The following is a 57,671-nucleotide window of genomic DNA, read 5'->3' as shown; positions in this document are numbered from 1 at the left end:
TGCCAGCGGAAAGCCCACGACGATAACCGTCCGCAAGCAGCGCAGCGAAACGGTGACTCAGGAGTACACTGTAGAGCGACCTTACGCTTACTGGGTGATCGGGAAACTGGAGGTGTATCAGCTGCAGGAGGCGGAGCTGATGAACTATGCCCTGTCCGGTGGTACGATGACCCTGCGCCCGGCAGGATATACGCCGCCTTCCTATGCTGCTGCAACGGCGGGGGAGCACCTTCTGGAGCCTTCCATCAACGCGGTCACTTTGCCGCTCAAGACGGTCGCCGGTGACCAGGTGCCAGCCGAGGATTTCACAGCCTATGCGGAAGAAGCAGTCACGCCCGTCAAGGTCCGGAATGATCACCTGACCTTCAACCAAAGCTTGATCCTGGACAGCTCGCTGGTGGAGGAGTCGGGCCCGGCGCCATCGGCCCTTCCTGCGCCCGGCTGGATTCATCCTGATGTATTGTACAGTCCGAACCATGTGATCTCGGCGGATAAAATCAACCGCTCCCGGGCGCCCAGCCAGGGCACCCTGGCTTACCAGCGGATGCCCGTCCAGATCCAGGGCAGTGGAGTCGATCCGGTCTTTCCGATTTCATCCATTAATCCAGTGACAATACATACTCCGGTTGTCCTCTATGCCTCAGTGTCCGATGACCAGGCGCACAACCAAAAGACGGAGCCCCATCCTACCCGGGCGGCCTTCATTCTGGATCGGCCCTTCACCGTCCGGATCCCAACCTCCGGACAGCATCTGGAGGCGTCGTCCTTTCCCGGCTACGGGAACCGGGATTATGCCCGCTATGTTCGGAGTAAGCAGGTTCGCTTTCCGTTTGATGTTTATCAGGCAGATCGAAGCACCTTTATCCCGAAGCATACGTGGATCGACATTCCGGTTCACCAGCTGGATACGGAGTTCTTCCTGCCGGTATGGGTCGACGAAGGCGAGTACGAGGTATACTTCAGGACGCTGGCTGAGAATGCTCCGGCAGACTACAGCTGGGAACGGGAGGCAAACCTTCATCTCCCGCACCACGCTGCGGTGGATGAGGTCAGTGTGGACGTGATCGGGCGGCTGTATGACTTCAAGGTGACGGATATTGCTGATTACACATGGGAGACGGTGTTCCGCACCGCGAAAGGAAGCAGAGAGCATACCGGCAAGGTGTACTGGACCGGCCTGCAGCATCTGGATGGAGGCAGCCGTGGCAACGTGCTGCCATACACCCTGCCGATTGCACCGGGCAAGCACCCGCAGGCCGGCTACGCTAATGCCGCCGTGAAGACGGGCTACCACTTCAAGTTTGATGTGAAGACCAAGGGCAATTTGTTCGGGTCAAGTGACGGTATCGCCATCACACCGCGATTTGATTTTGTCCATTTAGATGGCAGGGGTCGCCAGCCGGTGGACCTGTACTACCACCGCGGGAAGGAGTACTTCATTCCAATCGGCTCCCCGCAGGATACGGTGAAGCGGGAGATCACGCTGAATACCCGGCTGCGCAATGTGCCGCTGCAGGAGCTGCTCGATACGGCCGCTTACCAGTACCAGAGAGGTCCGCAAGGAGAGGCGCTGCAGCCCTACACGAGCCGCTACCTCCAGCAGGTGAGCACGGAGAAAACATGGATTGGCCGTTATGATTGGTTGCTGCTGCCGTCCCAGCTGCGGACCCTGATCGGTCCTAAGGCTGGCCTTCCGCCTACGGTAGATCCTTACCGGGCGAGTGCCGCGATCCAGCGCTGGTACGGCGAATACAGCCTGCCGGCGGAGGTCTATGCGGTGCCGCAGGGGACCTCGCTGCCGGAATATGCCCGGCGCTATGGACTGGACGAGCAATCAGACCTGTTCTTGAAAGAGGGATACATTATCGTGAACTTTGACCTCGAAAGCGTGCGGAATGGGGATGTTGCCCATCCGCATCTGCAGTATATCCATGCCCCGCATATGAATCAGTGGCGGCTTGAGGGCTTTCAGGACAGTATCCACAACCCTGCCGGACAGAGGTTTCCGCTGCTGGACGGAGATGTGCTGTTCTACCACGGCGATCTCGGCAGCCGGCAGGATTTCGAGTCGCAGGTGCCGCATTAATGAAATGAAGCCGAACAATCGAACAACCGAACAACCGAACAACGCAGTAACACGATCAACTGAGTGCTCTCATTCTAAATCGAGGCAGCGATGGAGCTCCTGGACGTTATATCTATAATGGTGTTACACGGGTCCAACCAAACTAAACGAGTACAAGCAAAGAGTAGGGGATAAATCCTACTCTTTGCTTTGTATTGCGGTGATTTCGGTCACTTCAATAAGCTCATCGCCAAATGTCGTTGTAGACCAGACCCATGCTTCTAGCATGTCATTTGGTTTAAGATCATCGATCGATTTCCTGGTCACTTAGCTTCCATTAACAAATCCCCTATGATGGTCAGCATCTGCGAATGAGCCGAAGCTTCTCTTCCATTAGCGCGGATTCACTTTGACCTGAGCGCCTTTACCGCTGGACTGGATCCCGGTCTCCTTTGTTCCGGATTCCTTAAGATCGGTCAAGAGACGCTCCAGCACGGCTTTAGCGGCGGCAGCCTCTTTGGCGCCGGAGGCTCTGACCACAAGCTGCACCGGCTTGCCGGAGCGGAGATGCTTGTCTGCCTGGCGCAGCTTGGTATCGTAATCATGCTCCTCGATGTGCGCAGTAAATCTTAGCTCTTTTACTTTTTCCTTCGCTGTTCCTTTGGACTTCTTGTCCGCGGCGGGGCGGCTGTTGTTCTCCGTTCTTTTCTGCCCTTGCGCGAAGGCCTTTCCTTTCCCTTTAGCAACAAGTCTGCAGGGCGGCGGGCTGCTCATCAGCGAGGTGCAGAGTAGGTCGGCTTTATACCAGCGGGCCATCGCAAGAGCCTCTTCCCGGGACAACACCCCGAGCGGCTCTCCGTTTAATCCGCTAAGGACCACCTCTGATGCTTGAATTTGTTCGTTTATGAATACGGCCACAATACATTCCCTCCCGAATAAATACACAGATCGATAGAACTATCATAAAGTGAGCATGCAATAATTACAATCCGTCAAGCACGCCTGATTAAGAACGTGTGTTCGGTTAAATATCAAAAAAATAAAGCATTTCCTGTGGAATGCCGGCTCTTAAATAATACTCTCTCAATGATTCGTCGGGCTGCAGTGTCACGTTAGCGGTAAGGAGCAGAATGGCGAAGCGATGGGCCTGGCGTTCAAGCTTCCCTGGCGAAAAGTACGAGTGATCCTCCAAAAACAAACGGCTGATCCCTTTATGCAGCCGATCATGACCCAGCTCATGGGCACAGACGAACCGCTGCCACTCCAAAGGCAGCCTGGAATGAATGACAATGAATCGCCGCCGTAGCTTCCGGACGTAAAGCCCCTTGGTAGACTTGCCGAGATCAGCATAACGGATGTGAACGCCGAGCAGCGAAGCCAGTGTAAAAGGACAGCTTGTATGATGTTTGCGTACGAGCTTGCGTACAAGTGCTTGAAGCAGATCATCCATGATATTCACCTGCAGCTTTACTAAATTTAACGGGAGTCAGCGTTTACTTAATCTCTCCCCTAACATTCTGGACAACTATGGCTTGTTCCTGCCGCGCTTGTTCATTTTCTTGGCCTCCCAGAAGAGTCCGGTCAGGACGTCCTTGATACGCTGCTTGTCCTCCTGGTCCAGCGGAATTCCATCAAACATAAGCTCTCCGTCATCCTCGAGCAGGTGCTTGAAATCCCTCTTGTCCTTGTTGGTGGCCCATTCCGGAATCACGAGCTTGTCTTCGTCCTCGGAGGACTGCAGATCCTCCCAGTATCCTGCCGCCTGCATCATCTCTTCATAAGGAGCTTGAAGCGCCTCCGCGAGCTTGCGGAGCGTTTGCGGCTTGGGAATCCCTCTCAGGCCGTTTTCAATCCGGGAAATTTGGGAGCCGCTAATGCCGGCCGCCTGCGATAGCTGACTGATGCTGAGATTCTGATCTTCCCGAAGTGTTTTCAGATACTCGCCAAATGCTTGCTCCACATCCGCCACTCCTAAACGTTCAAATATACTGCATCCTTTATATAGTATAAACACGAGCCTACGTGTTGCCAACAGGTTCTAAATTCTGCGTATCGTTGCCAAAAGGCAAGGAAACAAGAGCATATCTTAAGCAGCATTCAAAAAGGGTCACGCATTCCTGTTTTACGACAAACACCAAATAGTGGTATATTGATCTTAAATACGAACAAAATGGGAACAGGAACTTCGATAAATGGAAGAGCCTTTGAGCCCGCACTACATTTTTTTAAGGAGTGAGAAGCATGAATCACCATTTACCGGAATTGGATCGCCGCAAGACCCAGCAGGCCATTGAAGCCTTGTTTGAAAAATACCGCATTTATAAAACCATCACCTTTGAAGCCCGGGAAACCGATCTGACCGCTTTATACGGTGACAGATCTCAGGGTCCCACCAATGGAACCTCAGAGCAGACTGCGCAGGCAGAGAATACGAACATGGATGTCCCTGCCGCAAGGAAGCAGTATTGCGATACGATTGATCTCATGGTAGAACGGCTGAGTGAACGGGAGCAGCGGCTGATTCGAGAGCGGTATTTGAAGCAGGACGACGTTTATGATTACAAGGTGTACAATCACATGCTGGAGCCGCCCGTCAGCAAGGATACGTATGCCAAAATCCGCAGCCGCGCTTTTTACAAGCTGGCTCTTGCGTTTGCAGATCGGGGAATGCTTCACCTGGAGAAGCTGCGTAAGGGGAGCAAGGCGAAGGGAAATGGCAGAGCTATGAGCTAATATACAACGGGACAAGCACTGCTAAATAGGAACGTGTGTTCCTACTTTTTTTGTCCCGAGATTCGTCCGAGGTTCTTCCTTGGATCGTCAGCGATATATCCTGAAGAAGGTACAATATTTGTAGCAAGCGGAGGCGATATCTCATTTCAAGGAATAGGTGTACTCAGTGTTACGACACAACGTCGATAAAGGAAAGGAGGCGAGTGATGTATGCAGGATTCTTCTTGGATTACACTGATGAGCTCTGTGGTTTCAAACCTGGGATTTCCAATTGTGGTAGCCGGATTCTTGCTGCTGCGAGTTGAGAAGAAGCTTGAAGCATTAAACCATGCTGTTCTGGAGCTGCAAAAAGAACTTCGGGATGATCGGAATGCATCTCATGGAAAGAAGTAAACTCCAAAAATACCTGACATCCTTTTTCAATACCGTCAGGAATAACATATAATTAGAACACAAGACAGAGAGACTGGTTACAGGAGTGGAACAGTATGGAGCATATATTGAAGTCTCTGCGGGAGCATCGGCAATATCCGGAGCAGACGAAGCAGGACGTAACCCGGGCCGCTTATGAGCGGGACTATTCCCGCCTGATTCATTCGCCGACCTTTCGGCGGCTGCAGGGCAAATCGCAGGTATTCGGGGCCGGCACGGGAGATTACTACCGCACGCGCTTGACGCATTCCCTGGAGGTGGCGCAGATTGCGAGGGAGGCCTCGCGCAGCCTGCTTCGCTCTTACCCGGAGGTGCTGCCGGAGTCGGCAGAGAGTGCCGGTCTGATCATCGATCCCGAGGTTGTAGAGTGCGCGGCGATCGCGCATGATTTCGGGCATCCTCCGTTTGGCCATAAGGGCGAGGAGGTGCTTCAGGATATTTTGGATAAGCTGGTGGACCGGAAGACGGAGCAGGAGCTGGCGAAGCAGCCGGGCATTCCGGACCCCGCAGAGGCGCTGCGGGTGAAGCGGCTGATGCGGGAGAAATATGAGCATTTTGAAGGCAATGCACATAATTTCCGTCTGATGATGTTTCTGGAGAAACGAGAGGATGTTAACGGCTTGAACCTCTCCGATGCCGTGCTGCTGGGCGTGAACAAGTATCCTTTTTCCGGGCTGGAGAAGCCCAAGGGCATGTACCGCCATGAGTGGGAGTATATTTCACAGATTCGGCAGGTCTGGGAAATTCCGGACAAGAAGCGGACGCTGGAAGCGCAGCTGATGGATCTTTGCGATGACATCGCGTATTCCGCGCATGATCTGGAGGATGGAATTAAAGCGGGCAAGATTGAGGTGCATGAGCATTTTTTGAGAGACGGACATCTGAACCGGCTCATTGTGGAGAAGATTACGACACTGGAGGATGATTTCTGGAGCGGCTGGCAGCCGGAGAGCATCGGCCCGAAGGTAGCACAGGTGCTGGATGACTTCCAGCGTGTCTGGAATGAGAAGCTGCCCCTGTGTCAGCATGATTATTCCCGCACCCGGCGCGAGGTGAAGGCGTATTGGGTCAGCCTGTTTGTCGGGAGCCTGGGCGTCATTCCGGATGGAGATTGGAAAAAGGTGACGTTCGTGAAGGAGGGCGCGGAGGACGAGGATATGCTGAGAACGGTCAGTGTGCTCAAAAGCTTCGCCTGGGTGACAATGATCCGCGATCTTCGCGTCCAGCGGCTGCAAAAGCGCAGCGAGTGGATTATCCGGCGCCTATGGGGCGCGTTTCTCGATCCGGAATCGTCCAAAGCCATTATTCCCTCGGACTGGCTCCAGCGCTATGAAGAGGATCAGAAGCGGTCACAGCCGATCTGGACCTGGGAGCATATGGTCATTGATTATATTGCAGGCATGACGGACGCCTTCGCAGAGAAAATCTATAACGAGCTGTTTGGATTAAAGGTCGGCTCTATCTATGACCTGGATTAATGAACGGCAAGAGAACGTCATCAGGAGGGGGTTCACATGCAACAGCTGTCGTTAAGCGTGCTTGATCTCGTTCCGCACACCGGGGAATCAAGCTTTGAAGAAGCCTTGCAGCAGGCTGTAACACTTGCACAGGAGGCGGAGCACTGGGGATATCATCGTTACTGGGCGGCAGAGCATCATGATATGGACCAGCTGTCCTGCGCTTCGCCGGAGGTGCTGCTGGCGCGAATTGGCGCGGCTACGAAGCAGATTCGCCTGGGATCAGGAGCGGTGCTGCTCCCGCATTACAGTCCGCTCAAGGTAGCGGAGAATTTCCGCATGCTGGCAGCGCTGTTCCCGGATCGGGTAGATCTGGGCATCGGGCGAGCTCCCGGAGGCTCCGCCCATGCTTCGATGGCACTGAGCGGCAATTACCTCTCGCATGTGGCAGAGATGCGTGATCGGGTGAAGGCGCTGAGCGATCTGCTTCAGGATGCTTATACGTATGAGGGAGCTGCAGTAACCGCTAAGCCGGTGCCCAAGATCCAGCCGGCACTCTGGATGCTGGGTACGAACACCAAGAGTGCTGCCCTGGCGGCTGAGCACGGGACAGGTTATGTGTTCGGTCAGTTTATGAGTGAGAAGGACGGCAAAGAAATATTGGCACAATACCGGGAGAGCTTCACAGTATCGCCGCTGCAGCCGTCACCGGCAGCTATGGTTGCTGTGAGTGTGATTTGTGCCGCGGTACCGGGGGAAGCCGAGGCCTTGGCGGAGCAGGCCGTAATGCCCGGATTTCCTATGGAAGAAGGAGAGAAAGAGCGGCGGGTCATTACGGGCACGCCGGACAAGGTACATTCACGGCTGCTGCTGATGGCAGAGTACTACGGCTGCAGTGAATTTATGATCTTTACGCCGCCGCTGGGCAGCTATGAACAGCGCCTGAGCTCTTACCGCCTGCTGTCTCAGGTGATGCGGCAGGGATGAGCATGATGGATGCATATCTTTACACCTATGCTGCCCATGAATCCGAGCAGGCGTTGTGCGCGCTGGAGCTGTCAGAGCTGCTAGGATCTTTTCCTGTTACGCTGAAATCATCGCCTGCACCGTCCAGCCGGGGCCTGCTATTCAGTGAAAGAGCTGTAAACCCGGACCGGAGTCCGTTTCTGACAGCGCGGCTGGATGTCTGGTTTGCCGCTTCAACGGTCGAGGAGCTGGCGCTTCAGGCAGCTAGCCTCTCTCTGCCGGAGGAGATGACCTTCAAGGTCGTCTACCTGAAAGAAAGCGATGCCTGCAGCTATGAAGAGCAGCGAACACGGGAAAGGAGCATCGGCGCTTGTATTCAGGGACAGGCCCGAATGAAGTCGCCGGATGTCACCTTCGGCCTGGCCGCCACGGGAGGGAAATGGCTGCTCGGTGAGCTGCACCTGCCTCCGCGGCAGTGGCTGGAGCATACCTCCAAGCCGCACAATTATTCGACAGGCCTCAGCTCGCGGACCGCGCGGGCACTCGTCAATATTGCAGCACCCCGGCTGGAGGGAACGACGTTCCTTGACCCCTGCTGCGGCATGGGCAATGTGCTCATTGAGGCGCTCTCAATGGGGCTCAGAGCAGAAGGCGGCGACTTAAATCCGCTTGCTGTGCAGGGTGCGAGAGTCAATCTGAGGCATTACGGGTATGGCGAGGACTGTGTACGAATTCAGGATATGAATGACCGCAGCGGCCGCTATGATGCAGCTGTGCTGGATCTGCCGTACAACGTCTGCTCAGTGCTTCCGGAGGAAGAGAAAATACAGATGCTCAGGTCGCTGCGCCGCCTGACGGGCCGGGTCGTAATCGTAGCGACCGAGCCGCTGGAGACGCTCCTTGCAGACGCCGGCTGGACCGTGCTGAGACATGTACAGACGCGCAAGGGTACCTTTACGCGGGATATATGGCTGTGCCAGAGTATGTAATCATAGCAAATCCCGACAGTCACACTGCCGGGATATTGCTATCTATATTGAAGCTGCTGACAGCTCTTAGTACGCCCGCTCATAATCAATGACGTTGCGCGGCAAGGGCTTTTCATCTGCATAAGCCTTCAGATTGTCTATAAATATATCCATAATCCGTTCGTTATAATGAACCGTATCACCGGCCGTATGCGGGGTCATAATGACCTGCTGCATATCCCACAGCGGGTGGTCCGCTGGAAGCGGCTCCTCCTCGAACACATCCAGTCCGGCGCCGGCCAGATGTCCGGATTGCAGCGCCTCGACAAGGGCGGAGGTAACTACACTAGGTCCGCGGCCCACGTTGACGAAGAAAGCTCCTTTCTTCATGGCAGCAAATCGGTCTTTATTGAACAAACCCTTCGTTTCGTCCGTGAGCGGCAAAATGTTAATGCAGTAATCTCCTTGCGCAAGGGCATCATTCAGCTTGTCTGTGGTCATCATGTCATCAATATAAGGGTCAGGCTTGCCAGAGCGGCGGACGCCAATCGTTCTCATTCCAAAGGCTTGCGCTGCCTTCGCCGCAGCACTTCCGATGTGACCGACACCGATGATGACAGCGGTTTTGCCGGACAGCTCGCGAAAATCTCCGCCTTTGATCCATTGATGGCTGCTTTGTCCTTCAATCGCGCGGTGAAGATTCCGGTTGAAGGCCAGCATCAGCGAGAAAATATGCTCGGTAATCGGAATACTGTGCACACCACTGGCATTCGTAAGCTGGATGCCCCGGGCTTTGAAGTCCTGTAACGGAAGCTTATCGACACCGGCGGACCAAACCTGGATCCAGCGAACGCGGCTGTTCTCCTGCAAGGCTTCCTCCTGAGCATCCTTGGTCCAGCCCAGCACAATATCCGCAGAGGATACCGTTCCGGATGGAAGCTCCTTATACTTCCCGACAACGAGCTCATAGCCTTGCGCTGCCTCGGTGATCCGGTTCTGTTCTTCCTGGGAAAGCTTGTGTAATGCAACAATTTTCGGCATGAATGGGGTCTCCTCCTTCAGATGAATGAAAAAAGTACCAGGTCGTTCAATATTTTATCAGAATTAAACCAGTGATGCATGTCGGGAAACATCCGGCATCAGTGACCGGGTCTGCTATAGGGGAACAGGTGCACCCCTTAAAATCGTGATCTGGCAAGGAGTATAGCGCTTACATGAAGGGGATGGAGGATGACCATAACCCTGCCTCACTGACTTGACAACAGGATTCAAAGCTGATGAAATATACGCAGCTGAAGAGGCTGAACAGGCGCCGTTTCAGGCGTGCTGGGAGTTTTTTGCATTCCCTTTTTCAGATTTTATGGTATCATGTAGAACTTAGTGCGGGAAATGCACATCCTCTAAGGGTGCAATCAAACCACAAAGGAAAGAAGGTTATGGCATGAATGCAGCCGACCGAAGCTCGGTCATGCGTTTGTTTGTCGCCCTGCCGCTGCCCCGGGAAGCAGCCGGCGCTATGCTTCAATGGACTCAGGAGCTGAAGGAGCATCTGTCCTTCCGCAAATGGGTGCACCCGCAGGATTATCATATTACTCTTCAGTTTCTTGGAGATCTGGATCCGGAGATGACGGCCTCCGTGGTGTCTAGCCTGTCCAGCGTTGCAGTGATACAGAAGCCTTTTTCACTCACGCTCGGGAAGGGCGGGGTGTTCGGGCTGGCTGCTTCGCCGCGAGTCATGTGGACAGGCGTGGACGGAGATCTGAAGGAGCTGCAGGTTTTGCAGCAGCGTGTGACCGCCAGTATGGCAGCCCTCGGCTTAAAGCCGGAGGAACGCCCTTACCGGCCTCATATTACCGCTGCCAGAAAATTTATAGACGGCCGCATTCCCATCCCCTGCCTGGAGCAGGGACCAGAGCGTGTTCGCTTCACGGCGGACGCTCTGGTGCTGTATCGGACCGTGATGGGTGCCAGCCCTATGTACGAAGTTCAGGAACGAGCTGCTTTTTCAGGCTGATCTCTCAGGAGGAAGCGCGCTCAAACTTTTTATTTTTGCGAGAATGGGTGTTTTCAACTCCTGAATTTCTGGTTACATAGAGAGGGAATGTGCCGACTTATAGGAGGAAGAACATGGATATTTCAATGTTTAGGCAAAATCGCTTCATCGCTCTGCTGCTCGGAGCGCTTTTAGTGAGCTTGTCTTTAATAAGCCTGCTGGGAATGCAGACATCCGCAGAACAGACAGAGAAGAGCAAGCCTTCCCTGGTGAACGGCAAGCCATCTGCGGCCTCGGCACAGCAACCAGGCGAAGCAAGCCGACAGAGTACCGAGTTAACAAGCAACACAGCGATACAGGCAGTCAAGCCAAATGCAGCACCGATTCAACATTCAAGCCCGAATGAGAACCAACCGTTTCAACTACCGGCATTTCATTATTCAAGCCAGCTTCAAGGCTGGAAGCCGGAGCCAGACAAGGCATTGTCTATTCCGGAACCCCGGCAGCAGGAGAGCGAATCCGACAAGGAAGAAGCTCAGGCTAAAGAGAAAGCAACTGCGAGCCAGCATTCGAAAAGCACAGCCAAGCCCGTTGATGAGAGCACAGAAGATTCAGCACCTAAGGCCCAGGCGAAGCCGAAGAACACAGAGGGGACTCATGCCGTTAATGCCAAGGCGAACAGCCTACACCCCCCCACAACTTTATTCTTCACAAGAACGAAGACGTTAACCCAGAATGAGAAGCAGCACGCTACCTGGGAATACGCTTTGTCAGCTGAAGAGCTGCTTCTGCTCCAAAAGATTGTTATGGCAGAGGCGGAAGGCGAACCGTACGAAGGCAAAGTGGCAGTTGCCAATGTTGTCCTGAACCGGCTGCGGTCAGCCAATTTTCCCGATACGATTAGAAATGTGATTTACCAGAAGCATCAGTTCAGTCCCGTTGCGAACGGACGTATGGACCGGGTAAAACCGAGCGAAGAGACGATTAAAGCGGTGCATGCTGCACTTCATGGCGAGAAGGCGGTCAGCGATGATACGTATTTTTTCCTGTCCTTAACGTTAGCTCAAGACCTGACGGTGCATCATTCCAGAACCTTTGCGAAAAAAATCGGAAATCATTCTTTTTACAAATAGCCTCCTTCGGGTAATGTAACAGCAGGAGGTGCTAACCCTGTGAAAATAACGTATTACGGTCATTCCTGCACGCTGGTTGAGCATGAGGCGAAGAGGGTGATTATAGATCCTTTTCTGTCCGGCAATCCTCCAAGTGGCGTGTCCCCGGAAAATATTGAAGTGGATGCGGTCATTCTGACTCATGGCCATGATGATCACTTTGGCGATTGCATCGATCTTGCCAGGAGAAACAACTGCCCGATTATTGCAGTGTATGAGCTTGCTGTATTTTGCAGCAAAAAAGGGGTTCAAGCCGATGGACTCAATATTGGCGGGGCCCGCAAATATGACGGCTTTGAGGTTAAGCTGACGAGTGCGCTGCACTCCTCATCCGTATCGGACGGAGACACCTGGGTATATGCAGGACAGCCGGCCGGCGTGCTGCTCACCATGGGAGGACATACCTTTTATCATGCCGGGGATACCGCGCTATTCAGTGATCTGCGGATGATTGGCGAGATGAATTCTATAGCCTGCGCGGCACTGCCGATCGGAGATGCGCTCACGATGGGACCGCAGGATGCCTTGCTGGCAGCGCAATGGCTGCGCACACCACGGGTCATCCCGGTACACTATAACACCTTTCCGGGCATTGAGCAGGATGGACAGGACTTTTGTAACCGGCTGAAGCAGTCCGGCATTGAAGGCTATCCGCTGACATCCGGACAAAGTCTGGAGATATAGTCTTATAGACAACCTCATATCTAATCGCACAAAAAGGCTGGACCCGCTGCTCATGCGGGCCCAGCCTTTTATATAGGATGCACAGTACTATTGAATGATGGCAGATAGACTATTGATCCACGAGCACCTGAACGCCATGGGGAATGGCCACGGTTTCGCGGTTCAGCATGGAGAGCACTTGATTCACACAGTGATCAGGCATAAGATGCGGGGAAACCCCGTCCATCATGCGGCGGCGGTACTGCAGAACGTCCTCATAGCGGCAGGAGAGCAGCTGCAGCCATTTATCCAGCACCGCAGGCTGATCCAGTACCTCACCAAGCCCCTCACTCACAAAAAAGTGACAGTTCTCCTCCTCTTGACCCGGAATCGGCTCGTAGAAGAGCATCGGAATGCCCTTGGCGGCTCCTTCCGTGCACGTCATGCCCCCGGGCTTTGTAATGAGCAGGTCCGAGGCGCCCATCAGCTTGTGGATATCCTTGCGGTATCCCAGCACATGAATGTGCGGATGGCGGAACAACGGATTGTGCTTCATCTCGGCGACGAGCTTCTCGTTCTGTCCCATGCAAAAGATCAGCTGAATATCGTCAGCTCTCGATGCCAGCTTGCTGAGCAGCTCCTTATTGAACATCAGCCCCCAGCCGCCGCCCATGATCAGGATCGTTGGCATATTCTTGAACCCCAGCTCCGTCCGGAGAGCCTCGGGAGGCTCAGGATCCCAGAACTTCGGATGGACCGGAATGCCGGTTACATGTATGTACTGCGATAAGATCGATCTGCGCATCAACAGCTTCTTCACCTGCGGCGTGGATACCAGGTATTCATCAACCTCGGGATTTACCCAGGTTCCATGCGCATCATAATCAGTAATCAGCGTGTATAAAGGAACGTGCAGTCCTTGACGCTTGAGCCGGGATACCACGGCATTGGGAAAAGGATGGGTGCATATAATCAGGTCCGGCTTGAGCTGCTGAATGACCTGGGAAGCCTGCGCATAAAAAATCCGGTGCAATGCGAGCCGGGTCAGCTTGTTCAGCGATTTCTTGTATTGTGAACGGTACAGCATGCCTACAAGCCGGGGCCGGACGCTTACCGTCTTGCGGTAAGCAGAAAGAATCAGCGGGCCTACTGTCGGATTCAGGAAATTGCCAAGCTCAATGACCCGGCACTGAATATGCGGATTCTTTCTCTTGAGGCCTTCTGCCAATGCATACGCCGCTTGGGTATGTCCTGTGCCGAAGCCTTCTGAAAAGAGAAGCACTCTTGTTTTTCGCATGTTTTCACCACTTCTTTCTTCCTCTATCTTACAAAAACGGATTGGATTTTTGAAGAGTGACTTCGCAAAAAAGGACATTACTAGTATATACGCTGTAGCTGCGGATGTTTTCCGTTTATTTTTGTAAAATCCAAGCCTATGGCAGCTATTGCGCTTCAGCGATGAATTTGCTACACTGGAATGACTGAATGACCAGAATTGAATTATAGTCATTTTATCGATTCCGGACAAGTTTCTTCTATTATAATACACGAAGGAGGGGGATGGATATATGGCAGCTGTAGACCGCCGTCAACTGATTCTGGATGCCGCGGCCGAATCGTTCGCGCGCTTTGGATACAAGGCGACAACCATGGATCAGGTAGCCCGGATTGCGAATGTAGGCAAAGGGACGATCTATACTTTTTTTGCGAATAAAGAAGAGCTGTTTGAAGAGATTCTGCTTTCGGTCATGCTAGAGATGAAGAAGATCGCGGAGCGAACGATCCGTAAGGACCGACATTTCTTCGATAATCTGTATGACGTGCTGGATGCGCTCCTGGATTTCCGGGATGAGCATTCGCTGTTTATAAAGCTGGGGCAGGAGAAACGGGATCTAGGTACCGCTAAGGCAGGCTATGGCTTGTCCAAGGTAGAGAACGGAATTGTATCGTATATTCAAGGCGTGGTGGAGAACGCGATTGAGCAGCAGGAGATCAAGCCTTGCGATTCTCAGGTTATAGCCTTTGTGATGCTGAAGCTGTATACGTCTCTGGCAGGAAATTTCAATGGCTTGAGAGAGCCGCTGGCCAAGAATGACGTGAAGCAATATATGATGCTGTTTATGGAGCAGGGACTAAAGGATGCGGGATCCGGCCGGATATAACGGAGGGACCCGCTTTGCCAAGGTGAAGGGCGTCCCAGGTGGAATGTCTTATTTTTTTGCTTAGGAATGACCAAATGAACAAAATAGTCATATTGTATTAAAAGGAGATGGAGAAGAGTGAATGTGTTTTTCAAGGATGTAGGAGCGGCTCTGCGTAATCGGAAGCTGCTGATTCCACTCATTGCCGTCCTGTTTATTCCGATTATGTACAGCGGGATGTTCTTAGGAGCCTTCTGGGATCCGTATGGAAAAATGGAGCAGCTGCCCGTGGCCGTCGTCAATGACGACCTGGGTGCAGAATTCGAGGGGAAGACACTGACCGTTGGGGAGGACCTTGTTGCCGAGCTGAAGAAGGGTGGTGACTTCAACTGGCAGTTTGTCAGCCGTGAAGAAGCGGAGACTGGGATGATAAATAATGAATACTACATGACGATTGTGATTCCAGAGCAGTTCTCGAAGCAGGCGACAACCGTACTGGATGAGCAGCCGCAGCCGGCGAAGCTGATCTTTGAGCCGAACGAGGGCTATAACTTTCTCGCAGGTCAGATCGGTGGAAGTGCGGTCAAGCAGATTCAGTCCAGTGTGTCTGCAAAAGTGACAGAGGCTTATACCGAGACGTTATTTCAGCAGGTCCAGGACTTGGCAGGCGGGCTGAGCGAGGCAGGTCAGGGTGCCTCTGAGCTGTCAGACGGTGCGGTGAAGCTGGACGAAGGAGCTCTCAAGCTGAAAGACAATCTGAGCAAGCTGGTGAGCGGTACAGAGGAGCTTCGCTCCGGAGTCGCTCCACTGGCACAGGGCGTTCAGGAGGTAGCGGCTGGCACGAGCTCCCTAGACGGGGGCGCGAAGGCGCTGGCATCAGGCTTGTCCCAGCTGCTTGCGGCTCAGAAGGAGCTGCAGGCAGGTGCAGAGGACGCTGCCGGCGGCGGCACTCAGCTGGCTGCCGGCATTGAAAGAGCAGCCAGCGGCAGCCGGGAATTGACTGCAGGGCTGGAAGCCAGCCGCGATGGGGCTGCAGCGCTGCAGGCAGGAGCACAGAGCGCCGCAAACGGAGCAGAAAGCCTGGAGAACGGCCTTGCGCAATCACAGGAAGGTGCAAAGTCTCTGCAGGAAGGGGCCGAAGCGCTGGCCGGGGGCTTACAGCAGCTCTCTGAAAGCAATGAGCAGCTGGCTGCGTTGCCAGAACTGCAGCAGCTGCTGGCAGCAAGCCAGGAGCTCGCAGCCGGCACTGCAACAATGAGTGAGAGCCAGGAGCAGCTGCGGGCCGGCGCCGCGAAGCTGAAGGCGGGGACTGCCGAGCTGAGCGAGGGAGCAGGCAGATTGAACACCGGCGCAGAAGAGCTGCTACAGGGCAGCAAGGAGCTGTCCGGCGGCAGTGAACAGCTCCTTGCGGGTGCCAAATCGCTGACGGCGGGGCAAGAACAGCTGTCGGCGGGCATAAAGCAGTTTGGCAGCAAGCTGGGCGAGGCTGCACAGGGCAGCCTTGAGCTCGCAGATGGCGCCGCCAGCCTGAAGCAGGGCACGCTGGCGCTTAGCGAAGGCGCGGATAAGCTGGGCAGCGGGGTCGGGCGTCTCGCGGACGGCTCGAAGGAGCTGGATGCCGGTGCAGGTGAACTGGTCAGCGGAATGAATTCCTTGACATCCGGCTCCGGCACACTCGCAGCCAGACTGAATGAAGCCGCGGAGCAGGCAGGTGCGGTTCAGGCAACAGACAGCACGTATACGATGTTTGCGGGACCCGTTGAGGTGGAGGAGCAGAAAGTGAACGAGGTGCCCAACTACGGGACCGGGTTTGCGCCGTACTTCCTGTCGCTGGGATTGTTTGTTGGTGCACTGATTACTTCCATTGTGATGCCGGTGGTGGAGTCTTCGGTGCCTGGGGCTGGCGGCTTGAGCCGACTCGTGAGCCGGACGCTTTCCTTTGCAGCTATGGGAGTCATTCAGGCGCTGCTGGCCGTGCTGCTTCTGATTTACGGCCTGGATCTGGAGGTCCAGAACGTACCCATGTTCTATGGGTTTGCGATCATCACGAGTCTGTCGTATATGCTGCTGATTCAAGCGCTGGTAACTTGGCTCGATTTGCCGGGACGCTTTGTCGCCATAGTCATCCTGATTCTACAGCTTACGACAAGCGCAGGCACGTTCCCGCTGGAGCTGATTCCCGATTGGATGAGGTTGTTTAATCCACTGCTTCCGATGACGTACAGTGTAGCGGGCTTCAAGGCTGTGATCTCTACCGGCGATGTGAGCGTGATCTGGAGCAATACCTTGGTTCTGTCCGCCTTTGGCGGCGGGTGCCTGGTGCTGACGGCCGTGTATTTCCTAACGAATCAATACAAGAAGAGAGTCAACCCTACTCCGGCAATAACCGCCGTGCAGTGACAAAAAAAGACATTTCGCTGAAAAATGCGGAATGTCTTTTTTGGTGGTTTTTTTGCATTATTATACATAATCAATCAAGTAAGTTGGCTTGAGAACGGTCACAAAAGCAAAAGTTATCGAAATTATAAAAAGTTTGAATTGCGCTGATATTAAGGGAATGCTAAAATAATAACACTAATCTAACTTCTGATGTTAATGGATGAAGGCTCCTTCTTATTATTTTGCACAAAATGTCATTGTCATGCAAATATTGATCACCAAGCAGGAGAAATGGCCGGTTTGTCTTGGAGGACCCATTTTTCGGCTTTATTTTATTTTGTAACAGGAAAGGTTGCTTACTATGAAACATACCGAATTCCCGAAGAAACAAGGGTTATATGATCCGCAGTTTGAGAAAGACGCCTGCGGCATGGGTTTTGTCGCACATATCAAGGGCAGCCCTTCACATAGCATCGTCAGCCAGGCGCTGACAATGCTGGGCAATATGGAGCATCGCGGCGGACAAGGCAGTGAGCCGAATTCCGGTGACGGAGCGGGCATTATGATGCAGATTCCGCACAGCTTCTTCGCTGAAGAAGCAGCGCGCCTGGGATTTGAGCTTCCAGAGGCAGGCCAGTACGGCGCCGGGATGCTGTTCCTTTCCCATGATGCAGCCGTTCGTGAAGTGCATGAGCAGAAGCTTGCCGGCATCATTGCTGAAGAAGGACAGACTCTGCTCGGCTTCCGCGATGTCCCGACGGATGACGAGATGCTTGGCAAGACGGCGAAGGCAGCGAAGCCTTACGTCCGCCAGGTGTTTATCGGACGCAGTGAAGATATTCAGAACGACCTTGATTTCGAACGCAAGCTGTATGTAATCCGCAGACGCGCTGAGCTGGCGATCCGCTACAGCAATGTGCCGGAAGGCGATACCTTCTATGTATCCAGCCTTTCCTGCCGCAAGATTGTATATAAAGGCATGCTGACGACAGTTCAGGTCGGCCAATTCTATCTGGATCTGCAGAATCCTTCCCTGACCTCGGCGATTGCACTCGTGCACTCCCGTTTCAGTACCAATACGTTCCCAAGCTGGGAGCGCGCGCATCCATACCGCTTTATGATCCACAATGGTGAGATTAATACGCTTCGCGGCAACGTGAACTGGATGCATGCCCGTCAATCCCTGTTTGAGAGTGAAGTGTTCGGCAGCGACCTGGAGAAGATCAAGCCTGTCATTAACCCGGACGGCTCGGATACAGGCATGTTCGATAACACCTTCGAGTTTCTGTATTTGAGCGGACGCTCCCTGCCGCACGTAGCGATGATGATGGTGCCGGAGCCTTGGAACAATCATGAGAGCATGGACACGACGAAGAAATCGTTCTATGAATATCACAGCACGCTGATGGAGCCGTGGGACGGCCCGGCCGCGATGGCATTTACAGACGGCGTTCAGATCGCCGCGACACTGGACCGTAACGGTCTTCGTCCATCCCGTTATTATGTGACGAAGGATGACCTGATTGTACTGTCCTCCGAGGCAGGAGTTCTGGACATCCCTGCCGAGAACGTGCTGCGCAAGGACCGTCTGCGCCCAGGCCGTATGCTGGTCGTTGATACCCAGGAAGGCCGCATTATTTCTGATGAAGAAGTAAAGGCAAAGATTGCATCCGAGCTCCCTTACGGCGATTGGCTGAAGGAGCATCTCGTTGAGCTTTCAGATCTTCCTGAAGCACTGGAGCTTCCAAATCCGAAGCATGAGAATGTACGTCAGCTGCAGCAATCCTTCGGCTTCACGTATGAAGAGCTGCGCAAGGTGCTGGAGCCCATGGCGCTGACCGGCGCCGAAGCGATTGCTTCTATGGGCTATGACGCTCCGCTGGCTGTATTGTCCGACCGCCCGCAGCGCCTGTTTAATTATTTTAAACAGATGTTTGCCCAAGTAACCAACCCGCCGATTGATGCGATTCGGGAGGAGCTGGTCACTTCTACGGCTACGACCATCGGGCCGGAGCGGAACCTGCTGCAGCCGGAGCCGGAGAGCTGCCGTCATATCCGTCTGGATTCTCCAATTCTCTCGAACGAGGATTTTGCAAAAATCCGTCACGTGCATCGTCCAGGCTTCAAGTCGATGACCATTCCGATTTTCTTTACCGCTGCAGACGGCGCGGAAGGGCTGCGCAAGGCGCTGGATGGCCTGTGTGAAGCGGCTGACCGTGTAATCAAGAAGGGCCACAACATACTGATTCTGTCTGACCGCGGTGTTGATCGCGAGAACGCAGCGATTCCTTCACTGCTCGCCGTATCGACCCTGCATCACCATCTGATTCGCCAAGGCACCCGTACCCGGGTCAGCATTCTGCTGGAATCGGGCGAGCCTCGCGAGGTGCATCATTTTGCGCTCTTGCTGGGCTATGGCGTAAGTGCCGTCAACCCTTATCTGGCGTTCGAGACTCTGGATGATATGATTCAAGAGAAGATGCTTCGCGGTATTTCTCACGAGAAGGCCGTCAAGAACTTCATCAAGGCTGCCAGCAAGGGCGTCGTGAAGGTGCTCTCCAAGATGGGGATTTCCACGATTCAGTCTTATCGCGGTGCTCAAATCTTTGAAGCGGTCGGATTAAAGTCCGAGTTCGTGGATCAGTACTTCACCTGGACACCTTCCCGGATCGGAGGCATCGGCCTTGAAGAAGTGGCTGCCGAGGCTCTGGCACACCATGAGCGTGCCTTTACAGACAAAGACGGCAACGATAAGGCGCTGGATTCTGTAGGTGAGTATCAGTGGAGAAACGGCGGAGAAGAGCATCTGTTCAATCCAAGAACGATTCACCTGCTGCAGCAAGCTGTACGCACCGGTGATTACAAGGTATATAAGCAGTACGCAGAGCTGGTACAAGGTGAGAACGAGAGCCATATGACGCTCCGCGCTCTGCTTCAGATCAAGCCGGGAGGCAAGCCAGTGCCTCTGGATGAGGTCGAGCCGCTGGAGAACATCATGAAGCGCTTCAAGACGGGCGCGATGTCCTTCGGTTCTATCAGTAAAGAGGCGCACGAGAGCCTTGCAATCGGGATGAACCGGATCGGTGGACGAAGCAATACCGGTGAAGGCGGCGAGGATCCGGCGCGTTACACACTGGATGAGAACGGTGATTCCCGCCGCAGCGCCATCAAGCAGGTAGCCTCAGGACGCTTCGGTGTAACCTCGAACTACCTGGTGAATGCGGATGAAATTCAAATCAAGATGGCGCAGGGTGCCAAGCCGGGTGAGGGAGGCCAGCTGCCGGGACGTAAGGTGTATCCTTGGGTCGCAGAGGTTCGCGGCTCCACGCCGGGCGTCGGCCTGATCTCGCCTCCGCCTCACCATGATATTTATTCCATTGAGGATCTGGCTGAGCTGATCTACGATCTGAAGAACAGTAATCCTCGTGCGGACATTAACGTCAAGCTCGTTTCCGAGGTCGGTGTGGGCACGATTGCCGCAGGCGTTGCCAAAGGACGTGCAGATATTATTCTGGTCAGCGGCTACGATGGGGGTACCGGTGCTTCACCACAGGGCTCCATCCGTCATGCCGGGATGCCTTGGGAGCTGGGCCTTGCCGAAACGCATCAGACGCTGATGATGAACAACCTTCGGGACCGCGTCGTTCTGGAGACGGACGGCAAGATGCTGAACGGCCGTGACTTGATCATTGCGGCGCTGCTGGGCGCGGAGCAATATGGCTTCTCCACAGCTCCACTGGTGGCGATCGGCTGTATCATGATGCGTGTATGTCAAATGGATACTTGTCCGGTCGGCGTCGCTACCCAGAATCCTGAGCTGCGCAAGAACTTCACCGGAGATCCGGCGCATGTTGTGAACTTTATGAAGTTTGTGGCAGAGGATATGCGGGAGCAGATGGCTGAGCTGGGCTTCCGCACCGTTGATGAAATGATCGGACGCACGGATTGCCTGGATTCCGTCAATGTAGACAGCCACTGGAAGAAGAAAGGCGTCAACATTTCCGCGCTTCTCTATACGCCGGAGCTGAACGAAGAGAGCACGCGCTACCGTACTCAGCACCAGAACCACGGTCTGGAAGAAACGCTGGATATGCGCGTTCTGCTGGGGCAAGCGGAGCCTGCAATTCAAGCTGGCACAGCTGTAGAAGGCAGGTATCACATTACGAACGTAGATCGTGCTGCAGGCACAATTGTCGGCAGCGAGGTCACTCGCAAGTATGGCGCTGCCGGATTGCCGGAGGATACGATTCAGTTTACCTTCGAAGGCTCTGCAGGCCAAAGCTTTGGCGCCTTTGTACCGAAGGGCATGACGCTGACAGTAGAGGGCGACAGCAATGACTACATCGGCAAAGGCTTGTCGGGAGGAAAGATTATTGTGAAGCCTTCCCCGCAGGCGACCTTTGTACCGGAAGAGAACATCATTGCCGGCAACACGGCATTTTACGGAGCAACGAGCGGTGAAGCATATATCCGCGGGATTGCCGGTGAACGCTTTGCGGTTCGGAATTCCGGAGCCAGCATTGTCGTTGAAGGCGTAGGCGATCACGGCTGTGAGTATATGACCGGCGGACGTGTAGCCGTACTGGGCGAGACGGGCCGGAACTTTGCAGCCGGGATGTCCGGAGGTACAGCCTATGTGTACGATCCGGAAGGAAACTTTATGGATCGCTGCAATCGCGAAATGGTGCTTCTGGAGCGCGTAGAGGATGCAGAGGAGTCTGAAATTCTGTTCTCGATGCTTCAGCGGCATTCCATGTACACGGACAGCAGTGTAGCGCAGGAGCTTCTGGGAGACTGGGAGCAGTCACTGTCTAAGTTCGTGAAGGTAATACCGAAGGATTACAAGCGGATGCTGGAGCAGATTCAGAAGGTCCAGGATCAAGGCTTGACCGGGGATGCTGCCCTGCTGGCCGCTTTCGAAGCGAATATGCGAGAGCTGGCGCGCACTGGCGGTGCCTAAATCACAAGCAGCATAGAGGATCAGACATGAGAACGGGACGTCTCCTTACGGAGCGTCCCGTTCTTTTTTAATAACATGTCATGAACACATCGAGGTCTTAAATGAAAAGGTTTACATAAATTTGGGTATAAAGGCCTGCTGCTTGCATAATGACAAACCACGCTACTCAAAATCCAGCCTAAATCTAACAATTCAGTATTGGATAGTAAAATGTGCTGAGTATTCGACAAAATTAGAAGCTAAAATTTATGGGCAAGCCTCCATGAGACGACAGCATCTCAAGGCTTGGTCCATTATAATATTGGTAAGTAAGTTAGGGGTGGCACGCGATGTAATCATACCGGGGGATGGAGAGAATAGACAAGGAAGGAAGAGGTAAGTAGCGGATGAATAAGGAGAGAGAAACCGGAACGCGGATCAATAATCCGCAGCCGAACCAGGAGCCAAAGAGCTTGGACATTCATGCCATTATGAGCCAAATGGGAATCCATCCCGACAAATGGAAGCAGCATCTTGCGCTTCAAGAAGACGAATAGCAGCGAAGAGGGTGGTTTACGAGCCGCCGCAGCGTGGAAAGAATCCCCGGACCTATAAACCGATCCGGGGATTTGTTATTTCATCGAGCGCTCCATCCGAACGAAGGCAATGAAACGCCGGGCTTCCTCTTCGCTCAGCTTGCGGCCATCTACAGTTAAGTGGAACCGATTCAACAGGTCCTCATCCGATAGCTCCAGCTCATCCACAAATTGTCTGACATCCGGCTCCATAACCATCTTCTCGTTGCCGGTCCGTCCAATGAGATAATCAATCGACACATTGAAGCGGTCTGCCAGTCCGGTCAAGGTTTCGAAATCCGGCTTGCGCCGGTTCTTCTCGTAGTGGGATAATGCAGCACGGGTGATGCCGATCGAAGTTGCGAGCTCCTCCTGCGTCCAGCCCCTCTGCTCCCGCAATGCTGCAATCCTTTCTCCGTAGTTCATGAATGGTCCTCCTCCGGTAGCTAACAATCACACCTTTATATTAACAACAAAAAAGTACCCATGAAATAAATGGATATACTGCCCGTAAATCCTAAGGAAGCGTATTGACTAGATACAATATGTATCGTAATATGGAAATAGAAATTAGATACGAAACGTATCTTCTTGAAACATTTGGTATCATTGTATCCATGATCTGAATGTACTATACCAGAAATCTCGAAAGAAGAAGGGGTATTATGGATAGTTCCATGTTCTCGGGCATTCAATATGGCCCATCTGTTCGAATACAGCTTGCCGCCATCGGCACACTTCCTATATCCGGGCGTTTCCACGAGGTAACTGTGCTGGAAATCAGTCCGCAGCAGCTGCTATTTCTGTGTGAATGGGAAATTCCTCAATCGGATCGCGTCCAGCTGATCTATGAGCTTATGGACTCCAGAGACCGTCTCCTGCTGCAAGGGGAGATTGCAGGGAGTAAGCCGTGGGAGAGCCGAATGCTCTACATCGTCAAGCTGCAGGCGGATGAAACGCAAAAGCTCCGGATTACCGGCATGCTAAATCGAATGATGTCACGGTACTCTGTGGATCGGCGTATTCATCATTATCAAAGCCCGTTATTTGGGCATTCCCGGCGGGAGCGGAGGTCTGGAGCTTCACTGTATCCCCGCAAATAAAAGAATACATATATTTTACTATACTTGCGCAGGTAGGTCATTAGTTCTTTTAACTTAAATACGTGTTCTATTTACGCAGAAAAGTACATTTGCTTTTGTCAAATTGTGACTAGAAACATATGAATCGGGTCATGGAAGGGATGGAAGGAGTCAACCCCATTTGAGGAAAATCATGAAAATCACCACCCTGGTTCTGGGAGCTTTGCTGCTTGGGACCGGGATTTATGCGTACAGTATGTATCATTCGGTGAAAAAAACAGCGGATGAGATGTTTGAAGAACGTACACCTTTGCCCCCAACGGTGCTTCAGACGGAGCCGGTCTCTAAGGGGAACAAGCCGAAGGCCACGCAATCGGATATGGCTGCTGTCATTGACACGGAAGCGATTTCGATTAGGGCTGGAGAAAGTGTTCCGGCGATCCAGGCTAATCTGGATCAGAAGGAGCCGTTCACCGTACTCGTTATGGGAGTGGATGAGCGTGAGCATGACCGTGGACGCTCGGATGCGATGATTCTGCTGTCCGTGAACCCGGCCAGGGAATCCATCCTGATGTTTAACATCCCCCGCGATACAAGAACCGCGATTGCCGGCCACGGAACGGTGGACAAAATTAATCATGCTTACGCTTTTGGCGGCGTGGATATGTCTGTCCGCACAGTAGAATTGTTCCTGCAGGTACCGGTCCATTTTTATGTGAAGGTTAATATGGAGGGCTTCGCCCGGATCATTGACACGCTGGGAGGAGTCCGCGTTCAGAATACGATGGCGTTTGATTATGGGGGTTACCATTTTACACAGGGCAGTATTGAGCTTACGGGTGATCAGGCATTGGCGTATTCCCGGATGAGATTTGAGGATCCTCGGGGCGATCTCGGTCGGAACACGCGGCAGCGGCAGATTGTTGACGGCGTGCTTCAGAAGTCCTTGCAGATGTCTACGGTATTCAGCTTGAATGAGCTGCTGGAGGGGATCGGGAGCAGTGTGAGGACCGACATCACCTTTGAGGAAATGAAGATTCTGATGACGAAATACCGCAAGAACCTGCACGGCACAAAACAAATCGAAATTCAGGGCTCCGGCGCGACCATCGGCGGAATCTGGTACTATATCGTGGAAGCGAAGGAACGCCAGCGAATCCGGTCCATCCTGGTGGAGCATATGCAGCCACCGCAATAGCAGCACAGCCAAAGAGAACATCCGGGATATCTCCTGGATGTTTTCTTTGGCTGTGGAGAGAAGAGGACCGGGATCATTGGGAGAACGCTGCGGAGACGCTGCGGGCTCTGTCCAGCACCAGTTTCCGCAGGGAGTGTATCGTTTGCTGGTCTATAGGACGCCAGACGCGGTACAGATCTACCTGGGAGGCCAGACGCGCAGTGATGTCAAAATGCCAAGCGGTCAGGCCGCATCCTTCAAGGAGGGAGCTGCGGTAGGTGTGCCTTGATAGCAAGGACAGCCGTTCCAGCCGGCTTGTTTCCTGAAGCATCAGGTCTTTGCAGTCTGCCTTGACTAACTCAAATATTCCGGCCAGCGGCAGGGTGTCCTGAACGAAGGAGGACGTGACCGGCACAGCAAATTTAGTCTCACGCTCAAACAGCGGACGATATTCCGAGGTGCTCATTCCGAAGACATCCAGGCTTTCCTGCCATAGCTTCTGCTGCGGATAGGCGGGGGTAACCTGAAAGGTGCCGTTAGCATCCCTGCTGACGGGGATCACATCATCGGTGAGCAGGCGATAACCTTGCTGCAGCAGCGCTGAGGCGAGCGTCGATTTTCCATGTCCGGAATGGCCGACAATGGCGTACGCTCTGCCGTCGATTTCAATAGCGCTGCCATGAAGGGGGAGGATTTTACGCTGGAGCAGGATCGCTCCCATACAGGTGCCCAGCAGGTACAGGCGCAGCTGATCCGGGTCCGCTCCCGGCTCAGGAGAAGCCTCCATCCGGTTTCCGTTCTTGCACGCGAACAGAGCCAGGCCTTCGATGCGCAGCATATAGGTGTCCGGCGTGTTGATATAAGCACCCGTTGGGGAGTAAGAAGCCCACTGGCTGGCAAGGTCCGCATAGCCAATGTAAAGATCGATCGGCTCAGAAGAATGTGGTGCCTGGATTGAAGCAGGAGGGAGAGTCGGCAATTCCGGAAAGTGAATTTCACTCTGTATGTGCAAGCCAAATGCTTTGTACATCGGGATGGAATGTAATTCTTGAGACAATTCACTCACTCCTTCTATTAAGTAAGAAGAGAAACAGCCCGAATACCCGGAGGAAGCGGTACAGGGGCTGTTTTTGTACATGTGGACAGCATTAGCTGAAGTGTACCTGTTCGTCCGGGTCCGGTTGTACAAGGTCTGGACGAGCATCGCCAGGGCCTGCCATGGTCATGTTCATGTCAAGCACTTCCAATGTAGGAGCATTCCATTCTTTTTTCATCGCATTCACCTCCTTTCAAGCACAATGCTTTACATATGGTGCTGTAGAAATCGATGCAGAATGAGACTTCGCATGAGCAGCTTGAACGTCGGCTGGTAAGCCTGATCTGACGCAATACCATGCCGTGCTTCGGCAAGTGCGGTATCTACGGCCGGCATGTTCATCACATGCTGCATCCGCGAATCCTGCCGCATCTGCTCCAGAGCGTTCAAGAATTCCTGCCAATGCGGCTTCATTCGGTGCAGGGAGTCGGCCGCTTGTATACCCCGCGTGCGCTGATTCAGGCGGATTGAATCCGGAAGCAAGCCCTTGGTGGAGCGGCGAATCAACGCCCGATCCATGCCCTGCTGCACAAACTGCTCGATGGGTGCTGCCAGGCAGAACCGGATGACACGAAGATCATTCGTAGGGTCATGGCCGCAAAGAGAGTAGCGAAGTGAAAGCTTGGAGCTGCTCGTTCCGGTTGTACCCCACATGTGAATGCGTTCAAAATGAACCTTTCGCGCCTCCAGCGGATCTGCCGGCAGCTCGGCTTCAGAGCCGATGCCAATAAAGGCCTGATCCTGCAGCCGATGGTAGATGCCGGTTTCTTTAGCATAAGCGTCATTGATCATTTGCGGAAACTCGTAAGCTGTTCCCACCGGCTTGAGCCGATTGACGATCGGAAACGCTTTGCGGCACAAGACAGAATACATAATTTTGCGCCTGGTACCGGTATTCAAGCTGTACTGCTGAACCTCCCGCCGAAGCTTGCCCCATCGAAGCTGCTTCAAGAGAGTGGCGTAATAACCAAATGCGGGACCCCAGGAGATACTGTAGTTACCACGGGCACCGCTGAGAAGGACACCAATGCCTTGCTGGCTTGCGGCTTCATGAATGCCGCGGAACCAGAAGGTGTTGTCAAAGAATTTGTAAGGGGATTCCAGGGTATCCAGCCATTCATCGATCTCGGTGAACGGGCTGGCTCCTTGAAAGCTCAAGTAGCTGGGCTCCATATTACCGGCAAACTGAACCGTCTGCTCAATCAGCGGCCGCTCATTGGCGAGTCTGCGCTTGGGTGTCCAGTCTTCAAAATCTTCGGCCGGGACGTAGCTGAACGTATGCAGCGGCCGCTGCTGCTGCTGGAGTGCCTTGGCGGCAAAGCTGGCGACGGAACCGGAGTCCAGACCTCCGCTGAGATAGCCGCCCACCTTGCGGTGGCTCCGTTGGAAGCGGGAGGTCACCGCTTTCTGAAAGACTCCCCGGAAAGCTTCGTCGTACTCCTGAGAGGAGGATAGCTGCAGCGGGCTGATATTTCTAAGGCTGTCATATTTCTGAATCGTGATGTCATTTCCTCTGACGGTGAGGGTATGTGAGGGAGGCAGCTGGGCAACCCCCTCATAAACAGTGGAGAGCATATCCGGCGGCTCGAACACACCGCGGATGGCGAGAAATTCGGCCAGCCAGGTATGGTTCAGACTTTTATGTATATGGGGCAGGGACAGCAGGGGTTTAATCATGGTGCAGAGGGACAGCTGCTGCCGGTCGCGATGATAATACAGCGTTCTCGCTCCGGAGAAATCCCGGGCACCGAAGAGAACATGCTGACGCGGATCCCAGATGATGAAGGCGAAGTCACCCACAAGCCGCTCCGGCATGCGTCCCTCCCACTTCTCATAAGCCCACAGCAGGAGCTGGCTGTCTGGCATGGAGGATCTCAGCTCCTGTGGAATCAGCAGCTGGTCCATGAGCTCCTCTCGATTGTCCAAAATGCAGTCTGCCGTTATGGCCAGACCGCGGCGGGAATCGTGGTAGGGAAGCTGTTCCTCCAGAGACTGGGTCGTCATTTGCTGGAGCAGACATCCTAGCATGACATGTTCATGCTGCCACACGGAGCATTGATCTGCCGGGTACAGCTTCAGGGCGTCCATGACTAGTTCGTCATGCCCAGCCTGTACAGGTTCTCCGTCCAGGCGATAAATACAGGCGATGGCACTCATGATCCATTTCTCCTTCATGATCATCCTGACGTTTTATTAGATACATTTAGTATCGGTCATAATATACATGAAGTTACAAATTGTATCAAGTGTTTTTTTTATGTCTAGTGAAATTAGTAGTGGTTAATTTGACCCTGACGAGAAATCTGCACCACAGGTAGGCCATAAGAACCCCCAAAGCATCAATAGCCATATCGTAAATACGCCCACCGCGAAAAAAATACAGCTGCAAAATTTCGGTAGCTGCTGCGTACAGCAGGCACAAGCCGAATGCGTACGTGCTTCTGCCTCCACCGGAGGCCAGAAGTGCCAGCAGAAAGAAGCCCAGGAGATGTCCGGCCTTACGCAGCACCCAGTCGCGCCGATACCATTGAACATCCTGTTCGGTGAGCTCCGACCAATCGGGGGAAGCATTAAAGCTGAAGTCAAGGCTTTGATGCTGGATGAGGTCCTGAAAGCTGAAGGAGCATGTAAATATGAAGAGCAGGATGGCCCAGAGCCCTGTGAACAAAATACGCACAAACACCTTCTCCTTTTGTTATTTGATACAATATGTATCTCCAGTCAATCTGTATCATATACGAGCAGAGAAGCCGGATTCAACCATCAAGGTGCAATTTCATAGAATATAGATACGGCCCTGGGCGTGTACTACAAACCTTTTTGCACGGCCTTCACTATGATATAGCAAGGAGGAGATAAGATGGCCAATCCGATGGATGAGGAAATGAGGGCTCTGGGCATTAATGTCAAATGGTATGGGGCTGTCGGCGACGGCAAGGCTGACGATACGGCTGCCTTTCAGGCGGCCATGGCAGCGTGCGGCAAGCGGCACCGGCTGTATATTCCGTCCGGGGATTACCGGATTCGGCAGACTATTGAGAATCAGAGCCGCGGCATTGTAGGTGAAGCGCCCTATGTAGACAGCGGGCAGCAGGGCAGCCGGATTTTGTGGGACCCGCTGGACACGTCCTCGGACCTGCTCCCGTGCCTGCGGATTCAGGATGCGGGGGTCAAGGCGGTATTTGAGAACTTCTCCATCTTCGGGATGGTGGGCTACAATTCCAGAAATCTTTCGACCTGGGTGGACAAGAGCCTGTTCGAGCAGAGCTCTTATGAGATGTTTGCAGCAGGCAGTGCAGCGATCGAGGTCGCAGGCGGTGCTACCCCAATCTTCCGCAATATTCAGACGGCTAGAGTGAAGACGGGACTGCTGCTGAACAGCACGAAGGGCCATGTCACCTCTTATGATTGCTCCTGGGGCGGGCTCATCGGTGTGTATTGCAGAATCAATTCGGGGGACTATTTCTTTCAAGGGGGCGGCATTTCCGGAGCATTCTGCGGCGTTTTGCTGGGGACCATCCTTCATGCCGGACACCGGGGAGGCTTTCCCGCCGATATGCACAGGGTTCATCTGGGCTTTGCGCCTTATGCGATCTACCAATGTATTGACAGCGGGATGGACGATTATCGCCAGGCCGCTTCTGTGAATGGCTTAAACGGCATTTACACCACAGTGCAATTCGAGCAGTGCGGGGAGGCTGCCATCAAGCTGCTCAGTAAATCGAATACCTCCAGCCTCAGAATGTTCGGCTTCGGGTTCTCCTGGTCCGTTCCTTCGTACTCGGACGATCCCACCCGCTGGCAGTACGCACTGCCGGATTCCTTGATGCGGCTGGAGGAGAAGCAGCAGTATGCGGCCTGGTTCGGTACCTTGACCTATCCAGTCACCATTCATAATGATCTGGGGGCGCTGCGATTATCCACGGCTCCAGGTGGAAAAGGCACCGCATATATTGAAGTCCTGACCGGTGAACGGGAAAGTGATCTGACGGGGTTGAATCTGCCCCAGACTGTCATCCGGCGGAAATGGACCCCGCTGTACCGGACTTCGGACCTGCACGAACGGATGCGGGAGCGGGAGCACCGCACAGGGATGCCTGTCTCCGCGCCCAATCTGCTGCGCAACCCGGAGGTGCTGTCGAACTGGACTGTCACGAATGGCGGTACGATCAGTCTCGTCAGTCCGCAGCAGGTTCCGGTTCCTATTAGCAATGAAATGAAGCAGGTCCTTGGCCGCAATCCCGTCATATTGAAGGTGACCCCGGATGGTTCGCGGTCTCCGGGAGTTATGATTGACTTTCAGGCACCCTCGCTTCCGTACGAAGGGGATGCCGGACGGAACCTGGCGATGCAGTATTTCATCCTCGAAACGAGCACCGGCAGCAGCTCCCTGTACCGCTCCCTGGGACGGGTGACGGCGCAGAACTGGGAATATATTTTTAACGATACAATCACTTGGCGGGAGCCGGGGTGGAAGCACCTCCGGGGCCGGGAGATGTCCAGCCGAACCGGACGGTTATACAATTTTAGCATCGCGGGTATTCCGGAAACCGGGGACACGTATATTGCAGGAGTCATGGTGAACTGGGACCAGATCGGGTCCTACTCGCCGGTTCCCCACAGCTATATGACGGATTCCCTTGAAATCAGGGGACCGGGCAATGGTGTAATTCTGACGGACGAAGCGACAGGGGAGCGTTACCGCATAGCCATACGCAATGGCAATGTGCAGCTCATCCGGACCTAAGGTACCAGAAAAGAAGATGAAGCCCTGCAGATTCAGACTCTGCGGGGCTTGTTCTAGTTACATCCATGGCTTGCTTATTGCCTAAAAATGAAAACCTTTACATCCAAACAGACTTCCAGATTCCAGAAAAACACGAAAATTAGCTTGACATGATACAAATTGTATCTTAAATTATGGTGTGTAATCTACATAGTGTATCGCAAGACTTACACATGACTTCGGGTGGAGCCTCGGAGTAGGACTCTAGTTACAAGCGTCAGCATTAATCATTAGCGGAGGGTTGCGAGCCAATGGAACTGAAACAGTATTTCCGGGTCATCCAGAAAAAGTGGTGGCTGATTGTCATGATGGTGGTGGTCGCTTTAACGGCAGCAAGTGTGAAGAGCTTCTATTTTACAACACCGGTATATGCAGCAAATGCAAAGCTGATCGTGAATCAGTCGTCGGGCGATGGATTGAATGCCAGCACCATTCAAACGAGTATTTTTCTGATCAACTCCTATAAAGAAATTATCAAGTCGTCGGCCGTAATGAATAAAGTCGTCGAGCAATACCCCGAGCTGGGTGAGAGCGCATCACAGCTGGCCGCCCGCATCTCGGTTTCCTCAGCGAACAATTCCCAGGTGATGAACCTCGTCTATCAAGATACTTCCTATGAAAAAGCCGCTGCTGTCGTGAATGCGGTCTCTACCGTCTTTAAAGCCCAAATTCCAAGCATTATGAATATCGATAATATCACGATTCTGAGTGAAGCCGACCCGGCAGCCAGTCCGGGAGCTATTAACTTCAACCCGGTGATGAACCTTTTGATCAGCTTCATGGTGTCCTTCGTGCTGGCGATCGGGTTTATCTTCCTGCTGGATTATCTGGATGACACCCTGAAATCGGAGTCAGAGGTGCTTGAAATTATGGAAGCTCCGGTCCTGGCCTCTGTCGGCCGTATGACCAAGAGTGATCTCAAGCCGGCGTTCAAGTCGAAGAAAGCTCCACAACAACCAAAGGCAGGTGAGGGAAAGTATGCCACGATTCAGCAATGAGAGCAGTTTGATTGTATCCATGAACCCCAAATCCTCCATCGCGGAGAGCTACCGGCTGCTGCGGACCAAGATCCAGTTCTCCTTCAAGGATCAGGAGTCACGCACTGTCATGGTCACCTCATCTCAGGGGGGAGAAGGCAAGACAACGACGATTAGCAACCTAGCGATCGCATATGCCCAGGAAGGCAAAAAGGTGCTCCTGATCGATGCCGATTTGCGCAAGCCGTCGCTGCACCGCATTTTTCCTCAGCTGAACCATCAGGGACTGAGCTCCCTATTGACCGGCCATTGCAGTATTCAGGATGCAGTGCAGCCTACCGACTTCGAGCATCTGGATCTGCTGCCGTCCGGCCCTGTTCCGGGCAATCCGTCAGAGCTTATTGATTCTGCGGCGATGCACCAGCTTCTGCAGCAGCTGAAGCAGCAATATGATGTTCTACTCGTAGATACTCCTGCCGTACTGGCGGCTTCGGATGCGGTAATTGTCGGCTCCATATGTGACGGGGTGATCATGGTTGCCGCGCCGGGCAAGGTGAGAAAAGAGCATTTGAAGAAAGCCCGGGAGCAGCTGGAGCATGTTCATGCCAGAATGCTGGGCGTTGTGATGAATCGGGTCGTCTAGGCAGTAAGGAATTTACAGCGAATAGGTAATGTCTACTGCACCTTTATCACTGTAGGCACTCGGTCACGCTGTGGGTTCGTTTTCGGACCTTAGACATGATTGTCAAGGGTGTGATGTGAGGATGGGTTGAATGCCCTGTTCAGAAGGCTTAGCTATGTTTTTTTCAGGGGGAAGAGTGTGTAGCTAAGTCCTCTGTAAAAACAAAAAGAGTCCTGATGTATTCATTCCACCAAAATATGGACAGGAGCGTGAAGGTACGATGAAAAAGGTCACAAAAGCGATTATTCCCGCAGCAGGGCTCGGCACCCGGTTTCTGCCGGCAACCAAGGCGATGCCGAAGGAAATGCTCCCGATCGTCGATAAGCCAACCATTCAGTACATTGTTGAGGAGGCCGTGGCTTCGGGCATTGAAGACATTATTATTGTCACCGGCAAGGGAAAGAGGTCCATTGAGGACCATTTCGATCACGCGTTTGAGCTGGAGCACAATCTGTTCAGCAAGGGCAAGTTCGAGCTGCTGGACGAGGTTCGCCGTTCCTCGAACGTAGATATTCATTACATAAGACAGAAGGAAGCCAAGGGTCTAGGGCATGCCGTATGGTGTGCACGTAATTTTATTGGAAACGAGCCGTTTGCGGTTCTCCTGGGTGACGATATTGTTAAATCCCAAGTGCCTTGTATCCGCCAGCTGGCACTGCAATTTGAAACTACGCAGCGATCCATGATCGGGGTGCAGACGGTACCGATGGATCAGACACACCGCTACGGCATTATTGCACCGGCGAAGAAGATGAACCGGCTGTATGAGGTGGAGTATTTCGTGGAGAAGCCTCCGGCAGGACAAGCGCCGTCCCAGCTGGCCATTATGGGCAGATATATTCTGACGCCAGAAATCTTCGATTATCTGGAGCGGCAGGAAGAGGGCGCGGGCGGTGAAATCCAGCTGACGGATGCGATTCAGAAGCTGAACGAGGCCCAAGGCGTATACGCTTATGATTTCGAAGGCACGCGCCATGATGTCGGGGAGAAGCTGGGCTTTATTATGACGACACTGGATTTTGCGCTGCAGAATGATGAGCTTCGCAAGCCGTTGCTGGAGGGCATGGAGAGTATTTTGGAACGGGAGCACTCCGGAAAAATACTGAATTAACGAGGTGACCTGAATCATGTATCCGAATTCGCAGCATAACGATGCAGACATCGTGCTGGATGGCAGTACGAGCTATGGCGGTTATACACTGCAGCAACGGACGGGGAGAGAGCTCGGCGGTCGTCAAAGCCGCCTGTATCTGGCATGGAAGCGCAGCACCGATGTGCTGCTGGCGTTAGGGGGACTGCTGCTGCTGTCCCCTTTTTTACTGGTCATTGCCCTGGCAATCAAGCTGGAGGATCCTAAGGGGTCCGTTTTTTTTTGCCAAACCCGGGTGGGGAAGAACGAAAAGCTGTTTCGCATGTATAAATTTCGTTCCATGGTTTCCAACGCGGAGGAGCAGCTGGAGCAGCTGCTTGCACAGAATGAAATCAACGGGGCCATGTTCAAGATGAAAGAGGATCCCCGGATTACAGCAATCGGCAAATGGATACGCAAGACGAGCATTGACGAGCTGCCGCAGCTGTGGAATGTCGTTCGGGGAGATATGTCCCTCGTCGGCCCGCGGCCGGCACTGCCGCGAGAAGTAGAACAGTATAGCAGCTACGACAAGCAGCGCCTGGCTGTCACACCGGGATGTACTGGACTGTGGCAGGTTAGTGGACGAAACGGCCTGAGCTTCGAGGAAATGCTGGCCCTCGACCTGAATTACATCGAGAAACGCGGACTCTGGCTGGACCTGAAGGTGATCCTGCGTACGGTCAAGGTCATGGTGTTTCCGAATTCAGCTTATTGATGGAGTTGTTCAAAGGATGAAGATGACAATAAGCGTTATAATTCCCACGTATCAGCGGGTGGAGGTGCTTGCAAACTGCCTAAAAAACCAAGTGTTTATTATCCTGGTTTATTATTGCGGTAAACAAGTCGTCCCCACTTGTGATTCTTAGCTCGCAAATTTTCCCTAGACAGAAGTGAACTGTACTAAAAAAGAACTACTATATTTTAAAGGCAGATTGGATGGATGGAAAACATGGATAAAATCCTTGGACTAAGCCGTACCTCGGCGAGTATTAGAGAGGTGCTTCGAAATCTAATACTGGTGGCAGCCGTGTTTATCCTATGTTTGTTGATTGGAATTTCCGGCTCAATTGAATCGCTTCATATGAGGCTTCTGGAAGGAACCATCCTTTTAACAAGTTTACTTATCGCCTTTCAAATCCATTTTAAGAAGCCTCAGGCCTTTATGTCTTACGCTTTACTAATATGGGCGATCAGCCCCGAAATGAGACGGATTCTGGACTGGTCATTTCATTCTTATACTGAGACCTCAATTATTTCCCTTATTCCCTATACAGTCAGTCTGATCATGCTCATACCTGTTATTCAAAACATCAAAAGAATGGATAGTAGAATTGGCCTGATGCTTAAAATTGTCGGGGCAGCTTTACTATATGGATTTGGGATTGGATTCCTGAAATACGGTTTGTCTTCCGTTTTTGATCTACTAAACTATGTAGTTCCGTTCCTAGTGGTTGCTTACGTTCATGTGTCCAATTTTGGTCGTAAAGTTCATGACCGGTGGCTCCGGAGTTTTTCAATTGTGGCGGTTGTTATTGCAGTATACGGTATTTATCAATACATGTTGCTTCCCCCATGGGATCATTTCTGGATGATCAGTTCGGAAATGAATTCTATCGGACCAGCGGAGCCCCAGCGCTTCCGAGTATTTTCCCTGTTAAATTCACCTGGACCGACAGGGTTGTTTCTCGGACTTGCGTTGGCAATCATGACTGTTCATAAGAAGTGTCGTGCCTTTGGTTACTTCGGTATACTGACTGTTGCCTTTGCTCTTCTTTTAACCTTAGTTCGTGTAGGTTGGATTGCATGTGTCCTAATGATTTTAGCGTACTTTTTCCAGTCTCAATTGAAGAGTAAGATTCAGCTGTTGTTTATTGGAATAGTATTGGTTCTGGCCTATCAGTTTATTTTTCCAGTACTTCCAGGATCGAGTCAAGTGATATCAAGAATTGATACATTTAGCGCCCTAGAAGAGGATCACTCATTTAAGGAGCGGCTGACATTTGCATCACATATTTTTTCCAGCATTTTATCAAACCCGCTGGGTATGGGATTGGGCAGCTCGGGTTTGGGGGCGAAGCTGACACAGAGTGAAGATGTTATGGTCGTATTTGATAATGGATATCTTAATTTATTTTATACGTTTGGTCTGGTGTTTGGTTTAGCGATCTTTACTATTTTTGTATATATACTGATTTCGCTATACAAATTGAGCAAGTCAGAGAAAATGTACGCATCTCTATCCTTTGCCGCTATTTGTGCCATCTTGTTCTTGTTATTAGCAAGTAATGTGTTACGAGGATTAAGTGGATTTATATTGCTCTTAATAATTTCACTCGCGTATGCACCTAATTCATTAATTCGAGAGGAAGTTTAGTTATGCGGATCATATTTTTAGGCGGTTCAATTACTGAAGGATTGGGAGTGGCACGTTCGGGTAAAACCTATGCAAATCTTTTGAAGTTTAAAATGAGTGTCAAATGTTCACAGAAAATCGAAATACTAAATTTTGGTGCCAGCGCTATGCAGATTAATGAATCCAGGATGAAATACGAAAGCAAGATTTTGGAACTGAAGCCGGAATTGATTGTCTTTGCACATGGAAATACTGAAGCGGTTGTAAGAGAACAAAGAAAGTTTTTGCGTTATTTACCTCGGCGATGGAGAAGGCCAGGATGGATGGATCCTAGACCTTATTATTCGACGCGAAGGCTTAGAAGATGGCTAGAAAAACTAGAATCAGGGCTCCGTTGGAGGGTAAAGGTTTCAATAATTAGAATATTTGGCGGAAAGCAGTGGATGGGTGTGGAGGACTTTAAACGTCACACGATGGAATTTGTTCAAGCGATACTCAAGTATAGTCCGGATACTAAAATCATCCTTCTGACACCTGGTGATATAGAGGAGAGGTATTTTCCTGGCTCACCTGAGTCCATGAAGCTGTATCGAGAAGCAATTCATGATGTGTATAAAAGCTTTAAATCCAGCGGCAGATTGTTTATGTGTGACTCTTCTGTCAAGCTTCATAAGTGGGATGACTACTTTATGGATCGATTCCATCCAAATGAGTTGGGTCACGATAAGATTGCTGAAGCCCTGATGGACACAATTGATGATCAAAATGTTTTACCTGACTATACTCAATTGCTAGAAGAGGTAGCCCAATGAAAATTTGTTTTGTGACACATAAGGTAAAGAAAGGTGACGGTCAGGGACGAGTTAACTATGAGGTGATATTGGAAGCAATAAGAAGGGGCCATGAAATTCTTATCATTTCATCGGAACTCTGTGAGGAATTGAGTGGCCACCAGAAGGTTCAGTGGATTCAGATTAAAGTAGGAAAAATTCCAACAATGCTTCTGAAGTATCAATGGTTTGCAATCCTCTCGTCTCTATTAATCCTGATTCGAAGAAATTCGATTGGACTGTTAGTGGTAAACGGGTTTATTACGTATGCCCGCTCTGATATTAATTGCATTCATTTCGTTCACAGTGCATGGGTAAAATCGCCTTATCATCCTTATCATGAACAAAAAAGCATGAAGAGCTTGTATCAATATATTTACAATAAACTGAATTCGAGACTAGAGAGGAATGCGCTTAAGAAAACTCGACAAGTCATTGCAGTCTCAAAACAGGTCAAACATGAGTTGATAAAGGATGCAGAGATACCCAATCACCGTATTGCAGTGGTTTCCAATGGAGTAGACTTAAGTGAGTTCTATCCTCGATCTTTAAACCGTGCTGATTTTCAACTAGACGATAGAAAGACATATGCACTCTTTGTTGGTGACCTTAAATCCAAACGAAAAAATCTGGATACGGTATTAAAGGCAGTGGCTGAAGTAAAGCATTTAGAATTGCTTGTACTGGGTTATACAGACAAAAGCCTATATCCTAATATGGCAAAGCAACTAGGGATCAGCGAACGCGTTCATTTTCTGGGGTACCGAAAGGATGTCGCGCAGATAATGTCTTTATCAGATTTTTTTATTTTTCCGTCCAGATACGAGGCCTGCTCTCTTGTTATTTTGGAGGCGATGGCATCCGGACTTCCGATAGTTACGAGTAATCGCTGCGGAGGGGTAGAGCTTTTAAATAATCAATCAGCTGTTATTATTAATGATCCTGATGATTTTACCGCTCTTGTTCGAGTATTAATAGACCTGACTTCAGATCAAGAAAAACTAACCAATATGGCTGCCCATGCGAGAGAAGATGCAGAGGAACATTCATGGGATAAAATGTCATTCAAGTATATGCAATTGTTTAACCAAATATTGACATCTAAACTGGTAAGCAAGCCTGAAAGGATTTAGACTTCATGGCGACAACTAAAATGCTAAGAGCAAAAAGACAATGGGGGAGCATCGGAAACATAATACAAAACTTTGCTTCCAACGTCTTTATTCTCGGACTTAATGTATTCACCGGTATTATTATTGCAAGATTCTTGGGTCCTGATGGCCGTGGGGAACAAGTAGCTATGATCATGTGGCCTAGATTTTTAGCTTATTCATTGACATTGGGAATACCGGCCGCTTTGGTATACTATATGAAGAAAAAGAACGAGGATCAAGGATCTCTATATATTACTGCAATTTATATGAGTCTGCTGCTGGGCATGCTGGCAATGGGAGTCGGTGCGGTAATAATTCCTTTTTGGATGAGGGATTATTCATCATCAGTCATTGAATTTGCTGTGTGGGCACTGGTAATGTCTCCTGTGGCCATGCTCGGAACGATTAATACATCTGCATTGCATTCGAGGGAAGAGTATCGGATATATAACTTTATGCGCTATGCACCAGTGCTAGCCACACTGATCATTCTATTGACGCTTGTCTTTACAGGTCATGTCAATCCGTTTACGACTTCGATAGCTTTTTTGTTCCCAGCAATTCCAATTGCGGTATGGACAACCATCCGCCTTATATCCCATTACAAGATAAAACAGCTTAATAAGAAGCAATCGGGAAAAAAGCTGTTGAACTATGGTATAAGGTCCTATGGAACTGATGTGGCAGGAACCTTTTCAGGTTATGTTGACCAGATTCTCGTTGTTGGCTTGTTGTCTCCAAGTGCTCTTGGCTTATACATCGTTTCTCAGAATCTGGCCAAAATATTGAATACATTGCAAAATGCGGTTACCTCAGTTCTGTTTCCAAAAGCATCGGGACTTAAGACGGCGGATGCAATTCACTTAACGTTTAAAGTATTTCGCATAAGCGTGATCGTTACCCTGCTGATAGGTCTTATGGTTTATATTGTCGCTCCCTATCTGCTTATTATTTTGTATGGAAGCTTATTTCGGGAAGCTGTTCCCGTATTTAGAATTCTTATATTTCAAACTGCTGTTACAAGTGTCTCTTGGATATTGTCTCAGGGATTTATGTCTACGGGGAAACCTGGTGCAGTCACAATAATTCGATTGACGACACTCGGACTAAATGTTGTTCTTCTTAATTCTCTAATCCCTCTACTAGGAATTAGAGGTGCGGCTATTTCGTTGTTAGTTTCGTCTTTTGTAGAATTCATTATAATTTTTCTTATCTATACCCTTCAACATAAAGTCCGATTAAAAGAGTGGGTGCTCTCGGGTGAGGATCTAAAATGGATAATGTATCGAATGCCTTACCGAAAAGACAAAGGCAATTATCGGGTACATGATTAAAAAACGAGGTGATTCATATTCATATCTTGCATATCGCAAATCATGTAAAAGAATGCGGGAACGGCATTGTCAACGTGATGGTGGACTTAGCCTGCGAGCAGGCCAGACTCGGCCACAATGTAGCGGTTGCCTCGGCGGGAGGGGGGTATACTCAGCTGCTCCATAAACACGGAATCACACATTATAATCTGAATCAAACTCGAAGGCCGGTGCCGATGCTCCAGGCCTTTTTTCATTTCCGAAAAATGCTGAAGGCATTCCAGCCTGACATTATTCATGCGCATATGATGACCGGTGCCTTGCTTTCCCGGCTGCTGAAAGGCTTTCACAAATACAAAATCATTACCCATGTTCACAATGAGTTTCAAAAGAGCGCCAATATCATGAAGGTGGGAGATTCGGTGATTGCTGTAAGTCAAGCTGTTGCGGAGTCCATGCAGCGCAGAGGAATTGTAGCCAACAAACTGCATGTGGTTCGTAACGGGACCATAGGTAGTCCACGCACGGAGGTCTCGACCGAGGTTGTTCTCGAAGGGATTCCGATTGTAACAGTGGCAGGCATGTATGTGAGAAAAGGGATTGCCGAGCTTATAGAGGCGTTCAATGTTGTGGCAAAAGAGTATGAAGAAGCTCATTTATATCTAGTTGGAGACGGTCCGGACAGGGAAGCATTTGAAGCTCAAGCAGACACTTCGCATTACCGAGAACGAATCCATTTTCTTGGATATCAATCCGATCCGCGAGCTTATATGAAAGCTGCAGATATTTTCGTATTAGCGTCACATAAAGATCCTTTTCCATTAGTGCTGATCGAAGCCCGTGAAGCTGGCTGTGCTATTATTGCAACCGAAGTGGACGGTATGCCGGAGGCCCTAGAGTTTGGACAATACGGATTGCTCGTACCTCCCCAATCGGCGGAGGAGCTTTCCAAAGGAATTATGGCTATGCTGAAATATCCTGACGTTCTAAACGCTTACCGGACAAAAGCATCGCAGGGGCTGGAGTACTACAGCGTCGAGCGGGTAGCTAGAGACACTCTTGAGATTTACCAGAATACACTGATCAGCTAAATCCAATGGAAGAAGTGAGCGAGCGATGAATGTACTATCGACCGGCATGGGCTGGATAGATATTCAGCATGGCGGGCTTAACCGGTATTTTGCCGATTATACAAGGGCAATGAGTGAGTATGGCCATCGGGGTATGGGCGTAGTGGTTGCTCCGAGAGATGCCCGGCTGCCCCAGGAGCGCGGCATCGACAATGCCGCTTCCGATATTCGGATCAATCATTTCTTGAATCGGATGAAAGTGGTGCAACGGCATGCGGTCCAGGCAGTTCGAAGCTTTCAGCCGGATGTATTCAATCCGCATTTCGCCTTCTATACCACGATGGTGACGCGAAAGCAGATTCCGTTGCACGTTCCCATCGTGACGCACTTCCACGGCCCTTGGGCTATGGAGTCGAAGGTAGAGGAGAATGCGAAGACGGGTTTGATGAACGAAGCCAGGTTTTGGCTGAAAAAACAGGTAGAGCAGCTTACATACCGCCGCTCCGACAGCTTTATTGTACTGAGCCAGTATTTTCGGGATGTGCTGGTTCACACGTACGGCATAAACAAGTCCAAGATTCATATCATCCCCGGCGCGGTAGACCATATGCTGTTTCAGCCATCTTCGGATCGGGAGAAACTGCGCGCGGAGCTGGGCTTTGCTGCAGGTCAGCCGGTGCTGTTCTGCATCCGCCGGCTGGTTCGCCGGATGGGAATCGACCGCCTGATCTACGCCATGAGGGAGGTGATCCAGCACCATCCGGATGCCGTCCTGTGGATTGGGGGTGACGGACCGCTGCGTACAGAGCTGGAAAATATGATTCACGAGCTTGATCTCTCTGCGCAAGTGAAGCTGCTAGGTCGCATCTCGAATGAGGAGCTGGTCCGTTGTTACCAGGCTGCAGATATCAGCATTGTACCGACACAGACGCTGGAGGGCTTCGGACTGATTACGGTTGAATCCCTGGCCTGTGGAACGCCGGTTCTGGGAACGCCTTACGGTGGAACGCGGGAGATTCTGGAGGATGTGGAGAAGGAACTGCTGTTCACAGACGGCACGGCGGAATCCATCAGCCGCAAAATTATCGACGTCCTGGATCACCCGGCGCTGCTTCCCTCTAGAGAAGCCTGCCGCGCTAAAGTTTTGGAGCGCTATACCTGGAGCAGGGTGGCGTCAGCAGTGACTGACGTGTTCGCCGAGGAAATTCAGAAGAGGAGGACATTTCGGCCATGAAAATCGCATTCTATAACCATACAAGCATGATCAGCGGCGCAGAAATCAGCCTCTTGTTAACGGCCCGGCATTTGAAGCAGGCCCAGCCGGTCTTGTTCGCTCCGGAAGGCGAGCTGCTGGACAGGGCGCGAAGCCTTGGCTTGGACGTACAGCCGCTGCCGAGCTATCGGGCCCGAATGACTCGCAATCCGCTGCGGCTTGCCGTCGATCTGCTGGGGATGCTGGGTGCCGGCTGGAAGCTGGCTCGGCAGCTCAGGCACAGCGGGGCAGAGCTGGTTCATGCCAACTCCATCCGGGCCGGGATCATGGCAGGCTCTTTCCGGTGGCTGCACAGGCTCCCGGTCGTATGGCATGTGCGGGATCTGCCGCCCAAGGGCTGGATGGGCAGGCTGATCCGCTGGTTCGCTTCCCGCAGCGCACAGGCACTGATCGGTATCTCTAATCCTGTTCTCCAGGAAATGAAGGGACAGGGCCGGGAGCAGCGTTATCACCTGGTTCATAATGGTGTGGAGCTGCAGCACTTGGGCCTGGAGGAGCGGCAGCGTCTGCGTGTCAAGGTTCGCCATGAGCTTGGAGCCGCTAATGATGTCGAGGTGCTTGCTATTATTGGTCAGATTGCTCCATGGAAGAGGCAGGAGGATGCCATTGAGGCTTTTTCCACGCTGGTTCAGGAGGGTCGGAATGCGGTGCTGTGGATTGTCGGCGAAGCGAAATTCAGACCAGAGAACGAGCGTTATCTGGAGCAGCTGCAGCAACGGGTGCAGAGCCTGGGTCTGAGCAGCCGGGTTCGATTTACCGGCTTCCGGGACGATGTGCTGGAAATTTGTTGCGGAGCGGACCTCCTTTTATTATGCTCGAAGGAAGAACCCTTCGGGAGAGTCGTGATAGAGGCCATGTCCCAAGGTACACCGGTTATCGGGACTTACGGCGGCGGCGTGCCGGAGATTATTGAGCATGGACAAAGCGGCTTCATGTATGAAACCGGAAATGTCCCGGAGCTGATCCGATATGTTCGCTTAACGCTCGATAACCCCGAGCTGTGGTCCCGGCTGAGTGAGAACGGCCGGCAGCGTGCCATCGATCATTTCTGTATTACCCAGACCGCGGATAAGGTAGAGCAGGTATATCATCAGCTGCTGCATACAGCCAGTGGAAAACAGCTGGAGCATCATCCGGTAAAGGAGATGATGTGATGAGAGAGCTGAAGGTGGCCATCGTGCATGATTATTTGAACCAGATGGGAGGCGCGGAGCGGGTTGTAGCGGTGCTGCACCGCATGTTTCCGGATGCGCCGATCTATACAACGATAATGGATCGCAGCAAGCTGCTGCCGGAGCTTCAGGATGCGGATATCCGGACCACCTGGATGCAGGGCATTCCCGGTATATTCAGCAAATTCAAGCTGTTCTTCTGGCTGTATCCCTTTGCTGTAAGGTCGATGGATCTGGAGGGCTATGACTTGATCCTCAGCTCCAGCAGTGCTTATGCCAAGGGAGTCCGAAAAGGACGGGGGGCGCTGCACGTCTGCTACTGCCATACTCCGATGCGCTTTGCGTGGAGCTTCGAGTCGTATATGGAAGGGGTAAAGGTACCCAGAGCCTTAAAGCTGCTGGCCAAATGGCTGACCTATCCGCTGCAAATCTGGGATCAGCGGAACTCCAGGCAGGTGGACCGGCTGATCGCCAATTCGACGACTGTGAAAGAACGGATTCGCCGCCACTATGGAGCAGAAGCACAAATTATTTTTCCCCCGGTTGATATTGACCGCTTTGAGATCAGTGACTACAAGCCGGGAGATTACTACTTGGTAGTTTCCAGGCTCGTATCTTATAAGAAGATTGAGCTTGCCGTGAAGGCATGCACGAGAACGAAGCAGCGGCTGCTGATTGTCGGGGATGGCCCGGACCGTAAGCGGCTGGAGGAGATGGCTGGGGAGACGGTAACCTTTTTGGGCAGAGAAAGTGATGAGACGGTCGTTCGCCGCATGCAGCATTGCAAGGCGCTGATCTTTCCGGGAATGGAGGACTTCGGGATTACGCCGCTGGAGGTAAACGCTTGTGGAAGGCCAATCATTGCCTACCGCGAAGGCGGAGCACTGGACACAGTGGCTGCAGGCAGGACGGGGCTGTTCTTTGAAGAGCAGTCCGTACACTCTCTCATTTCAGCCATGAAGCGGTTTGAACAGCAAGCCTGGGACCCGGCCGCCATACGCAGACATGCGCAGGCCTTTAGTGAGGACGTATTTATCCGCCGGATGCAGGGAGTCATTGAGGGCATGCAGCATACCCAACCGGGCCCAGCCCGAATTACAGAAGTGAAAAGGAGCGGGTAACGTGCAAATGATACTATTGTCCGGAGGCAGCGGGAACCGCTTATGGCCGCTGTCGAATGAGACCCGATCGAAGCAGTTTCTGAAGGTGCTCAAAGGACCTGACGGACAGCCGCAGTCCATGGTGCAGCGTGTCTGGAGCCAGCTCGGGGAGCTGCAGCTTCAATCCACCGCCGCCGTAGCTACAGGCAAATCTCAGGTGGAGCTGCTGCAAAGTCAGCTGGGCTATGAGCTGGAGATCATTGTCGAGCCGGAGCGCCGGGATACCTTCCCGGCGATTGCCTTATCCGCCTGCTATTTATATTCCATGAAGGGGCAAGCCTCGATGAGATCGTGGCCGTGCTGCCGGTGGATCCCTACGTGGAGACACATTTCTTCCAGAAGGTCAAAGAGCTGGAGCCGCTGCTGAAGGACACTGACGCGGACCTTGGATTAATTGGCGCAGCGCCGGACCGCCCTTCTTCTAAATTCGGCTATATGGTGCCGGGGGAGCATGCTGTGACCGAGCAGGGAATGGATTATGTGAGAATCAGCCACTTTGCGGAGAAGCCGGATGAAGAGCAGGCCCGCGGGCTGATTCAGCAGTCAGCGCTGTGGAACTGCGGCGTGTTTGCTTTCCGGCTGGGCTATATCATTCAGCAGCTGCTGGACCGCGGCCTCCCGATTCAATATGAAGAAATGCTTCGCCAATATAGCCGAATGGAGAAGATCAGCTTCGATTATGCCATCGTGGAGCGGGCTGAGAAGATTGTCGCGCTGCCGTACCACGGGATCTGGAAGGATCTCGGCACCTGGGATATGCTGACCGAAGAGATTCACACGCCTCTGGTCGGCAAGGGTGTGTTAACGGATGATTCCTTCAACACGCATATTATTAATGAGCTGGACATCCCGATTACGGTCATTGGCGCCCCGAACCTGATTGTGGCAGCAAGTCCGGACGGCATTCTGGTGTCGGAGAAAAATGCCAGTCTGCGCATCAAGGAGGTGCTTTCCTTCGGGGACCAGCGTCCCATGTACGAGGAACGGCGCTGGGGCCGGTACCGGGTGCTCGACTATATCAAGTATCCGGGAGGGTATGAGGTGCTGACCAAGCGCATCTGCGTGACTGCAGGCAACAATCTGAGCTATCAGTACCATCTGCTGCGCAGCGAGGTCTGGACGGTCATATCCGGCGAAGGAGAAATGATTCTGGACGGCGTGGCTTCCAAGGTAGATAAAGGCGATGTGATCGTCATCCCGGCTGAGGCCCGGCATAGCCTGAAGGGGTTTACTGATATGGAGATTATCGAGGTACAGACCGGCAGCCAGCTGATTGAGGATGATATTGTCCGGCTCGCTGTGCACTGGGAAGAAATTATTATGATAGCGCTGGGGAGTGAAATCCATTGAAGATTGCAGTGGTTGGAGTCGGCTATGTCGGCTTGGTGTCAGGAGTATGCTTTTCAGAGCTGGGGCATCAGGTGGTGTGCGTGGATAAGGTGGCAGAGAAAATCGAACGCCTTCAGGCGGGAGAAGCTCCCATCTACGAGCTGGGCCTGCAGCCCTTGATTGTCGATAATCTGGACCAGGGACGCCTGAGCTTTACGACGAACACCGCGGACGCTGTTCAAGGGGCGGAGCTGGTTATCATCGCAGTAGGAACGCCTTCTCTGCCGAATGGCCAGGCGAATCTGAGCTATATCGAGCAGGCGGCGGTGGATATTGCGGAATCGCTGAGCGGGTATACGGTAGTCGTAACCAAGAGTACGGTTCCGGTCGGCACGAACGAGAAAATCCGGGAGATTATTGCCGCAAGAACCCGGGAGGAGTTCGACGTCGCATCTGTACCGGAATTTCTGCGGGAGGGTACAGCGGTCATGGACACGATGAATCCGGACCGAATCATTATCGGGACCGACAGTGTAAGGGCAGCCGACAAGCTGGTACAGCTTCATGAGCGGCTGACCGCAAATATTGTCATTACGGATATCCGAAGTGCCGAGATGATCAAGTACGCGTCCAACGCATTTTTAGCGACCAAAATCTCCTTTATTAATGAAATTGCCAACATATGTGAAAAGGTAGGAGCCGATGTGACTCAAGTCGCCCATGGAATGGGATTCGACAAGCGCATCGGTTCTTCTTTTTTGAAGGCGGGAATCGGGTACGGGGGCTCTTGCTTCCCTAAGGATACCCAGGCGCTGATTCAGATTGCAGGGCAGATGGACTATGATTTCAAGCTGCTGAAATCCGTCGTTGAGGTGAATCGCGATCAGCGTTTTAACGTCGTGCGTAAGCTCGACCTGCTGCTGGAGAACATGGAGGACGCGGTCATCGGCATCTGGGGGCTGTCATTCAAGCCGGAGACGGATGATGTGCGGGATGCCCCGGCTGTTGAGATTATCTCGGCGCTGCTGGAGCGGGGGGTGCGCGTGAAAGCCTACGACCCGGTCGCGGCAGATAACTTCAGGAAGCAGTTCGGGAAGGACGGCGTGGAGTATTGCAGTGAGGCTGCGGACGCTGCTCGTGAATGTGATGCCCTGTGCATTCTGACCGAGTGGAGCGAATTCCAGCATATTTCTCCGGCCCAAATTGAGAGCTGGCTGAAGAGGCCTTACCTGATTGATGGACGGAATATTTACACGGAAGAGCAGCTGGCTGAAACCGGGCTCGTGTACTATTCGGTGGGGCGTCCCGGTATGAATCAAGGCTTGCGAGAGCCGGTGCCTACCCTGTCATGATACCTACGGAGGTGTTTACGTTGAAAACCCGCGGGATTCTAGAACGAAGCAGCTCTACAATGCCCAAAGAGCTGGTGTTTATGCTGCGGCTGCTGCGCGAGGAGGTCCCGGCAGAAGCCTTGGTCCGGCAATGTCCGCCGCAGCTGGATTGGAATCTGCTGGTCCGGCTGGCCATGCATCATCGGGTGTTTCCGCGCGTTTATCTGCGGCTGAAGGAGCTGCCGAAACGGCTGGTTCCGGATGACATTCTCGAAGCTCTTCGCCGGCAATACCAGAGCAATACAGTCCAGATGCTGCATTTGACCCGGGAGATGAGCACCATTCAGGCGGCGCTGGAGAAGTCCGGAATCCGCTGCCTGTTTCTGAAAGGACCTTCTCTTGCGATGCAGCTGTATGGGGATGTGTCTCTTCGGACCTCCAAGGATCTGGATCTGCTGCTGCATCAAGACGAGGTCGAGAAAGCCGAGGGAGTATTGAAGGAGCTCGGGTACATCCCGGAAGAGGAGCGTGTCCTGGCGAACTGGAAGCAGACCAGTCACCATGTTTCGTTAAAGCATGCGGCGCACGCGGCTCAGGTGGAGATCCATTGGCGCCTCAATCCGCACTTCAGCAAAGCGTATTCCTTTGATCAGCTCTGGTCCCGGCGCAGCGCCATCTCGGTGTCCGGGCAGACCGTATACGGATTGGGGCATGAGGATCTGCTCGGGTATTTGACCGACCACGGGGCGAGGCACGGCTGGTTCCGTCTCCGCTGGCTGATGGATATAGTCAAGCTGACTCCGCGACTAGACGCTCTTCTCCTGGAGCATCATCTACGGGAGCAGGGAGGGGAGCATTATGCGGGGCAGGCCTGGATTCTGGCGTCGGCACTGTTCTACGTCCGGATTCCGGTAGAGCTGCATCCCTTCATGAAAAGCACGAAGAGCCGGCAGCTGGCCGCCATGGCGCTTCATTACATTGAACGAATCGTTCAGCTCAATCCAGTCCCGGAAAAAAGCGTAGCCTGGCACTATAACCGTTACTTGATTGCACTTATGGACGGAAAACAAAGAGCGGCTTATTTCCGAAACAAGCTGCTTCCGAACTCCAGAGATGCTATGCAGCTGCCGCTTCCACGGGAGCTCCATTTCTTGTATTACGTGCTTCGGCCGGTGCTGTGGTCCTGGCGCCGTCTCCAGGCCTTGTCCAAAAATCCATTCGCGGGGAGGAATTAAAGATGAAGAGCCATATGATGACAGCCCAAGATTTGATCGTACAGAAGGAAGGGTTTCTGGTCAGTGACATGGACGGCGAGAAGGTCATGATGAGTATACAGAACGGGAAGTACTACAACCTAGGGAACATCGGGGGACGGATCTGGGAGCTGGCGGCAGCGCCGATCTCGCTGTCTCTGATCGTGGATCAGCTGGTCGCAGAATACGATATTGAGCGCGAGGTGTGTGATATGCAGGTTCAGGCCTTTGTCACCCAGCTGGTTGAGGAAGGCCTCATTCAGGTGAAGTCGGGGTCATGAGGAGAAAGACAAAGCTGCAGCGCATTCTGAACAGTTCCCTTTCCGTAAAAATGCTGCATGCCGAGGCTTATCTCTGCTTGGCCTGGGGCCGAATCTTCAAGCTGCTTCCGTTCGCCAAGGTGTCCGCTTCGCTGGGAGCTCCGATGAAGGAGACCTCGGCAGCTCCGTGCACGGAGCAGGAGCTGAGGCTGCTGAAGCAGGTATCCAAAGCGGTACACCGTATGAGCCGCTATACCTGGTGGGAGAGTCAGTGTCTGGTCAAAGCGGTAGCAGCCATGGTCATGCTGGAGCGGCGCGGTGTGGAGAGCACCCTGTACCTGGGAAGCGGCCGAGATGCTCAGGGCCGTATGGCCGCTCATGCCTGGCTGCGCAGCGGCTCTTATTTGGTGACCGGAGCTGAAGGGCATGAGCAGTATGCTGTCGTGGGCATTTTTGCAAAGCAGCCTTCTCGTAAAGGCCTCAAGCCGGAACGCTCCGGCGTATAAGGAGTTGTTGTCTTGAAGGATCTGATGTATTTTATCGCCAAGCTGTACAGAGCTTCCGGCTTCAGATTGGTTCTGAATATCACGCTTGTATTGGTAATCAGCCTGCTGGAAGGACTCGGACTGTATCTCATAATTCCGCTGCTGGGCATGATCGGCCTCCTGGAGCAGCAGGCCTGGAACGATTGGCCGCTTGTATCGGGGGTGCAGACCCTGCTGGAAGGCTGGTTCACCGAGCTGAGCCTGCTCCTGGTACTAGTATTGTATGTGCTTATTCTGGGAGGGCAAGCCATGCTTACCCGACTGCAGAGCCTGCTTAGTACGCGCATGCTGCAGGGCTTTATCCGCCGGATGCGGATGGAAACGTATGAAGGACTGCTGTACGCAAGGTGGGAGTTCTTCCTCCGAAGCCGCAAATCGGACTTTCACCACATGATGTCCAATGAGCTGGGAAGGGTCAATCAAGGAGTATTTCTGTTCATGAGCATGATTACAGCCGGGCTGTTCACACTGATTCAGATCGGCCTTGCCTTTTGGATTTCGCCGCTCTTGACCGCCTTTGTGCTTCTTTCGGGTGCTGCGCTCGCGCTGTTCGGACGAAGATATATTCGGGGGTCGAAGCGGGTGGGAGAGCAGACGACGGAGCTGTCGAAGTATTATTTTGCCGGGATTCAGGAGCATTTCAGCGGCATTAAGGACATCAAGAGCAATCGTCTTGAGCCCTTTCATACCTCTTGGTTCGCAAGGCTCTCCCGTCAAATGGAGACCAATTTTATTACGTTCGGAGATATTAATTCCAAGTCCCAGCTCATCTACCGCCTGTCCTCGGTGCTGCTGATCGCGGGATTTATCTATGTGTCCATCGAAATGCTGCATACCCCGGCAGAGAAGCTGATCCTGATCGTGCTGATCTTCTCCAGGCTATGGCCGCGCTTCATTGCGATTCAGTCACAGTCTGAGCAGCTTGTCACGAACATACCCGCCTTTACCGCGATGCGCCGGCTGGAGCAGGAGCTTAGACAAGAGCGGGAGTGGACAGGAGGCGAGGAAGAGAACAAGGGGAAACAGGAGAAGCTGCACATGACCCAGGGCATCCAGTGCCGCGGCGTCAGCTACAGGTATAAACCCGACTCCCCCGTCTATGCCCTTCGCGATATCACCATTCAAATTCCTGCCCGTCAAATGACAGCCATCGTCGGCAGGTCCGGCGCGGGCAAGAGCACCCTGATGGATCTGCTCATGGGCCTGATTTCGCCGGAAAGCGGGGAGGTTCTCGTAGACGGCATCCCGCTAAAGGAGCAGCAGCTGTACCGGCTCCGGGATGGCATCGGATATGTTCCGCAGGACCCTTTCCTGTTCCATGAGAGCATTCGCCATAACTTAAAGCTGGTGGCACCGGATGCGTCGGAGGAAGAGCTGTGGGAAGCGCTGCGCTTCTCCGCGTCGGAGGAATTCGTGCGCAGCCTGCCGCTGGGGCTGGACACGGTCATTGGAGACCGGGGAATCCGCCTCTCCGGAGGAGAGCGGCAGCGGATCGTTCTCGCCCGGGCCATCCTCAAGCGCCCGACCCTGCTCGTGCTGGATGAAGCGACCAGTGCCCTGGACACAGAGAACGAGCGGCTGATCCAGACTGCACTGGAGAGCCTGAGAGGAAGCATGACGATTGTTGTGATCGCCCACCGCCTGTCCACCATCCGCAATGCGGATCAGGTCATAGTCATGGAGCAGGGGGCTGTTATCCAGCAGGGGGGCTACCGTCAGCTGGCACAGGACCGGCAGGGCAGATTCAGCCGTCTGCTGCAGGAGCAGACGGGCATGACGAAATAGAAGACAGCTGCCTTTCGCACCGGACTTTTGCACCGGAGAGGCAGCTGTCTTTTTTATATTAAGACCTTATTTCTTCTTCCCACTCAGGCAAAAAGACCTAACTGCGGGTTGACAAACTTTTCGGGATTATATACATTTTTAAATATGATACAATATGTATCGAGTCAATCCGACAAACGACCCGGAGAGGAAGCGGTCCGAATGGATGAGATGAACATGTACTGCATTGTTTGCTGCCGTGTCGTGAACCAGTCCGGAAAAATTTTTCGTACCGGTTATTTCAAGCATAATATTCCGATTGGACTCTGCGAAGAATGTGCCGCCCAAAAATGTCAGGATCCATCCTCCATAGCCAGCAGCCAGCCGGGGACATCAAGGCCCGAGCCTTGAATGACCCCGTCATATGGCCTGCTCGCTGCTTCATCCTCCAACCGTTCTCAAGTCTTATCCCGCTTCCGGCTGCGGCAAATGGCGAGCATCGGAAGCTGTACCGGAATTCCCCGAAGAAGCTTGGTGCTCCATGCGGCTGGCCCCGTTTAACACCCCGCCCTCCATAATGATGAGGGAGGAGGCCACCACATCCCCATACATTTGTCCAGTTCGTGTAATCGTCAGTCTTTCCTCAGCTGCCACGTCGCCATACACCTTTCCGGCAATGAACACCTCTTTGGCCGTAATATTTGAGCGCGCTACAGCGAGCTCTCCGATCGTTACCTCTCCCGTGCTTTCAATATCTCCTTGAAACTGTCCGTCAATCCGAAGATCACTCTCACAGATCAGCTTGCCCTCGACCTGGCTTCCCTGACTGATCAATGTGGCGGGGCCTTGGGACCGCCGTGCTGACTTCTTCCTGGATCTCATCATGTGTATTCATCCTCCTTCAAATCCATTGCATTTACTTCACATATTCCAGCGGGTTTACCGTTCGGTTATTCTTCACGACTTCAAAATGCAGATGCGGGCCTGTGCTGCGCCCGGTGCTTCCCAGCCGGCCGAGCACATCGCCTTGGGTAATGGAGTCCCCGGCCTGAACGGCAGCAGAGTCCAGATGAACGTACCAGGTCTGGAGTCCGTCCGGATGATCGACAATGACGTAGCGGCCCCGGACCGCACTCCTTTCCACGGCGCTGACCGTCCCGCTTGCGGCGGCATAGACGGGATCGCCGGTGTCACCGGCAATGTCGATGCCGGCATGAAAGGCGGTTCTTCCATTGATGGGATCGGTTCGATAGCCGAAGCTGGACGTCAGCGTGCGGGATTTCGTCGGCCACAGGGAAGGGGTGGCCTCCCGCTTCAGGCGAGTCTGCTCCGCGCTGTCGAGAGCCCGGGGGATGGCCTGCTCCATGACAGACATCAGCTGCCGCACCCGCTCGAAATCATCCCGGGTCTCTTCGGCCAGCTGCAGCATTTCAGACTCGTGCACTGCAACATACTCGCCGCCCATGCCGCCTGAAGACTCCAGGGAAGTAATGTTATCCGGATCGTACCCGTGACGCTTCATGAATTGCCGCAGCTCGGCCTCCAGCTCCTGGACCCGCTGCATCTGCTCTTCGGTTTCGGCCGCTTCACTGGACAGCTGAAGAATGGCCTGGTTTAACCGCTCAATCGCTTCATCCTTATCTGTAACCGTAATTTCCATGCGCAAGGCTTCCAGATTTTTCAATAGCAGCTGGCGCTCCAGCCCGGAGACGGTACGCTCAGCTTGTATGTGCATCGTAAGAATCAGGCCGGCTATCGAGAGAACGGCAGCGGCCGGAACGAGGATCATCAAGGGCTTGGAGAAATGAATCTGCCGCACGGACTGCTGGGCATCCCGCAGCACGAGCAGAGTTAACGGCTGCTTTCCCGGCTTTCGTTTCATGAGCACCCCTTTCTGCACCGCCCGGGTTTCATAGCAAGCGGCATGGCAATGCTTGGACGGCTTCTTACTCTTTATCTATTCCGGAGGACGTGGAAACATGTCAGCAAATCCCGGGATGGATCGCGGTGTATTCAGTTACCGGGGAGATTGGGTATGTATTGAATAAATCACTCTCCTCCTGGTCAATGCTGTAAAAGAAATCTTTGCATGGACTGCAGGACGGAACCATTATACTTAGACGTTGGGAGGCTGCCGTTATGTGGCTCCTGCTTGCACTCATTGCGTTTGTGCTTCAGATGGCGGCTGTGCTGCTGCTGGAATTCCGCAACCCGTCCAAGGCGGTGGCCTGGATGTTTATTCTGTTCTGCCTGCCTTTGCTCGGCTTCATTCTCTACTACTTTATTGCCCAGGATTACAGGCAGCGGCTCAAAATCCGCAACCGGGGCACCCGGCTCTTCCGTGAAATCAAGAATCATCTGTGGGACCGCGCAGCGGTGGTGGATCAGGTATCCGGCATGCATAACCCTGAATTCAAGTACAATCTGAGGCTGTTCAATCTGCTGAATCACTTGTCCGAGACGCCGATTACGGGCTGCAATACGACCCGGGTGCTGACGGATGGGGAAGAGGCCTTTGCTGCGATGCTTCACGCGATGGAGCAGGCAAAGGATCATATCCATGTGGAATTTTATATCTTTCGGCATGATTCAATCGGGACGAAGTTCCAGGATGTCATGATCCTCAAAGCCAAGGAGGGCGTGAAGGTCCGCCTCATCTGTGACGGGCTGGGCAGCTACAAGCTGAAGCGCTCATTCATCCGCAGGTTTAAGGATTCGGGCGTAGAGTTTCACTTCTTCCTTCCTGCGATGGTGTCCGTGCTGAACCGGAGGATCAATTACCGCAATCACCGCAAAATTGTCGTGGTAGACGGCACGGTCGGCTTTCTCGGCGGCATAAATGTCGGTGACGATTATCTGGGCAAATACCCTGATATGGGCTATTGGCGCGATACGCATCTTGAGGTGCAGGGGGACGCGGTCTATTTTCTCCAGAATGTCTTCCTGCATGACTGGCGGCTCGCTGCCGGTGAAAAAATCGTCGATATGGCTCTCTTCCCCAAGCATCAATGCAAGGGGGATGAGCAGGTGCAGATTCTGAGCAGCGGTCCGGATCTGAACTGGAACGCAATTCAGGAGATGTGCTTCGGATCTATTTCGGTAGCCAAGGAGCGCATCTGGATCACAACGCCCTATTTCATCCCGGATGAAGGCATCTTTGAAGCACTCAAAACGGCGGCCGTCAGCGGGGTAGATGTGCGCATCATTATCCCGGACAAGGCGGATTCACGACTCGTCAAGCTGGCTTCGCTCTCGTATGTAGAGGATCTGATTACGGCCGGCGTACGATTTTATGAGTATCAAAAAGGCTTCATCCATGCGAAGGTGCTCATCGTGGATGACCTGCTGGGCTCGGTAGGAACGGCGAATATGGATATGCGGAGCTTCTTCTGCAACTTTGAGCTGACGGCGGTCATGTTCGATCCGCAGCCGATCGGGCATCTGGTAGCTGATTTTCAGGAGGATCTGACGCACAGTAAGGAGATTGACGAGGAGGCCTTTCACAAACGGGGACGCGCGCAAAAAGCAGCGGAGATCTTCTGCCGCATGCTGTCTCCCATGCTGTAAGGAAGGGCTGATCACTTTATATTATCGGGAGGCGGTGAATATTGTTTCACCTCCTCCTTTTCTATATCGCAAGGTTATGTGATAAAATAAACATATTACATGACAGGCCGCAAGACGGCCGTTGGGTTAAGAATCGGGGGAATCATATGTCCAGTGAACTGAAATCCTTGTCCAAGCCGGCACCACCGCCGCGCGAGCAGCAGGTGTCACCTGCCGCGAAGACGCCGGTGCAGCCGGAGAAGCAGCCTGCCAAGTCGATGTGGGCAAGATTGCTGCGGCGGCTCATTTTTCTCACCCTGGGTGCGGGCTTTATGGCTGTGGGTCTGGAAATCTTCCTCGTCCCGAACCGCATTATTGACGGCGGAATTACAGGCATCTCCATTATGGTATCCCATGCAACCGCACTGCCGCTGGGGATCTTTCTGACGCTGTTCAACCTGCCCTTTCTGTTCATGGGGTATAAGCAAATTGGCAAAACGTTCGCGCTTTCTACGCTTTTTGCCGTTTTGGTTATGTCTCTGGGAACGTATCTGCTGCATCCGGTGGCTCCCATTACGATTGATCCGCTGCTTGCAGCCGTCTTCGGGGGTGTCATCCTGGGGATCGGCGTCGGTCTGGTCATCCGCTCTGGAGGATCGCTCGACGGCACCGAGATTGTAGCCATTCTGTTCAGCAAGAGGCTGCCGTTCTCGGTCGGAGAGATTGTGATGTTCATCAATCTGTTCATCCTGGGCAGCGCCGGCTTCGTCTTCGGGTGGGACCGGGCCATGTACTCTCTGATTGCCTACTATCTGGCGTTCAAGCTGATTGATATTACGATCGAGGGGCTGGATCAGTCCAAATCGGTATGGATTATCAGCGACCGCTACAAGGAGATCGGGGATGCCCTGACCCAGCGTCTGGGACGCGGAGTGACTTACCTGGATGGCGAGGGTGCTTATACCGGCGACAGCAAGAAGGTCATCTTCACCGTTATTACGCGCCTGGAGGAAGCGAAGCTCAAGACCATCGTGGAGGATTGGGATTCGCAAGCTTTCCTCGCTGTAGGCAATATTCACGATGTGAAGGGCGGACGGTTCAAGAAGAAGGATATCCACTAACAAGAAAGCATCCTGCATATCGCGTTTGGCGCGTATGCAGGATGCTTTTTTTTCTATGAAAGATCATGTCTGCTTCTTGCGCAGATGTCCCAGAAGGGGAGCCAGCGGCTGGGGAGGGAGGAGAGACAGCAAATCCCCTTTCTCCTGGAGCCGCTCCTCAATATTGAGCAGATGATAGGAGGAAGGCGAGACATTCCGGTTCACCTCTTCCCAGGTCAAGGGTGTAGAGACTGTGGCACCGGGACGTGCGCGGGGAGTGTAGGGAGCAGCCAGCGTGCGTCCGCTGTAATGCTGAAGATAATCGAAGTAAATCTTGTTGCCGCGGTGCTTCTTCAGCCGCTCTACCGTAAACAGCTCGGGATGCTTCTGGGATACATACTGGGCGAGAAACTGTCCGGCGCTGCGCAGCTCCTCGAAGGTCAGCCCGGCTTCAATCGGCACGATAATCTGCACGCCGGTAGCCCCGGACGTCTTGGGAACGGACTGGATGCCGAGCGAGCGGAGGAGCTCTCCTACGAGGCTGGCTGCTTCCATGATGCGCGGCTCCTCGGGAAGTGTGGGATCGAGATCAATCATCCATTCGCACGGCAGTGTACTGCCGGCAGCGTGCAGCGACGGATGAAACTCCAGTGCGGCGAGATTACCGAGCCACAGCAGCTCGGGCAGGCCATTCAACAGCACGTAGTTAATCTTCTCATGAACGGCGGTCTGGACGAAGGAGGGACGCGGCTGAGGCGCATTTTTCTGATAAAAGGATTCTCCCGCAGCCCCGTGCGGATAGCGGATGGTCGTGAGCAGCCGATTGGACGTGTAGCGCAGCAGAAATGGAGAGAGGGCGGTCAGCTTCTGCAAATACATGGCTTTGGTAATGCCGACCTCGGGCCATAAGGGCTTGTCCGGGTTCGTAACCACGATGTCGTGGCCCTCAATCCTCAGCAAGCCTTTCACTTGCTTCCTCATTCCGGCTTCAGCCCTTCCAAATGCAGCAGCTTCGGATGACGCATCATACCGTCCTGACTCCATTCCAGAAACGTGACCGTAAGCTGTAGAGGCAGGCTGAGCCACTGGATCTGCTCCTTGCGCCCAGCCGCGGGCGATGGTGACCAGCGCGGCGGCCCGGGATGCTGCTGGGCAAAGGAGAGCAGCTGACGCCTCAGCGGCTCGGTTAGCCCGAGGGAGACTCGTCCGATATAGGCATCGTCTTCACCCAATACAACGAGACTGGCAACCCGTCCTTCCCGCAGAATGATTCCGGGTGAGCTGGCTTGTACGGTGAGTGCAATCTTCTTCTTCAGCCAATCCTTGTGTTTCTTGCCTTCGCGGTAAGGTGCGCTGAGGCGCTTGATGACGATCCCTTCCCAGCCGCGCTCCTGTGCCCATTCCCACAGGCGGGGACCATCACGAAACAGCTCGGACAGCAGCAGACCAGGCTGCTTCGCCATCAGCTCCTGGAGACGAGCGTGTCGCTGCTCATACGGCAGCGTACGCAGATCTTCTTCACCGTCGATCAGCAGGTCAAACAGAACATAGGTGAGCCGGGGACTCTGGGCGGCAGCGACTCTGGAGCGCTCGCGCTGCAGCACCTTCTGAAACACCGGCCGTCCCTGCTCCGGGTCGAAATAAATGACCTCCCCATCCAGCAGCAGGCGCTGCTGAAACCCGCTGCGCAGACATTCTGTAATCTCTGGATACAGGGCCGTCTTATCCAGCAGCTTGCGTGACATGAGCGTCACCTTGCCGTGCTCTACAAGCGCCAGGATCCGCACGCCATCCCACTTCAGCTGGTAGCCCCATTCCTCGCCCTCCGGAATGTCGTCCACCGCAATGGGCGCCATCGGCTCCCTCGGAAACAGGGGGCTGCCGCTGGCCATCAGGAGCCGGCTTCCGGTGACTTGGCTTTACGGCTCTGCCGCTTCGGCTTGGCCGGGGGAGCGGCGCCGACGTCCCCGCTAACCTTGGCCGCAGCTGCAGCCGCCGGCTTCCGGGCAGGCTTGCGCTTTTTGCCGGCGTCCCCGGGGTCCGTCGCAATCGGCTTGACAGCCTCAATGCTGGCCTGCAAGGCTGCCATCAGATCGACAACATTGCTCTCCTGCGCCGCCGGAGCGACCTTAATTTCCTCGCCCGCAATCTTGCTCTGGATCGCACCAAGCAGCCGTTCCCGGTAATCATCTGTATACTTTCCCGGCTCAAACGGCGTGGACAGCTGCTCGATCAGCATGCGCGCCATGGTCAGCTCCTTGTCATTGACGGTGACGCCTTCCGGCAGGTTGGGCACCTGTGACAGCGGCCGAATCTCATCGGGATAAAAAATCGTCTCGATCACGAGGCATTCATCCAGCACGCGGACGGCAGCGAGGCTGCTCTTGGAGCGGATGGCGATTTTGGCGATGCCGATTTTGCCCGACAGCCGCATAGCCTCCAGCAGCAGGCGGTATGCATTGGACCCTGCCTGATCGGGAGAGAGATAATACGTCTTCTGGAAATAAATCGGATCAATATCCGTCAAATTCACAAAGTCAAGAATCGTAATACTCTTGCTGTTTGCATCGGTGAGCTGCTCGAGCTCTTCTTTTTCAAAAAGAACAAAGCGTCCCTTCTCATACTCATAGCCCTTGCTGATGTCCTCCCATGCCACTTCCTCCTCGCACACGGGGCATTTGCGAACATAGGACAGCGGGCTGCCGCAGACTTTATGTAGATATTTCATCGAAATATCCTTATCTTCTGTGGCGGAGAACATTTTGACAGGGACATGGACCAATCCGAAGCTGATGGCACCCTT

50 protein-coding genes and 1 pseudogene (2 of these 51 cut by a window edge) are annotated in these 57,671 nt (G+C 52.9%); 36 read left to right on the top strand and 15 right to left on the bottom strand.

Going from position 1 to position 57,671, the window contains the following annotated elements; translation table 11 throughout:
* Positions 1-2,086: the 3' portion of a DUF5704 domain-containing protein gene (locus E6C60_RS16740; protein WP_233281045.1), read on the top strand. 767 nt of this gene lie to the left of the window's left edge; the window shows 2,086 of its 2,853 coding nt (coding positions 768-2,853); its start codon lies beyond the left edge, outside the window; the stop codon is at positions 2,084-2,086.
* Between the two features lie 372 nt (positions 2,087-2,458).
* On the opposite strand, the gene infC is transcribed toward E6C60_RS16740, so the two are convergent.
* The 3 genes from infC to E6C60_RS16725 form a co-directional block, all read right to left on the bottom strand.
* The gene (infC, locus tag E6C60_RS16735; protein ID WP_138226881.1) at positions 2,459-2,983 is read right to left on the bottom strand and encodes a translation initiation factor IF-3; all 525 of its coding nucleotides are present in this window, start codon (positions 2,981-2,983) and stop codon (positions 2,459-2,461) included.
* A 106-nt stretch (positions 2,984-3,089) separates the two neighbouring features.
* Positions 3,090-3,515, bottom strand: a complete 426-nt coding sequence (locus E6C60_RS16730) for an ImmA/IrrE family metallo-endopeptidase (RefSeq protein WP_138226880.1) — start codon at positions 3,513-3,515, stop codon at positions 3,090-3,092.
* 75 nt (positions 3,516-3,590) lie between these two features.
* Positions 3,591-4,025, bottom strand: coding sequence for a helix-turn-helix domain-containing protein (locus tag E6C60_RS16725; protein ID WP_138226879.1), 435 nt, complete (start codon positions 4,023-4,025; stop codon positions 3,591-3,593).
* A gap of 281 nt (positions 4,026-4,306) precedes the next feature.
* On the opposite strand from E6C60_RS16725, the gene E6C60_RS16720 reads away from it, so the two are divergent.
* From E6C60_RS16720 to E6C60_RS16700, 5 genes are all read left to right on the top strand, one after another.
* Positions 4,307-4,798, top strand: a complete 492-nt coding sequence (locus E6C60_RS16720; protein WP_138226878.1) for an ArpU family phage packaging/lysis transcriptional regulator — start codon at positions 4,307-4,309, stop codon at positions 4,796-4,798.
* A 210-nt stretch (positions 4,799-5,008) separates the two neighbouring features.
* Entirely contained in the window at positions 5,009-5,191 is a 183-nt protein-coding gene (locus tag E6C60_RS16715; protein ID WP_138226877.1) for a YvrJ family protein, read from the top strand.
* Positions 5,192-5,286: 95 nt separating this feature from the next.
* A complete protein-coding gene (locus E6C60_RS16710; protein WP_138226876.1) occupies positions 5,287-6,708 on the top strand; it encodes a deoxyguanosinetriphosphate triphosphohydrolase family protein in 1,422 nt (473 codons plus the stop codon).
* Between the two features lie 36 nt (positions 6,709-6,744).
* Positions 6,745-7,674 (top strand): MsnO8 family LLM class oxidoreductase, encoded by a 930-nt coding sequence (locus E6C60_RS16705; protein WP_138226875.1) that lies wholly within the window; start codon positions 6,745-6,747, stop codon positions 7,672-7,674.
* Between the two features lie 2 nt (positions 7,675-7,676).
* Complete coding sequence (locus E6C60_RS16700; RefSeq protein WP_233281044.1) at positions 7,677-8,642, top strand: TRM11 family SAM-dependent methyltransferase; 966 nt, start codon at positions 7,677-7,679, stop codon at positions 8,640-8,642.
* Between the two features lie 66 nt (positions 8,643-8,708).
* Here E6C60_RS16700 and E6C60_RS16695 read toward each other — a convergent pair whose 3' ends face one another.
* On the bottom strand, positions 8,709-9,662 hold the full coding sequence (locus tag E6C60_RS16695; protein ID WP_138226873.1) for a D-2-hydroxyacid dehydrogenase: 954 nt from the start codon (positions 9,660-9,662) through the stop codon (positions 8,709-8,711).
* 400 nt (positions 9,663-10,062) lie between these two features.
* Between E6C60_RS16695 and thpR the strand changes: the two genes are divergently transcribed.
* From thpR to E6C60_RS16680, 3 genes are all read left to right on the top strand, one after another.
* Complete coding sequence (gene thpR, locus E6C60_RS16690; RefSeq protein ID WP_138226872.1) at positions 10,063-10,635, top strand: RNA 2',3'-cyclic phosphodiesterase; 573 nt, start codon at positions 10,063-10,065, stop codon at positions 10,633-10,635.
* Between the two features lie 113 nt (positions 10,636-10,748).
* Positions 10,749-11,747, top strand: a complete 999-nt coding sequence (locus E6C60_RS16685) for a cell wall hydrolase (protein WP_138226871.1) — start codon at positions 10,749-10,751, stop codon at positions 11,745-11,747.
* Positions 11,748-11,786: 39 nt separating this feature from the next.
* Positions 11,787-12,470, top strand: coding sequence for a metal-dependent hydrolase (locus tag E6C60_RS16680; RefSeq protein ID WP_138226870.1), 684 nt, complete (start codon positions 11,787-11,789; stop codon positions 12,468-12,470).
* A gap of 109 nt (positions 12,471-12,579) precedes the next feature.
* On the opposite strand, the gene E6C60_RS16675 is transcribed toward E6C60_RS16680, so the two are convergent.
* Entirely contained in the window at positions 12,580-13,746 is a 1,167-nt protein-coding gene (locus E6C60_RS16675; RefSeq protein ID WP_138226869.1) for an MGDG synthase family glycosyltransferase, read from the bottom strand.
* A 271-nt stretch (positions 13,747-14,017) separates the two neighbouring features.
* On the opposite strand from E6C60_RS16675, the gene E6C60_RS16670 reads away from it, so the two are divergent.
* From E6C60_RS16670 to E6C60_RS21020, 4 genes are all read left to right on the top strand, one after another.
* The gene (locus E6C60_RS16670; RefSeq protein WP_138226868.1) at positions 14,018-14,611 is read left to right on the top strand and encodes a TetR/AcrR family transcriptional regulator; all 594 of its coding nucleotides are present in this window, start codon (positions 14,018-14,020) and stop codon (positions 14,609-14,611) included.
* A gap of 117 nt (positions 14,612-14,728) precedes the next feature.
* Positions 14,729-16,990 carry a YhgE/Pip domain-containing protein gene (locus tag E6C60_RS16665; RefSeq protein WP_233281043.1) on the top strand — a complete coding sequence of 754 codons (2,262 nt, stop codon included), beginning with the start codon at positions 14,729-14,731 and terminating at the stop codon, positions 16,988-16,990.
* A 340-nt stretch (positions 16,991-17,330) separates the two neighbouring features.
* Positions 17,331-21,929: a glutamate synthase large subunit gene (gene gltB / locus E6C60_RS16660; RefSeq protein ID WP_138226866.1), complete on the top strand. Its 4,599-nt coding sequence runs from the start codon at positions 17,331-17,333 to the stop codon at positions 21,927-21,929.
* A gap of 386 nt (positions 21,930-22,315) precedes the next feature.
* Positions 22,316-22,465: a hypothetical protein gene (locus tag E6C60_RS21020; RefSeq protein ID WP_175415346.1), complete on the top strand. Its 150-nt coding sequence runs from the start codon at positions 22,316-22,318 to the stop codon at positions 22,463-22,465.
* 75 nt (positions 22,466-22,540) lie between these two features.
* Here E6C60_RS21020 and E6C60_RS16655 read toward each other — a convergent pair whose 3' ends face one another.
* On the bottom strand, positions 22,541-22,909 hold the full coding sequence (locus tag E6C60_RS16655; protein WP_138226865.1) for a helix-turn-helix domain-containing protein: 369 nt from the start codon (positions 22,907-22,909) through the stop codon (positions 22,541-22,543).
* A gap of 239 nt (positions 22,910-23,148) precedes the next feature.
* Here E6C60_RS16655 and E6C60_RS16650 point away from each other — a divergent pair, with 239 nt between their 5' ends.
* Both E6C60_RS16650 and E6C60_RS16645 read left to right on the top strand, forming a co-directional pair.
* Positions 23,149-23,586 carry a hypothetical protein gene (locus E6C60_RS16650; RefSeq protein ID WP_138226864.1) on the top strand — a complete coding sequence of 146 codons (438 nt, stop codon included), beginning with the start codon at positions 23,149-23,151 and terminating at the stop codon, positions 23,584-23,586.
* A gap of 160 nt (positions 23,587-23,746) precedes the next feature.
* Positions 23,747-24,763: an LCP family glycopolymer transferase gene (locus tag E6C60_RS16645; RefSeq protein WP_138226863.1), complete on the top strand. Its 1,017-nt coding sequence runs from the start codon at positions 23,747-23,749 to the stop codon at positions 24,761-24,763.
* A gap of 73 nt (positions 24,764-24,836) precedes the next feature.
* Here E6C60_RS16645 and E6C60_RS16640 read toward each other — a convergent pair whose 3' ends face one another.
* The 4 genes from E6C60_RS16640 to E6C60_RS16625 all read right to left on the bottom strand — a co-directional run bounded on the left by E6C60_RS16640 (position 24,837) and on the right by E6C60_RS16625 (position 28,515).
* Complete coding sequence (locus E6C60_RS16640) at positions 24,837-25,772, bottom strand: aldolase (protein WP_138227860.1); 936 nt, start codon at positions 25,770-25,772, stop codon at positions 24,837-24,839.
* Between the two features lie 118 nt (positions 25,773-25,890).
* Positions 25,891-26,016, bottom strand: a complete 126-nt coding sequence (locus tag E6C60_RS16635) for a paeninodin family lasso peptide (RefSeq protein ID WP_138226862.1) — start codon at positions 26,014-26,016, stop codon at positions 25,891-25,893.
* 29 nt (positions 26,017-26,045) lie between these two features.
* Positions 26,046-27,995: an asparagine synthase-related protein gene (locus E6C60_RS16630; protein ID WP_138226861.1), complete on the bottom strand. Its 1,950-nt coding sequence runs from the start codon at positions 27,993-27,995 to the stop codon at positions 26,046-26,048.
* Positions 27,996-28,080: 85 nt separating this feature from the next.
* On the bottom strand, positions 28,081-28,515 hold the full coding sequence (locus E6C60_RS16625; protein ID WP_175415344.1) for a VanZ family protein: 435 nt from the start codon (positions 28,513-28,515) through the stop codon (positions 28,081-28,083).
* Between the two features lie 183 nt (positions 28,516-28,698).
* Here E6C60_RS16625 and E6C60_RS16620 point away from each other — a divergent pair, with 183 nt between their 5' ends.
* The 19 genes and pseudogenes from E6C60_RS16620 (at position 28,699) to E6C60_RS16530 (ending at position 50,243) form a co-directional block, all read left to right on the top strand.
* Positions 28,699-30,585, top strand: coding sequence for a glycosyl hydrolase family 28-related protein (locus E6C60_RS16620; protein WP_138226859.1), 1,887 nt, complete (start codon positions 28,699-28,701; stop codon positions 30,583-30,585).
* Positions 30,586-30,875: 290 nt separating this feature from the next.
* Positions 30,876-31,622, top strand: coding sequence for a YveK family protein (locus E6C60_RS16615; protein ID WP_138226858.1), 747 nt, complete (start codon positions 30,876-30,878; stop codon positions 31,620-31,622).
* Positions 31,603-32,244, top strand: a complete 642-nt coding sequence (locus tag E6C60_RS16610) for a CpsD/CapB family tyrosine-protein kinase (protein ID WP_138226857.1) — start codon at positions 31,603-31,605, stop codon at positions 32,242-32,244. The genes E6C60_RS16615 and E6C60_RS16610 overlap by 20 nt, the downstream gene beginning before the upstream one ends.
* 259 nt (positions 32,245-32,503) lie before the next feature.
* Positions 32,504-33,394, top strand: coding sequence for a UTP--glucose-1-phosphate uridylyltransferase GalU (galU, locus tag E6C60_RS16605; RefSeq protein WP_138226856.1), 891 nt, complete (start codon positions 32,504-32,506; stop codon positions 33,392-33,394).
* Between the two features lie 16 nt (positions 33,395-33,410).
* Positions 33,411-34,130 (top strand): sugar transferase, encoded by a 720-nt coding sequence (locus tag E6C60_RS16600; RefSeq protein ID WP_138226855.1) that lies wholly within the window; start codon positions 33,411-33,413, stop codon positions 34,128-34,130.
* 225 nt (positions 34,131-34,355) lie between these two features.
* Complete coding sequence (locus tag E6C60_RS16595; protein WP_138226854.1) at positions 34,356-35,789, top strand: O-antigen ligase family protein; 1,434 nt, start codon at positions 34,356-34,358, stop codon at positions 35,787-35,789.
* A 2-nt stretch (positions 35,790-35,791) separates the two neighbouring features.
* Positions 35,792-36,580 carry an SGNH/GDSL hydrolase family protein gene (locus E6C60_RS16590; RefSeq protein ID WP_138226853.1) on the top strand — a complete coding sequence of 263 codons (789 nt, stop codon included), beginning with the start codon at positions 35,792-35,794 and terminating at the stop codon, positions 36,578-36,580.
* Positions 36,577-37,731, top strand: a complete 1,155-nt coding sequence (locus E6C60_RS16585) for a glycosyltransferase family 4 protein (protein ID WP_138226852.1) — start codon at positions 36,577-36,579, stop codon at positions 37,729-37,731. Before E6C60_RS16590 ends, E6C60_RS16585 begins: the two co-directional genes overlap by 4 nt.
* A 5-nt stretch (positions 37,732-37,736) precedes the next feature.
* Entirely contained in the window at positions 37,737-39,086 is a 1,350-nt protein-coding gene (locus E6C60_RS16580; protein ID WP_138226851.1) for a lipopolysaccharide biosynthesis protein, read from the top strand.
* Positions 39,087-39,112: 26 nt separating this feature from the next.
* On the top strand, positions 39,113-40,156 hold the full coding sequence (locus E6C60_RS16575) for a glycosyltransferase (RefSeq protein WP_217496346.1): 1,044 nt from the start codon (positions 39,113-39,115) through the stop codon (positions 40,154-40,156).
* A 25-nt stretch (positions 40,157-40,181) separates the two neighbouring features.
* Positions 40,182-41,369, top strand: coding sequence for a glycosyltransferase family 4 protein (locus E6C60_RS16570; RefSeq protein WP_138226850.1), 1,188 nt, complete (start codon positions 40,182-40,184; stop codon positions 41,367-41,369).
* The gene (locus E6C60_RS16565) at positions 41,366-42,562 is read left to right on the top strand and encodes a glycosyltransferase family 4 protein (RefSeq protein WP_138226849.1); all 1,197 of its coding nucleotides are present in this window, start codon (positions 41,366-41,368) and stop codon (positions 42,560-42,562) included. The genes E6C60_RS16570 and E6C60_RS16565 overlap by 4 nt, the downstream gene beginning before the upstream one ends.
* Positions 42,562-43,701, top strand: a complete 1,140-nt coding sequence (locus E6C60_RS16560; RefSeq protein WP_138226848.1) for a glycosyltransferase — start codon at positions 42,562-42,564, stop codon at positions 43,699-43,701. Before E6C60_RS16565 ends, E6C60_RS16560 begins: the two co-directional genes overlap by 1 nt.
* Position 43,702: 1 nt before the next feature.
* Positions 43,703-45,090 (top strand): annotated as a pseudogene (locus E6C60_RS16555) (sugar phosphate nucleotidyltransferase).
* Entirely contained in the window at positions 45,087-46,421 is a 1,335-nt protein-coding gene (locus E6C60_RS16550; protein WP_138226847.1) for a UDP-glucose dehydrogenase family protein, read from the top strand. Before E6C60_RS16555 ends, E6C60_RS16550 begins: the two are co-directional and overlap by 4 nt.
* Positions 46,422-46,441: 20 nt before the next feature.
* The gene (locus E6C60_RS16545) at positions 46,442-47,635 is read left to right on the top strand and encodes a nucleotidyltransferase domain-containing protein (RefSeq protein ID WP_175415343.1); all 1,194 of its coding nucleotides are present in this window, start codon (positions 46,442-46,444) and stop codon (positions 47,633-47,635) included.
* Positions 47,636-47,637: 2 nt separating this feature from the next.
* Positions 47,638-47,934: a lasso peptide biosynthesis PqqD family chaperone gene (locus E6C60_RS16540; protein WP_138226845.1), complete on the top strand. Its 297-nt coding sequence runs from the start codon at positions 47,638-47,640 to the stop codon at positions 47,932-47,934.
* On the top strand, positions 47,931-48,419 hold the full coding sequence (locus tag E6C60_RS16535; RefSeq protein ID WP_138226844.1) for a lasso peptide biosynthesis B2 protein: 489 nt from the start codon (positions 47,931-47,933) through the stop codon (positions 48,417-48,419). Before E6C60_RS16540 ends, E6C60_RS16535 begins: the two co-directional genes overlap by 4 nt.
* A gap of 12 nt (positions 48,420-48,431) precedes the next feature.
* Positions 48,432-50,243 carry an ABC transporter ATP-binding protein gene (locus tag E6C60_RS16530; protein ID WP_138226843.1) on the top strand — a complete coding sequence of 604 codons (1,812 nt, stop codon included), beginning with the start codon at positions 48,432-48,434 and terminating at the stop codon, positions 50,241-50,243.
* 444 nt (positions 50,244-50,687) lie between these two features.
* On the opposite strand, the gene E6C60_RS16520 is transcribed toward E6C60_RS16530, so the two are convergent.
* Together E6C60_RS16520 and E6C60_RS16515 are read right to left on the bottom strand one after the other, a co-directional pair.
* Entirely contained in the window at positions 50,688-51,107 is a 420-nt protein-coding gene (locus E6C60_RS16520; protein WP_233281042.1) for a bactofilin family protein, read from the bottom strand.
* Positions 51,108-51,138: 31 nt separating this feature from the next.
* Positions 51,139-52,104, bottom strand: a complete 966-nt coding sequence (locus tag E6C60_RS16515; protein ID WP_138226841.1) for a M23 family metallopeptidase — start codon at positions 52,102-52,104, stop codon at positions 51,139-51,141.
* A gap of 257 nt (positions 52,105-52,361) precedes the next feature.
* Between E6C60_RS16515 and cls the strand changes: the two genes are divergently transcribed.
* Both cls and E6C60_RS16505 read left to right on the top strand, forming a co-directional pair.
* On the top strand, positions 52,362-53,789 hold the full coding sequence (cls, locus tag E6C60_RS16510) for a cardiolipin synthase (RefSeq protein ID WP_138226840.1): 1,428 nt from the start codon (positions 52,362-52,364) through the stop codon (positions 53,787-53,789).
* A gap of 146 nt (positions 53,790-53,935) precedes the next feature.
* Positions 53,936-54,889 (top strand): YitT family protein, encoded by a 954-nt coding sequence (locus E6C60_RS16505; RefSeq protein WP_175415342.1) that lies wholly within the window; start codon positions 53,936-53,938, stop codon positions 54,887-54,889.
* 63 nt (positions 54,890-54,952) lie between these two features.
* Here the strand turns inward: E6C60_RS16505 and ligD are convergent, their stop codons facing one another.
* The 3 genes in view from ligD to ku are tightly spaced (each overlapping or abutting the next) and all read right to left on the bottom strand, a layout consistent with a single transcriptional unit that may run on beyond the window.
* The gene (gene ligD / locus E6C60_RS16500) at positions 54,953-55,849 is read right to left on the bottom strand and encodes a non-homologous end-joining DNA ligase (RefSeq protein ID WP_138226839.1); all 897 of its coding nucleotides are present in this window, start codon (positions 55,847-55,849) and stop codon (positions 54,953-54,955) included.
* Positions 55,846-56,760 (bottom strand): ATP-dependent DNA ligase, encoded by a 915-nt coding sequence (locus tag E6C60_RS16495; protein ID WP_138226838.1) that lies wholly within the window; start codon positions 56,758-56,760, stop codon positions 55,846-55,848. The genes ligD and E6C60_RS16495 overlap by 4 nt, the downstream gene beginning before the upstream one ends.
* Positions 56,760-57,671: the 3' portion of a non-homologous end joining protein Ku gene (gene ku, locus E6C60_RS16490; protein ID WP_138226837.1), read on the bottom strand. The gene runs 15 nt beyond the window's last position; 912 of the gene's 927 nt are visible here — the last part of the coding sequence; its start codon lies off the right edge, out of view; its stop codon occupies positions 56,760-56,762. The genes E6C60_RS16495 and ku overlap by 1 nt, the downstream gene beginning before the upstream one ends.

Origin of the sequence: Paenibacillus algicola, assembly GCF_005577435.1 — a bacterium.
GTDB classification, from domain to species: Bacteria; Bacillota; Bacilli; order Paenibacillales; family Paenibacillaceae; genus Paenibacillus_AQ; species Paenibacillus_AQ algicola.
This window is presented reverse-complemented; position numbering and strand designations above follow the sequence as displayed.

What these genes read in the sequence shown, in the direction of transcription:
- E6C60_RS16730 (WP_138226880.1), bottom strand. Translation starts at nt 3,515, where the DNA reads ATGGATGATCTGCTTCAAGCACTTGTACGCAAGCTCGTACGCAAACAT.
- E6C60_RS16720 (WP_138226878.1), top strand. Translation starts at nt 4,307, where the DNA reads ATGAATCACCATTTACCGGAATTGGATCGCCGCAAGACCCAGCAGGCC.
- E6C60_RS16590 (WP_138226853.1), top strand. Translation starts at nt 35,792, where the DNA reads ATGCGGATCATATTTTTAGGCGGTTCAATTACTGAAGGATTGGGAGTG.
- E6C60_RS16570 (WP_138226850.1), top strand. Translation starts at nt 40,182, where the DNA reads ATGAATGTACTATCGACCGGCATGGGCTGGATAGATATTCAGCATGGC.
- gltB (WP_138226866.1), top strand. Translation starts at nt 17,331, where the DNA reads ATGAAACATACCGAATTCCCGAAGAAACAAGGGTTATATGATCCGCAG.
- E6C60_RS16630 (WP_138226861.1), bottom strand. Translation starts at nt 27,995, where the DNA reads ATGAGTGCCATCGCCTGTATTTATCGCCTGGACGGAGAACCTGTACAG.
- E6C60_RS16580 (WP_138226851.1), top strand. Translation starts at nt 37,737, where the DNA reads ATGGCGACAACTAAAATGCTAAGAGCAAAAAGACAATGGGGGAGCATC.
- E6C60_RS16595 (WP_138226854.1), top strand. Translation starts at nt 34,356, where the DNA reads ATGGAAAACATGGATAAAATCCTTGGACTAAGCCGTACCTCGGCGAGT.
- E6C60_RS16650 (WP_138226864.1), top strand. Translation starts at nt 23,149, where the DNA reads ATGGATAGTTCCATGTTCTCGGGCATTCAATATGGCCCATCTGTTCGA.
- E6C60_RS16620 (WP_138226859.1), top strand. Translation starts at nt 28,699, where the DNA reads ATGGCCAATCCGATGGATGAGGAAATGAGGGCTCTGGGCATTAATGTC.
- E6C60_RS16705 (WP_138226875.1), top strand. Translation starts at nt 6,745, where the DNA reads ATGCAACAGCTGTCGTTAAGCGTGCTTGATCTCGTTCCGCACACCGGG.
- E6C60_RS16675 (WP_138226869.1), bottom strand. Translation starts at nt 13,746, where the DNA reads ATGCGAAAAACAAGAGTGCTTCTCTTTTCAGAAGGCTTCGGCACAGGA.
- E6C60_RS16505 (WP_175415342.1), top strand. Translation starts at nt 53,936, where the DNA reads ATGTCCAGTGAACTGAAATCCTTGTCCAAGCCGGCACCACCGCCGCGC.
- E6C60_RS16495 (WP_138226838.1), bottom strand. Translation starts at nt 56,760, where the DNA reads ATGGCCAGCGGCAGCCCCCTGTTTCCGAGGGAGCCGATGGCGCCCATT.
- E6C60_RS16655 (WP_138226865.1), bottom strand. Translation starts at nt 22,909, where the DNA reads ATGAACTACGGAGAAAGGATTGCAGCATTGCGGGAGCAGAGGGGCTGG.
- E6C60_RS16715 (WP_138226877.1), top strand. Translation starts at nt 5,009, where the DNA reads ATGCAGGATTCTTCTTGGATTACACTGATGAGCTCTGTGGTTTCAAAC.
- E6C60_RS16700 (WP_233281044.1), top strand. Translation starts at nt 7,677, where the DNA reads ATGATGGATGCATATCTTTACACCTATGCTGCCCATGAATCCGAGCAG.
- E6C60_RS16535 (WP_138226844.1), top strand. Translation starts at nt 47,931, where the DNA reads ATGAGGAGAAAGACAAAGCTGCAGCGCATTCTGAACAGTTCCCTTTCC.
- ligD (WP_138226839.1), bottom strand. Translation starts at nt 55,849, where the DNA reads ATGAGGAAGCAAGTGAAAGGCTTGCTGAGGATTGAGGGCCACGACATC.
- thpR (WP_138226872.1), top strand. Translation starts at nt 10,063, where the DNA reads ATGAATGCAGCCGACCGAAGCTCGGTCATGCGTTTGTTTGTCGCCCTG.
- E6C60_RS16515 (WP_138226841.1), bottom strand. Translation starts at nt 52,104, where the DNA reads ATGAAACGAAAGCCGGGAAAGCAGCCGTTAACTCTGCTCGTGCTGCGG.
- E6C60_RS16520 (WP_233281042.1), bottom strand. Translation starts at nt 51,107, where the DNA reads ATGATGAGATCCAGGAAGAAGTCAGCACGGCGGTCCCAAGGCCCCGCC.
- E6C60_RS16585 (WP_138226852.1), top strand. Translation starts at nt 36,577, where the DNA reads ATGAAAATTTGTTTTGTGACACATAAGGTAAAGAAAGGTGACGGTCAG.
- cls (WP_138226840.1), top strand. Translation starts at nt 52,362, where the DNA reads ATGTGGCTCCTGCTTGCACTCATTGCGTTTGTGCTTCAGATGGCGGCT.
- E6C60_RS16640 (WP_138227860.1), bottom strand. Translation starts at nt 25,772, where the DNA reads ATGTACAAAGCATTTGGCTTGCACATACAGAGTGAAATTCACTTTCCG.
- E6C60_RS16670 (WP_138226868.1), top strand. Translation starts at nt 14,018, where the DNA reads ATGGCAGCTGTAGACCGCCGTCAACTGATTCTGGATGCCGCGGCCGAA.
- E6C60_RS16695 (WP_138226873.1), bottom strand. Translation starts at nt 9,662, where the DNA reads ATGCCGAAAATTGTTGCATTACACAAGCTTTCCCAGGAAGAACAGAAC.
- E6C60_RS21020 (WP_175415346.1), top strand. Translation starts at nt 22,316, where the DNA reads ATGAATAAGGAGAGAGAAACCGGAACGCGGATCAATAATCCGCAGCCG.
- E6C60_RS16685 (WP_138226871.1), top strand. Translation starts at nt 10,749, where the DNA reads ATGGATATTTCAATGTTTAGGCAAAATCGCTTCATCGCTCTGCTGCTC.
- E6C60_RS16600 (WP_138226855.1), top strand. Translation starts at nt 33,411, where the DNA reads ATGTATCCGAATTCGCAGCATAACGATGCAGACATCGTGCTGGATGGC.
- E6C60_RS16560 (WP_138226848.1), top strand. Translation starts at nt 42,562, where the DNA reads ATGAGAGAGCTGAAGGTGGCCATCGTGCATGATTATTTGAACCAGATG.
- E6C60_RS16610 (WP_138226857.1), top strand. Translation starts at nt 31,603, where the DNA reads ATGCCACGATTCAGCAATGAGAGCAGTTTGATTGTATCCATGAACCCC.
- E6C60_RS16710 (WP_138226876.1), top strand. Translation starts at nt 5,287, where the DNA reads ATGGAGCATATATTGAAGTCTCTGCGGGAGCATCGGCAATATCCGGAG.
- E6C60_RS16635 (WP_138226862.1), bottom strand. Translation starts at nt 26,016, where the DNA reads ATGAAAAAAGAATGGAATGCTCCTACATTGGAAGTGCTTGACATGAAC.
- E6C60_RS16540 (WP_138226845.1), top strand. Translation starts at nt 47,638, where the DNA reads ATGAAGAGCCATATGATGACAGCCCAAGATTTGATCGTACAGAAGGAA.
- galU (WP_138226856.1), top strand. Translation starts at nt 32,504, where the DNA reads ATGAAAAAGGTCACAAAAGCGATTATTCCCGCAGCAGGGCTCGGCACC.
- E6C60_RS16615 (WP_138226858.1), top strand. Translation starts at nt 30,876, where the DNA reads ATGGAACTGAAACAGTATTTCCGGGTCATCCAGAAAAAGTGGTGGCTG.
- E6C60_RS16565 (WP_138226849.1), top strand. Translation starts at nt 41,366, where the DNA reads ATGAAAATCGCATTCTATAACCATACAAGCATGATCAGCGGCGCAGAA.